We start from the raw sequence: 56405 nt of genomic DNA, 5'->3' as shown, positions 1-56405 counted from the left end.
ACGTCGCCGAGCGGCCCCGGCTCACCGGCGCCGACCGGGTGCGGTTCTGGATCAACGCGCTGCTCACGGTGGTGCTGGTGGGCTGCCTGCTGGCGCAGCTCGCCGACCTGGAGGTGCTGTTCCTGCTGGCCTTCCTGGTGGCGCTGCTGATCAACCGGCCGAGCTGGGCGGCGCAGCAGGAGCTGCTCACCAAGCACGCCTACAACGTGGTGCTGGTGGTCGCGGTGATCTTCGCGGCGGGCGTGTTCACCGGCATCCTCACCGGCACCGGGATGATCGGCGCGATGGCCGAGGGCCTGGTCTCGGTGATCCCGGACTCGGCGGCGGGCCTGCTGCCGGTGGGCACGGCCATCGCGAGCATGCCGCTGAGCCTGGTGTTCACCCCGGACGCCTTCTACTACGGGATCGTCCCGGTGCTGGCCGAGACGAGCGCGGCGCTCGGCGGCGACCCGGCGGCCATCGGCCGGGCGGCGATCCTCGGCCAGATGACCACCGGTTTCCCGCTCAGCCCGCTGACCGCTTCGACGTTCATCCTGCTCGGGATGAGCGGGGTGGACCTCGGCGAGCACCAGCGGTTCGCCTTCAAGTGGGCGTTCGGCACGACGCTGGTGATGACGGCGGTCGCTCTGCTGACGGGGGTGCTGTGATGCGGATCGGCAGCGGAGCCGGGTTCGCCGGCGACCGGATCGAGCCCGCGGTGCAGCTGGCGGCGCGCGGCGAGCTGGACGACCTGGTGCTGGAGTGCCTGGCGGAGCGCACCATCGCGCTCGGCCAGCAGCGCCGCCTCCGCGACCCGGCGCTGGGCCACGACCCGCGGTTGCGCGCCCGCTTCCGCCCGTTGCTGCCGGTCGCCATCGGCAACGGCGTCCGCGTGGTGACCAACATGGGCGCGGCGAACCCCATCGCGGCGGGCGAGACCACCCGCGACCTGCTGGTGGAATCCGGGCTGCGCGGGCGCATCGCGGTGGTCACCGGCGACGACGTGCTGGACCGGCTGGACCTGCGCGCACCCGCGCTGGAGGACGGCATCGCGCTGGCCGCTCACGGCGAGGTCGTCTCGGCCAACGCCTACCTCGGCGCCGATGCGCTGCTGCCCGCCCTGGACACCGGCGCGGACGTGGTGCTGACCGGCCGGGTCGCCGATCCCTCGCTGTTCCTGGCTCCGATGGCGCACCGGCTCGGCTGGGACCTCGACGACTGGCAGCGGATGGCGGCCGGAACGCTCGTCGGCCACGTCCTGGAGTGCGCCGGGCAGGTCACCGGCGGCTACTTCGCCGATCCCGGCGCGAAGGAGGTGCCGGACCTGGCGGACCTCGGGTTCCCCCATGCCGCAGTGGAACCCGGCGGAACCGCGGTCATCGGCAAGCTCCCGGGCACCGGAGGGCTGGTCTCCACCGCGACCGTGCGCGAGCAGCTGCTCTACGAGGTGACCGACCCGGCGGGCTACCGCACGCCCGACGTGGTGCTGGACTTCCGCGAGGTGCGCGCGGAGCAGGTCGCGGCGGACCGGGTCCGGATCAGCGGCGCGATCGGCAGGCCGCGGCCAGCGGAGCTGAAGGTCAGCGTCGGCTACCGCGCCGGGCACCGCGCGGAGTGCGGGATCTCCTACGCCGGGCCGAACGCCGACCGCCGAGCCCGCCTGGCGGCCGACGTCGTCACCACCCGGCTGCGCGGCACCGGCCTGCGCATCCGCGCCGACGTCCTCGGGAGAGCCGACGAGTGCCGGCTGCGGGTCGCCGCGCTGGCCCCGGACCCGGAGCTCGCCGACCTGGTGTGCCACGAGGTCGAATCGCTCTACACCAACGGACCGGCCGGTGGCGGCGGCGTCCGCACCGACGTCCGCGAGGTGATCGGGATCGTCTCGACGCTGATCCCCCGCTCCGAGGTGGAAACCCGCGTGACCGTGCTGGAGGCCGACGGTGCTGCTGCATGACATCGCCCACTGCCGGGCCGGGGACAAGGGCGACACCTCGACGCTGTCGCTGTTCCCGCACCGCGACGAGGACTACGACCTGCTGGTCCGCGAGGTGACGGCCGACCGCGTGCGCGAGCACCTGGCGGTCCGCGGCGAGGTCCGCCGCTGGGAGCTCCCGAACCTCCGAGCCCTCCAGTTCACCTGCCACCGAGCGCTCGAAGGCGGCGTGACGACCTCCCTGGCCCTGGACACCCACGGCAAGACCCTCAGCTCCCGCTTGCTCGCGATGCCGATCCGCGAATAGCTGCCGAAGCTGGCTTTGACCAGCGCGAACGGGCAGCCGTGAGCTCCACGGGGGAGATCACCGCAGCGGCGGCAGCGCGGCCGAACGGTGCCGAGGTGCTGGAGGTCTTCGGGCGGCGGGGTGCGCCGGGAGCGGCCAACGACGCTCCGGCGACGGGACCGGGACCCCTCCTGAACCAGCTGGAGAAGTGGTCCGGTCGGGGTCGTCCGATCGGTCCAGGGCTGGTTCTAGCTGGGGCGATGGTCACTCGGGTGGCGTAGCCGCAGGGGTCGATCGCGGCCTTTGTCCGGCATAAACTCGGAAGTTAGTGAACTCGTTCACAAGCGGGTTCCCGGTGCGGTCCGCCGGGAGGGGGCGGTCGCACCGCGCACTGCACTAGCTCAAGGAGTGTCATGACCAGCGCCACCAGCCGCCGTCGACCGGACGACGACGCGGAGGTGATCGTCGTCGGGGCCGGGCCTGCCGGATCGACGGCGGCGACGTACCTGGCCAGGGCCGGCCTGGACGTCCTGCTTCTGGAGAAGAGCGTCTTCCCGCGGGAGAAGGTCTGCGGCGACGGCATCACCCCGCGCGGCGTCAAGCAGCTCATCGACCTCGGCATCGACACCCGGGAGGAAGCGGGCTGGCTGCACAACCGCGGCCTGCGGGTGGTCGGTGGCGGGGTCGAGGTCGAGCTGGACTGGCCGAGCCTGGCCAGCTTCCCGCCGTACGGCGTGGTGCGGCCGCGCAACGACTTCGACGACCTGCTCGCGCGCAACGCGCAGCGGGCCGGCGCCCGGCTGGTCCAGCAGACCACGGTGACCGGCGCGGTCACCGACGAGCGGACCGGCCGGATCACCGGGGTGACCGCCAAGACCGGGCCGGAGCGCACGCCGGTCACCTACCGGGCGCCGCTGGTGGTGGCCTGCGACGGCGTCTCCGCGCGGCTGGCGCTGTCGGTCGGCATCGAGAAGCGCGAGGACCGCCCGATGGGCGTTGCCGTGCGGCGCTACTACACCAGCCCGCGCACCAAGGACGACTTCCTGGAATCGCACCTGGAGCTGTGGGACCGCTCGGACCCGGCCAAGCCCACGCTGCTGCCGGGCTACGGCTGGATCTTCCCGATGGGCGACGGGACGGTGAACGTCGGGCTGGGCATCCTGTCCACCTCCAAGGCCTACGGCAAGACCGACTACCGGCAGCTGCTGCGCTCCTGGCTGGACGGCACGCCGGAGGAGTGGGGCTTCCGTGAGGAGAACGCGACCGGGCGGATCGGCGGCGCCGCGCTGCCGATGGGCTTCAACCGGACGCCGCACTACCGCAACGGCTTGCTGCTCGTCGGCGACGCGGGCGGGATGGTCAACCCGTTCAACGGCGAGGGCATCGCCTACGCGATGGAATCCGCGGCGCTGGCCGCCGAGTGCGTGGTGCACGCGCTGGCCCGCCCGGACGGGTTCTCCCGGGAGCAGGCGCTGCGCCGGTACCCGGTGGCGGTGCAGCAGGCGCTGGGCGGCTACTTCCGGATGGGCAACATCTTCAGCAAGTTGATTGGCAATCCGGTGGTCATGCGCACCGCTACGAAGCATGGTCTACCGAGGACCGTGCTGATGCGTTTCGTGTTGAAACTGTTGGCAAATCTCTACGACGAGAAGGGCGGGGACGTGATGGACCGTGTGATCAGCACCACTACTCGTCTCACCCCTAGCGCCTGATGGCGCGAGTCTGGTCAGATGTGCTCGCAAGTGTGCGAGACATCATAAAGTTAGGTTCGCCTCACTACGGAGACGACACACCCGACCGCATAGAGTGTGGCCCGACCTCTGAGACGTGACGTGCGTCTCGGCGGGGGCCGACGATGTGCCCCGCGGAAGCGGGGAAGATCCGGAGGGCAGGGGAATGCTCGATCCCTACATCCCGCTCGTGCTGTTGCTGGCGCTCGCGTTCGCGTTCGCGCTGTTCTCGGTCACGATCGCTCCGCTCGTCGGCCCCCGCCGCTACAACAAGGCGAAGCTCGACGCCTACGAGTGCGGCATCGAGCCCTCGCCGCAGCCGGTGATCGGCGGCGGCCGGATGCCGGTCTCGTACTACCTGACCGCGATGATGTTCATCCTCTTCGACATCGAGATGGTCTTTCTCTACCCCTACGCGGTGACCGCGGACGCGCTCGGGCTCTGGGGCGCGGGAGCCGTGGTGCTGTTCATCCTCACGTTCGGATTCGCCGACCTCTACGTGTGGCGGCGAGGTGGCTTCGACTGGAACTGACCGGGCGGTCACGAGCACGGTCAGCGTCGATTGTGGAAGGGAGTGCCGCGGATGGGAATCGAAGCGCAGTTGCCCAACGGCATCCTGTTGGCCAACGTGGAAAAGCTCGTCAACTGGACGCGGAAGACCTCGATGTGGCCCGCGACGTTCGGGTTGGCCTGCTGCGCCATCGAGATGATGACGGTCGGCGGTTCCCGCTACGACATCGCGCGGTTCGGCATGGAGCGGTTCTCCGCCACGCCGCGGCAGGCCGATCTGATGATCGTGGCCGGCCGGGTCACCAACAAGATGGCGCCGGTGCTGCGGCAGATCTACGACCAGATGCCGGAACCGCGCTGGGTGCTGGCGATGGGCGTGTGCGCCTCCAGCGGCGGCATGTTCAACAACTACGCCGTGGTGCAGGGCGTGGACCACGTGGTGCCGGTGGACATGTACCTGCCGGGCTGCCCGCCGCGCCCGGAGATGCTCCTGGACGCGATCCTCAAGCTGCACGCCAAGATCATGGACGAGCCGATCAACGCCAAGCGCGCGCAGCTGAAGCTGGAGAGCGGCGAGCGCACCCCGATGATCCCGTCCTCCGAGCGGTACGCGCCGAAGAACGAGGCGCAGCGCCGACGCGTGGCGCGCAAGCAGGTGGCGCAGCGCCAGGAGATGGGTTCCGATCCGTCGTTGGGGGCGTTCGCGGATTCACCGCAGCGGCCCCGCGAGCTCAAAGCGGGCAGGTGAGTTCGGTTGGCTGACAACGAATCCGAGCAGCGCTGGGCGGTCGAACCGGCCCGGCCGCAGTCCGGCCCGGTGGCCGGTCGCGCGCGGCAGGGCATGTTCGGCGTGCGCGGCACGGGAGACACCTCGGGTTACGGCGGGCTGCGCCTGCCCGCCTACGTGCCGCCCGCCGCGGAGCGCCCGTACGGCGGCTGGTTCGACGAGGTGGCCGACGCGCTGCTGGCCGCGCTGGGCGAGCGCGGGCTGCCCGCCGACACCGTGCAGCAGGTGACGGTCGACCGCGGCGAGATCACCTTCTACGTGCGCACCGACCAGCTGCTGGAGGTCTGCCGCGCGCTGCGCGACGACCCGGCGCTGCGCTTCGAGCTGTGCAGCTCGGTCTCCGGCGTGGACTACGGGCCGGAGGTGCCGCAGCGGCTGCACTCGGTCTGCCACCTGACGTCGATGACCTACCGGCGCCGGATCCGCGTCGAGGTCGCGGTGGACGTCGAGGACCCGCACGTGCCGTCGGTCGTCGAGGTGTACCCGACCGCGGACTTCCAGGAGCGCGAGGCCTGGGACATGTTCGGGATCGTCTACGACGGGCACCCGGCGCTCACCCGGATCCTGATGCCGGACGACTGGGACGGCCACCCGCAGCGCAAGGACTACCCGCTGGGCGGCATCCCCGTCGAGTACAAGGGCGCCGAGATCCCGCCACCGGATCAGCGCAGGGCGTACTCATGACGGCTGGGGTGCGCGAGTCTTCCGCGATTTCAATGGAAATTGGACCTTCGATTTCCATTGAAATCGAACGCCTGATTTCAATGGAAATTGCGTTCCCGGCGGGTGGTCGCACCGGGGAGAGGTGTTGGAGATGAGTACCGAATCACTGGCCGGCACCGGTTTCGGCGATCCCGAAGCGGCCGAGGCTCGGGAGACGACCGAGGGCCGGGTCTACACCGTCACCGGTGGCGACTGGGACGAGTTCATCGACGAGACCGCCGGTGAGGAGCGGGTCGTCATCAACCTCGGCCCGCAGCACCCGTCGACGCACGGCGTGCTCCGGCTGGTGCTGGAGCTCGAGGGCGAGACCGTCACCAAGGCCCGCTCGGTGATCGGCTACCTGCACACCGGCATCGAGAAGAACACCGAGTACCGCACCTGGACCCAGGGCGTCACGTTCGTGACGCGGATGGACTACCTGGCGCCGCTGCACAACGAGGCCGCCTACTGCCTGGGCGTGGAGAAGCTGCTCGGCATCGAGGCGCCGCCGCGGGCCCAGACGTTCCGCGTGATGCTCATGGAGCTCAACCGGATCTCCTCGCACCTGGTGTTCCTGGCGACCGGTGCGATGGAGCTCGGCGCCACCACCGGCATGACCTTCGGCTTCCGCGAGCGCGAAGAGGTCCTGCACCTGCTGGAGTTCCTGACCGGGCTGCGGATGAACCACGCGTTCATCCGGCCGGGCGGCACCGCGCAGGACCTGCCGGAGGGCTGGCAGCAGAAGGTGAAGTCGTTCATCGAGGTGATGGACTCCCGGCTGCCCGCCTACGACAAGCTGTTCACCGGCCAGCCGATCTGGAAGCAGCGCCTCAAGGACGTCGGCTACCTGCCGCTGGACGGCGCGCTGCAGCTCGGCGTCACCGGTCCGCTGCTGCGCTCCGCCGGCCTGGCCTGGGACCTGCGCAAGATCGAGCCGTACTGCGGTTACCAGGACTACGAGTTCGAGGTGCCGACCAGCACCGACGCCGACTGCTACGCCCGGTACCTGCTGCGGCTGGAGGAGATCCACCAGTCGCTGAAGATCATCCGGCAGTGCGTGGACAAGATGGAGCCCGGCTCGCACATGGTCGAGGACGCGAAGATCGCGTGGCCGTCGAAGCTGAGCATCGGGCCGGACGGCATGGGCAACTCGCTGGAGCACGTCCGCAAGATCATGGGTCAGTCGATGGAATCGCTGATCCACCACTTCAAGCTGGTGACCGAGGGCTTCGACGTGCCGCCCGGGCAGGTGTACTCGCCGGTCGAGTCGCCGCGCGGCGAGCTGGGCGTGCACCTGGTCTCCGACGGCGGCACCCGGCCGATGCGGGTGCACGTCCGGGAACCCAGCTTCGTGAACCTGCAGGCGATGCCCGCGATGTGCGAAGGCGGACTGGTGGCCGACGTGATCGCGGCGGTCGCCTCCATCGACCCGGTGATGGGCGGGGTGGATCGATGACCGAGCAGTTCCAGTTCACCACCACCGACGACGCGGCCGAGGCCGCCGACACGTCGGTGTTCGACGAGCAGACGCGCTCCGAGGCGCAGCAGATCATCGCGCGCTACCCGGAGCCCCGGTCGGCGCTGCTGCCGATGCTGCACCTCGTGCAGTCGGTGCAGGGGCACGTCAGCCCGGCGGGGATCCAGTTCTGCGCCGACCAGCTGGCGCTGACCACCGCCGAGGTCAGCGCGGTCGCCACCTTCTACACCATGTACAAGCGCAAGCCGTGCGGCCAGCACCTGGTGAGCGTGTGCACCAACACGCTGTGCGCGGCGCTGGGCGGCGACGCGATCTACAAGACGCTCGGCGAGCACCTGGGCGTCGGGCACGACGAGACCGCGGGCACTCCCGGCGAGGAGGGCTCGATCACCCTCGAGCACGCCGAGTGCCTGGCGGCCTGCGACCTGGCGCCGGTGCTGCAGGTGAACTACGAGTACTTCGACAACCAGACGCCGGAGCAGGCGCTGGAACTGGTGAAGGCGTTGCAGCGCGGGGAGAAACCGGCGCCGACGCGCGGTCCGGCGCTGTCCGACTTCCGCGGTGCGGAGCGCCAGCTGGCCGGCTTCTTCGACGACCTGGAATCCACTGTGGCCGGTCCGTCGGCGGCGGTCGAGACGCTGCGCGGCGCGCAGCTGGCCCACGAGCGCGGCTGGACCGCGCCCAGCATGCCCGACGACGTGGAACTGCCGCCGGTGCCGGAGAAGAAGTGAGGGTGCAATGACGCGACCAAGCATCAGCCCGGTGACGCCGGTCCTGACCAAGCGGTGGCTCTCGCCGAACTCCTGGACCCTGCGCACCTACGAGCAGCTGGAGGGCTACACCGCGCTGCGCAAGGCGCTGGCGGGCACGCCCGACCAGCTCGTCGAACTGGTCAAGTCGGCGGGCCTGCGCGGCCGCGGCGGCGCCGGGTTCCCGGCGGGCGTGAAGTGGAGCTTCATGCCCAAGGAACCCACCAAGCCGCACTACCTGGTGATCAACGCCGACGAGGGCGAACCGGGTACCTGCAAGGACATCCCGCTGATGATGGCCGACCCGCACTCGCTGATCGAGGGCTGCATCATCGCCAGCTACGCGATGCGCGCCAACCACTGCATGATCTACGTGCGCGGTGAGGCGCTGCACCCGATCCGGCGGCTGAACAACGCGGTCCGCGAGGCCTACCAGGCCGGCTACCTGGGCAAGGACATCCTGGGCTCCGGGTTCGACCTGGACATCGTGGTGCACGCGGGTGCGGGCGCCTACATCTGCGGCGAGGAGACGGCGCTGCTGGACTCGCTGGAGGGCAAGCGCGGGCAGCCGCGGCTCAAGCCGCCGTTCCCGGCGGCCGCGGGCCTCTACGCCTGCCCGACCACGGTGAACAACGTCGAGACGATCGCCACCGTGCCCTACATCGTCAACGGCGGCGCCGACTGGTTCCGCACCATGGGCGGCGAGAAGTCGCCGGGCCCGAAGATCTACTCGATCTCCGGGCACGTGGAGAAGCCGGGCCAGTACGAGGCCCCGCTGGGCACCACGCTGCGGGAACTGCTGGAGCTGGCGGGCGGCATGAAGGACGGCATCCCGCTGAAGTTCTGGACGCCGGGCGGCTCGTCGACGCCGATGTTCACCGCCGAGCACCTGGACGTGCCGCTGGACTTCGAGGGCGCGGCCGAGGCCGGTTCGATGCTGGGCACCACCGCGGTGATGGTGTTCAACGAGACGGTGTCGGTGCCGTGGGCCGTGATGAAGTGGACGCAGTTCTACGAGCACGAGTCCTGCGGCAAGTGCACGCCCTGCCGCGAGGGCACTTACTGGCTGGCGCAGGTGCTGGAGCGGATGGTCGAGGGACACGGCACCCAGGAGGACATCGACACCCTCCTGGACATCTGCGACAACATCTTCGGCCGCTCGTTCTGCGCGCTCGGCGACGGCGCGGTGAGCCCGATCGTCAGCGGCATCAAGTACTTCCGCGAGGAGTTCCTCGCGCTGTGTCGACAAAACACGGGTGGAATGAAGAATCCCGGCGAGCCGGAACTGGTAGGAGCGGCCCGATGACGGTGGCACCAGAATCAGAAGCCCGCCCGGTGCCGGAGGGCTACGTCCGCCTGACCATCGACGGGATCGAGGTCGAGGCGCCCAAGGGCGAGCTGCTGATCCGCACCGCGGAGCGGATGGGCATCACCATCCCGCGCTTCTGCGACCACCCGCTGCTGGACCCCGCCGGGGCCTGCAGGCAGTGCTTGGTCGAGGTCGAGATGGGCGGCAGGCCGATGCCCAAGCCGCAGGCGTCCTGCACGATGACCGTCGCCGACGGCATGGTGGTCAAGACGCAGCAGACCTCGCCGGTGGCGGACAAGGCGCAGCAGGGCGTGATGGAGCTGCTGCTGATCAACCACCCGCTGGACTGCCCGATCTGCGACAAGGGCGGCGAGTGCCCGCTGCAGAACCAGGCGCTCAAGCACGGCCGGGCCGAATCCCGGTTCCGGGACACCAAGCGGACCTTCGCCAAGCCGGTGCCGATCTCCTCGCAGGTGCTGCTGGACCGCGAGCGCTGCGTGCTGTGCCAGCGCTGCACCCGGTTCTCCAAGCAGATCGCCGGCGACCCGTTCATCGAGCTGCTGGAGCGCGGCGCGCTGCAGCAGATCGGCACCGGTGAGCAGCAGCCGTTCCAGAGCTACTTCTCCGGCAACACGATCCAGATCTGCCCGGTCGGCGCGCTGACCAGCGCGGCCTACCGGTTCCGGTCCCGGCCGTTCGACCTGGTGTCCACGCCGGGCCAGTGCGAGCACTGCGCCTCGGGCTGCGAGATCCGCAACGACTGGCGGCGCGGCAAGGTGACGCGGCGGCTGGCCGGGGACGACCCGGAGGTCAACGAGGAGTGGATCTGCGACAAGGGCCGGTTCGCGTTCCGCTACGCCACCGCCGGTGACCGCATCACCCGCCCGCTGATCCGGGAGAACGGCCAGCTCCGCGAGGCGTCCTGGACCGAGGCCCTGCAGACCGCGGCCAAGGGCCTCGCCGAGGCCCGCGACGCGGGCGGGGTCGGCGTGCTGCCGGGCGGTCGGCTGACCGTCGAGGACGCCTACTCGTACTCGAAGTTCGCGCGGATCGCTTTGCGCACCAACGACATCGACTTCCGCGCGCGACCGCACTCCGACGAGGAGCTGCGGTTCCTGGAGTCCGCGGTGGTCGGAGTGACGCCGGGGACCGGTGTCACCTACCGGGACCTGGAGTCCGCGCCCGCGGTGCTGTGCGTGACCTTCGAACCGGAGGATGAGTCGCCGATCGTCTTCCTGCAGCTGCGCAAGGCGGCCCGCCAGGGGAAGACGAAGGTGTTCCACCTCGGCCCGCGCACCTCGCCGGGCGTGGAGAAGACCACGGTCATCGTGCACAACGGCGGCCCGGTCCGGACCGGCGAGCTGGTGCCGTGCACGCCGGGCGGGGAGGCCGCCGCGCTGCGGTCGCTGCCGTCCGAAGTGGAGGAATCGCTCCGGCAGCCGGGCGCGGTGCTGGTCGTCGGCGAACGCGCGGCGGAGGTTCCCGGGCTGTACTCCGAGATCCTGCGCGCCGCGCAGCGCACCGGCGCCCGGGTCGCCTGGATCCCCCGCCGGGCGGGGGAGCGCGGTGCGATCGAGGCGGGTGCGCTGCCGACGCTGCTGCCCGGTGGCCGGCCGGTCGCCGACGCCGCGGCCCGCGCCGAGATCGAGCAGACCTGGGGCGTGGGCTCCGGGGCGCTGCCCGCGGCCGTCGGCCGCGACCTCACCGGCATCCTCGCCGCGACCGCGGCCGGAGAGCTCTCCGGGCTGGTCGTCGGCGGTGTCGACCCGAACGACCTGCCCGATCCGGCGCTGGCCGAGCAGGCCCTGCGCCGCGCGGACTTCGTGGTCAGCCTGGAGCTGCGGGCCAGCGCGGTCACCGAGCACGCCGACGTGGTGCTGCCCATCGCGCCGAGCGCGGAGAAGTCCGGCAGCTACCTGAACTGGGAAGGCCGCCGCCGCGAGTTCCGCACCACCATCGAGGGCACCGGGGCGCTGCCGGACTGCCGGGTCCTGGACACCCTCGCGGTGGAGATGGACGCCGACCTGTTCACCCAGACCCCGGCCGCGGCGGCCGCCGAGCTCGACCGCATCGGCCCGAACATCGGCGAGCGGCTGCCCGGCCCGGACGAGCCGGCCGCCACCGCGCCGGTCCCGGGCCCGGGCCAGGCGGTGCTCGCGACCTGGCGGCAGCTGCTGGACAACGGCTCGCTGCAGGCCGAGGAACCGAACCTGGCGGGCACCGCGCGCCGCACCGTCGCCGTGCTCTCGCCGCGCACCGCGCAGCGCATCGAGCTCGGCCAGGCCCAGCGCATCGAGGTGCGCACCGCCAAGGGCTCGATCGTGCTGCCGGTGGAGCTGGCCGAGATGCCCGACGACGTGGTGTGGCTGCCGACCGACTCCGGCACCTCGCGGGTGCACCGCGCGCTCGGCGCCGGGCACGGGTCGCTCGTCGACATCACCGCCACCACGCCGATGTCCCCCGCGGCCACCAACGGCCACGGCACCACCCACCTCGACGGGGGGAGAGCATGACCACAACCGCGGAACTGCTCGCCGACGACCCGATCTGGCTGATCCTGCTGAAGGTCGTGGTGATCTTCGCCTTCCTGGTCGTCATGACGCTGCTGACGATCTGGGCGGAGCGCCGGGTGATCGGCCGGATGCAGAACCGGCCGGGCCCGAACCGGGCAGGCCCGTTCGGCATCCTGCAGTCGCTGGCCGACGGTCTGAAGCTGGCGTTCAAGGAGGACATCCGGCCGGTCCTGGCCGACAAGTGGGTGTACTTCCTGGCCCCGGTGATCTCGGCGACGCCCGCGCTGGTGGCGTTCTCGGTGATCCCGATCGGCCCCGAGGTCACCATCTTCGGCGAGCGGACCGCGCTGCAGCTGGTCGACCTGCCGGTCGGCCTGCTGGTGGTGCTGGCCTGCGCGTCCGTCGGCGTGTACGGCATCGTGCTGGCCGGCTGGGCCTCCGGGTCGCCGTACCCGCTGCTCGGCTCGCTGCGCTCGGCGGCGCAGGTGATCTCCTACGAGATCGCGATGGGCCTGTCGTTCGTCGCGGTGATCATGTACGCGGGCACGATGTCCACCGCGGGCATCGTCGAAGCCCAGGCCAACGGCTGGTTCTTCCTGCTGCTGCCGTTCAGCTTCGTGGTCTACGTGATCGCGATGGTCGGTGAGACCAACCGCGCCCCGTTCGACCTCCCGGAGGCCGAGTCGGAGCTGGTCGGCGGGTTCCACACCGAGTACTCCTCGCTGAAGTTCGCGCTGTTCTTCCTCGCCGAGTACATCAACATGGTCACCGTCTCGGCGCTGGCGACCACGCTGTTCCTCGGCGGCTGGCACGCGCCGTGGCCGCTGTCGCTGATCGGCGACGGGGTGCTCAACACCGGCTGGTGGCCGGCGCTGTGGTTCCTCGGCAAGACCCTCGCGTTCCTGTTCTTCTTCATCTGGCTGCGCGGCACCCTGCCCCGCCTGCGCTACGACCAGTTCATGAACCTGGGCTGGAAGATCCTGGTCCCGGCGAGCCTGGTGTGGATCATCGCGGTGGTGGTGATCCGCGCGGTGCGCAACGACGACGCGGTGACCACCCAGCAGTTCCTCATCGGTGGCGGCGTGGTGATCGCGGTGCTGCTGGTGGCCACGTTCCTGATCCCGGACCGCCGTCCGGCCAAGGACACCGACGAAGTGCCGCTGGCGGGCAGCGGTTACCCGATTCCGCCGCTGGACCTGCAGGTCCCCCAGGCCCCGCCGCGCCCGGTGCGCACCGGTGCCGCGGGTGAGGTCGGGCGCGCGGACGGCGAGGAGGCGCCTGATGGGAATGTTTGATCCGATCAAGGGCTTCGGCGTCACCTTCTCGACGATGTTCAAGAAGGTCGTCACCGAGGAGTACCCGGAGGTCAAGAAGGTCCCGGCGCCGCGGTTCCACGGCCGCCACCAGCTCAACCGGCACCCGGACGGGCTGGAGAAGTGCGTGGGCTGCGAGCTGTGCGCCTGGGCGTGCCCGGCCGACGCGATCTTCGTGGAGGGCGGGGACAACACCGAGGAAGCGCGCTACTCGCCCGGCGAGCGCTACGGCAAGGACTACCAGATCAACTACCTGCGGTGCATCGGCTGCGGGTTGTGCATCGAGGCGTGCCCGACGCGGGCGCTGACGATGACCAACGAGTACGAGACCGCCGACGACAACCGCCAGGACCTGATCTACACCAAGGAGGACATGCTGGCCCCGCTGCTGGCCGGCATGGAGCAGCCGCCGCACCCGATGCGGCTCGGCGAGGACGAGCAGGACTACTACGTGCGCGGTCCCGAGCTCGCCCGCGGCGTGTCCGCTGAGGAGAAGTCCGGGCACGAGGAGGCCGGGAGATGACCCTCGCAACCGCGCAAGTGCTGGCCCAGGGCGCCGCCGTCGGCGCCGGCGAGACCGCTGCCTTCTGGGTCCTGGGCCCGTTGGCGCTGGTCGGCGCGCTGGGCATGGTGTTCGCGCGCAACGCGGTGCACTCCGCGCTGTTCCTGGTGCTGACGATGCTGTGCCTCGGCGTGCTCTACATGGCGCAGAGCGCGCAGTTCCTCGGGTTCACCCAGATCATCGTCTACACCGGCGCGATCATGATGCTGTTCCTGTTCGTGCTGATGATGGTCGGCCGCGATTCCTCGGACTCGGTGGTCGAAGTGCTGCGCGGGCAGCGGCTGTGGGCCGGGCTCGGCGGCATCGGGCTGGCCACGCTGCTGGTGACCGGACTGGCTCGGGCGCTCACCGACGTCCCGGTCGCCGCCCCGCTGAACCCGTGGAACCCGCAGGGCGGTGGCGCGGGCGGCCTCGGCCGGCTGATCTTCACCGACTACCTGTTCCCGTTCGAGCTCACCTCGGCGCTGCTTATCACCGCCTGCATCGGCGCGATGGTGCTGGCCTACGGCGGCAAGGGCCGCGGCCCGAAGCTGAGCCAGAAGGAGCGGGCCAACGCCCGCTTCCGCAGCTCCCGCCCGTCGCCGCTGCCCGGCCCCGGCGTGTACGCCACCACCAACTCGGTGGCCGTGCCCGCGCTGCTGCCGGACGGTTCGGTGGCACCGGAATCGCTGTCCGAGCTGCTGGAGAACCTGCCCGCCGACCGGCTCGGCGAGGACCGCCGGGCGGTCGCGGGCGAGACGGCCGCACCCGACCCGCACGCGCTGACCGCCGGGCACCACGAGGAATCGCCCGAGGTGCCGGAGCAGGCGCCGCGCGCGGACGGCAACGGGTCGAACAACAACAACGGCCACGAGACCGAGCACGTCCCCTCCGAGGAGGTCCGGCAGTGACCCCCACCTACTACCTGCTGCTCTCGGCGCTGCTGTTCACCATCGGCGCGGTCGGGGTTCTGGTGCGGCGCAACGCCATCGTGGTGTTCATGTGCATCGAGCTGATGCTCAACGCGGTCAACCTGACCCTGGTGACCTTCGCCCGCATCGAGGGATCGGTGCACGGGCAGGTCATGGCCTTCTTCGTGATGGTGGTCGCGGCGGCCGAGGTGGTGGTCGGCCTGGCCATCATCATGTCGATCTTCCGGACGCGTCGCTCGGCCTCGGTCGATGACGCCAACCTGCTGAAGTACTGAGAGGGCGCGTGGTGACGGCAATGATGACTACCGGGACCAGCCCCGAGGTGACGGCGGCAGCCGGTGCCATCCAGGAGAACGCCTGGTTGCTGGTCGCTTTCCCCGCGCTGGGCGCGCTGGTCCTGCTCGTCGCCGGACGCCGGGCCAACGGCTGGGGGCACATCCTCGGTTGCGCCACGGTGATCGCGTCCTTCGTGTACGGCGTGCTGCTGTTCGGCTCCATCTCCGGGATGCCCGCCAGCGGTCAGGTGCGCGAGCTGCACCTGTTCTCCTGGATCCCGGTCAACGCCCTGCAGGTCGACTTCGGGCTCCGGCTGGACCCGCTGTCGATGGTGTTCCTGCTGCTGATCACCGGTGTCGGATCGCTGATCCACATCTACTCGATCGGCTACATGTCGCACGACCAGGAGGGCCGCACCGGCCGGGACAACACCGAGCGGCGCCGGTTCTTCGCCTACCTGAACCTGTTCGTCGCCGCGATGCTGATCCTGGTGCTGGGCAACAGCTTCGTGACGCTGTACCTGGGCTGGGAGGGCGTCGGCCTCGCCTCGTACCTGCTGATCGGCTTCTGGCAGGGCCGCCCGTCGGCGGCCGCGGCGGCGACCAAGGCGTTCGTGATGAACCGGGTCGGCGACGTCGGCCTGGCGCTGGCCATCTTCCTGCTGTTCGCGAAGCTGGGCACCACGCAGTACACCGAGGTCTTCGCGCGCGCCGGTGAGCTCACGCCCGGCGTGCTGCTGGCCATCACGCTGCTGCTGTTGCTGGGCGCCTGCGGCAAGTCCGGCCAGGTCCCGCTGCAGGCGTGGTTGCCGGACGCGATGGAGGGCCCGACGCCGGTCTCCGCGCTCATCCACGCCGCCACGATGGTCACCGCGGGCGTGTACCTGATCGCCCGCGCCAACCCGCTGTTCTCGCTCTCGCCGGGCGGGCAGTTGGCGGTCACCATCGTCGGCGCGGTCACGCTGCTGGTCGGGTGCGTCATCGGCTGCGCCTACGACGACATCAAGAAGGTGCTCGCGTACTCCACGGTCAGCCAGATCGGCTACATGATGCTGGCCGTCGGGCTCGGCCCGGCCGGGTACGCGCTGGGCATCATGCACCTGCTCACCCACGGCTTCTTCAAGGCCGGGCTGTTCCTCGGCGCCGGTTCGGTGATGCACGGCATGAACGACGAGGTCGACATGCGCAAGTTCGGCGGCCTCTACCGGTACATGCCGATCACCTTCGCCACCTTCGGCCTCGGCTACCTGGCGCTGATCGGGTTCCCGTTCCTGTCCGGCTTCTACTCCAAGGACGCCATCATCGAGGCGGCGTTCGGCCAGGAGGGCTGGCGCGGCTGGGTGTTCGGCGGCGCGGCGCTGCTGGGCGCGGGCATCACCGCCTTCTACATGACCCGCCTGGTGCTGATGACGTTCTTCGGCGAGAAGCGCTGGCAGAACCTGAAGGCCGCCAACGGCAAGGACTTCCACCCGCACGAGTCGCCGACCGTGATGACGGCGCCGATGATCGTGCTGGCCATCGGTTCGGTGGCGGCGGGCATGTTCTTCGCGGGCGGCGACCGGCTGGTCGGCTTCCTGACGCCGTCGCTGGGCGAGCTCCAGGAAGCCGGGCACAGCGCCATCCCGCATGCCGCGATCCCGGTGCTGACGGTGGCGATCTCCGCGCTCGGCGCGCTGATCGCCTGGCTGGTGGTCGGGCGCAAGCCGGTGCCGGTGGAGCGCCCGCAGCGGGTGTCGCCGATCGTCCGGGCGGCCCGCGCCGACCTGGGCGGCAACGCGCTGAACAACGCCGTCGCCGTGAAGCCGGCGTTCGGCCTGGCGCGCGGACTGGTCACTGTGGACAACAAGGGCGTGGACGGCGCGGTCAACGGCATCGCCGGGCTCCTGGGCTTCACCTCCGGCCGGTTGCGCCGCTGGCAGACCGGTTTCGTCCGGTCCTACGCCCTGTCCATGCTCTTCGGCGGCATCGTGGTGATCGCCGCCCTGATGGCCGTGGGGATCCCGTCATGACCCGATCGCACGTCCACTGCGGATCCAGCAGCGAGCTCCGGGAGGAGATCCGATGACCCTGCTCGTCGCACTGATCCTGCTGCCGATCGCCGGGTCGGTGGTGGTGGCGCTGCTGCGCGGCAACGCGCCGGCGGCGAAGTGGACCGCGCTCGGGTTCTCCCTGGTGGAGCTCGTGCTCGCGCTCGCCGCGTGGGCCGCCTACGACCCGGCCGGACCGCGGCTGCAGCTCACCAGCTCGGTGGCGTGGATCCCGGCGTTCGACATCCGGCTGTCCTTCGGCGTGGACGGCATCGCGCTGGTGATGATCGCGGTGATCGCGCTGCTCACCCCGCTGGTGCTCGGCTACAGCTGGGGCGAGCGGCTGCCGGAGGGGCGCTCGCACGGCGGGTTCTTCTCGCTGCTGCTGCTGGAGCAGGCGCTGACGGTGGCGGTGTTCGCCGCGACCGACCTGTTCCTGTTCTACGTGCTGTTCGAGATCATGCTGATCCCGATGTACTTCCTCATCGGCAGCTACGGCGGTGAGAAGCGCACCTACGCCGCGATGAAGTTCTTCCTGTACTCCTTCCTCGGCGGCCTGATCATGCTGGCCTCGGCGATCGGCGCCTACGTCTACGCCGCGGAGGTCACCGGTCGCGGCACCTTCGACTGGGCGACGCTGGTGCCGGTCCTGCGGGACGCGCCGACGAGCGTGCAGGTGTGGCTGTTCCTCGGCTTCTTCGCCGCGTTCGCCATCAAGGCCCCGCTGATCCCGTTCCACACCTGGCTGCCGGACGCCGCGCAGCAGGCGCCGATCGGTGTCGCGGTGATCGTGGTCGGCGTGCTGGACAAGGTCGGCACCTTCGGCTTCCTGCGCTACAGCCTGCCGCTGACGCCGGACGCCTCGCAGCTGCTCGCGCCGCTGGTGCTGGTGCTGGCGGTCGTCGGCGTGCTCTACGGCTCGTTCCAGGCGTTCGGGCAGACCGACTTCAAGCGGTTCATCGCCTACGTCTCGATCGCGCACTTCGGGTTCATCGCGCTGGGCATCTTCGCGTTCACCTCGCAGTCGCACGTCGGCGCGGTGTCGTACATGGTCAACCACAGCATCGCCACCGGCATGCTGATCCTGGTGATCGGCATGGTGATCACCCGCGGCGGCTCCACCCGCATCGCCGACTACGGCGGCATGGCGAAGGTGACGCCGCTGCTGGCGGGCACGCTGCTGATCGCCGGTCTGAGCACCCTGTCGCTGCCCGGCACGAACTCGTTCATCAGCGAGTTCCTCGTGCTCATCGGCTCCTTCGAGACCCGGCCGGTGTACACCGTGCTGGCCACCATCGGCATGGTGCTGGCCGCGGTCTACGTGCTGTGGCTCTTCCAGCGCACCATGCAGGGCCCGCTGCGCGGTGACGCGCTGCTGGGCACCGCGGGCGGGCCGGGCGCGGTCACCGACCCGAACAAGCCGGGCGCGCACCGGCTCCGGATCGCCGACCTCGGCGCCCGCGAGATCGCCGTGCTGACCCCGCTGATCGTGCTGGTGCTCGCGTTGGGCTTCTACCCGAAGCCGGTGCTGGACGTGATCAACCCGTCGGTCGCGGCAACCATGAGCGAGGTCGGCGTCACCGACCCCGTGACCTCGCAGGGAGGTAACTGACAGTGGGTGTCTTGACGAGGGACGCGGGCGCGCTGGCACAGGCGCAGTCCGTGGAGATCCCGCCGATCGACTACGCGGCGATCGCCCCGATCCTGATCATCCTCGGCGCGGCCTGCGTGGCGATCCTGGTCGAGGCGTTCCTGCCGCGGCACCAGCGGTGGCCGGTGCAGGTCGGGCTGAGTCTGGTGTCCATCGTGGCCGCCGGGATCGCGCTGGCCGTCTACGCGCGCTCGGGCGGCACCGGGGTGACGACGCTGTCGGACACCCTGGCGATCGACCCGCCCACCCTGTTCCTGTGGGGCACCCTGCTCGCGCTCGGCCTGGCCGCGATCCTGCTGATCGCGGACCGGTCGGTCGAGCCGGGTGGCTCGTTCGTCTCCGAGGAGCGGCGCTCCGAAGGACCGGGCACCATGAGCCGCGCCGCGGCCGCGGTGTCGGGCATGCGCACCGAGGTCTTCCCGCTCGCCCTGTTCTCGCTCGGCGGCATGCTGGTCTTCGTCGCGGCGAACGACCTGCTGACCATGTTCATCGCGCTGGAGACGCTGAGCCTCCCGCTGTACCTGATGTGCGGGCTGGCCAAGCGGCGCCGGCTGCTCTCGCAGGAAGCCGCGGTGAAGTACTTCCTGCTCGGCGCCTTCGCCTCGGCGTTCTTCCTGTACGGCCTGGCGCTGCTCTACGGCTACGCGGGCTCGGTGAAGCTGCAGGCCATCGCCGACGCCACCGCCGGATCGGACCGCTCGGACACGCTGCTGTTCGCCGGCCTCGGCCTGCTGCTGGTGGGTCTGCTGTTCAAGGCCTCCGTCGGCCCGTTCCACACCTGGACGCCGGACGTCTACCAGGGCGCCCCGACCGCGGTGACCGGTTTCATGGCCGCCTGCACCAAGGTCGCGGCCTTCGGCGCGATCCTGCGGGTGCTGCAGGTCGCCTTCCAGGCGTCGAGCTGGGAGTGGAACGGCGTGCTGTGGGCCGTCGCGATCGCCTCGATGGTGATCGGCGTGGTGCTCGGCCTGACCCAGACCGACATCAAGCGGATGATCGCCTACTCCTCGGTGGCGCACGCCGGTTTCATGCTGGTCGGTTCGCTGGCCCTGACCGAGCGCGGCCTGTCCGGCACGCTGTTCTACCTGCTGGCCTACGGGTTCAGCACGATCGCCATCTTCGGCGTGATCAGCCTGGTGCGGCGCTCCGATGGTGAGGCAACTCACCTCTCCGACTGGGCGGGCCTGGCGAAGCGCTCGCCGCTGGTCGCCGGGGTGTTCACCTTCCTGCTGTTCGCCCTCGCCGGCATCCCGCTGACGAGCGGTTTCATCGGGAAGTTCGTGGTCTTCGAGGCGGCGCTGGCCGACGGGATGGCCCCGCTGGTGGTGGTCGCCCTGCTGGCCAGTGCGGTTGCCGCCTTCTTCTACCTCCGTGTCATCGTGCTGATGTACTTCCGGGAACCCGCCGCGGACGGCCCCACCGTCAGCGTGCCGGGTGCGTTCACGACAGCCGCGATCACGCTCGGTGTGGTCGTCACGCTGTTGCTGGGCGTGCTGCCGACGTTGGCGCTGGACTGGGCGAACGTCGGTGGCTTCGTGTCGTAGAGTGCACGCCGGTAGGGCGATCGTTGGGGGAGCGAAGGCGACGGTGACGTGAGCAGGCCAGCGGGAGACCCGATCAGCGAGCTGATCAAGGGCAGTGGGATCGGGATCGACATCACCGACGCGGCGTTGGCCGAGTCGGTGCAGCAGGGCATCGCTCGGGTGGAGCGGTTGCTGCACGACTCGGTGCAGAGCGACTTCGAGTTCGCCACCCGCACCTCGCTGCACCTGGTCGACGCCGGGGGCAAGCGGTTCCGGCCGCTGTTCACCCTGCTGGCCGCGCAGTTCGGCGACCCGCAGGCGGCGGCGGTGATCAAGTCCGCCGCGGTGGTGGAGATGATCCACCTGGCCACGCTCTACCACGACGACGTGATGGACGAGGCGACCATGCGGCGCGGCGCGACCAGCGCCAACGCCCGCTGGGACAACTCGATCGCCATCCTGACCGGGGACTTCCTGTTCGCGCAGGCGTCGGCGCTGATCGCCGACCTCGGCGCGGAAGCGGTCCGCGAGATGGCGCGCACCTTCGAGCTGCTGGTCACCGGGCAGATGCGGGAGACCGTCGGGGTCGGCCCCGACGAGGACGCCGTGGAGTTCTACCTGCAGGTGGTCTTCGAGAAGACCGGTTCGCTGATCGCCACCGCGGGCCGGTTCGGCGCGTGGTTCTCCGGCGCGGACCAGGCGATCGTCGAGTCGCTGGAGCGGATCGGCCGGCTCATCGGCATCGGTTTCCAGATCTCCGACGACATCATCGACATCGCCTCGCCGGCCGACGAGTCCGGCAAGACGCCGGGCACCGATCTCCGCGAGGGCGTGCGCACGCTGCCGATGCTGTACGCGCTGGCCGACCCGGAGACCGATCCCCGGCTGCGCGACCTGCTTTCCCGCGCGCTGTCCGACGACGCCGAGGTGCGCGAAGCGCTGGAGCTGCTGCGCGCGTCGAACGGCTTGGAGCGCACTCGCGCGACCTTGGACGAGTACGCCGCCGACGCCCGCAAGGAGCTCGCCTCGCTGCCGGACACCCCGGCCCGCGAAGCGCTGTCCGTGCTGGTCGACTACGTGGTGGCGCGGACCCGCTGAGCGGTGGCCGGATTGCGATCACGAGCCGATCACACCGCCTCGGCGCGGTGCCGCTCCGTGGTAGGCATGCCGGGAACCACCGGCGGCGCTGAGGAAGGACATCTCTCGTGATCACCTGGCTGTTCACCCAGGTGTGGCTGTGGAGCCTCGCCGCGTTCGCGCTCGGCGCCCTGATCACCTGGCTGCTGTTCGTCCGCCCGCTGCAGCGGCGCCTGGCGGAGGCCGCCGAGTACCCGGACTACGACGACTACGACCGGCCTGCCGACTACGACGAGCCGGACACCGCGCGGGAACCGCTGGCGCTGCTGCGGCCGACGCGCCCGCGCGACCCGGACGAGCCGCCGATCGGCGACTGGGACCGCCCGCCGCGCGCGTGGGCCGACCCGCGCCTGCAGCCGGAAGAGGACACCGAGAACACCTGGTTCCGCAAGTGGGACGAGGAACCGCCGGAAGACCGACCCGACCCGGCGGTGACCGCGGTCCAGCCGCGGATCCCGGACGGCGCGGCGGCGGCTGCCGAGCCGAAGGGCGACACGTGGGTCGGGCCCGCGGGCTCGGCGGGCGATGCCGACACCTGGCGAGGGCCTGCCGAGCCGAAGGACGACACCGACACCTGGGCCGGGCCTGGCGTCGAGCCGAAGGAGGAGGGGCCGAGCGGCTCCGCCCCGGAGGAAGCGCCGGAGCCCGACACGGCGGTGACGCCGGTCGGCCGCGAAGAGCCGGCGGCCTCCTTCTCCGGCCAGCTGGAGGACGCCGAGCGCCTGTCCGGCCAGCTGCGATCGCTGTTCGAGTCGGAGCAGAAGAGCGGTGCCCAGCCGGAGACGCCGTACGTGCCGCCGGTCGGCGCGGAGGCGACGCAGGTCATGCCCGCGGTCGCCGACGACGAGGACGTCCCGCCGCTCCCGCAGCGCACCCCGGGCGCGGGCCCGCACCCCGGTCGCGACAGCGGCTGGTCCGGCCCGATGGTGAAGGGCCACTCGGCGTCCCGCCAGTACCACACCCCGGAATCGCCCCAGTACGACGACATCGTCGCCGACGTCTGGTTCCGCTCGGCCAAGGACGCCGAGATCGCCGGCTTCACCTCCTGGAACGGCGGCTGAGCGGTCACTCGGGCTGGGGCTGGCGCTCCAGCAGGCGGGAGAGCACGACGGTGGAGACCGTCCGGCTGACGAACTCGACCGACCGCAGGCGCTCCATGGCCTCTTCCAGGTGGTGGATGTTCGCCGCGCGCAGGTGGACGATCGCGTCGGCCTGGCCGGAGACGGTGTAGGCCGCGACGACTTCCGGCAGCGGCTCCAGCCCGGTGCGGATCCGGTGCGCGGGGACGTTCCCGGAGCAGTGCACCTCGACGAAGGCCTCCGTTCCCCAGCCCAGCGCCTCCGGGTCCACGACCGCGGTGAAGCCCTGCAGCACGCCCAGGTCCAGCAGCTTGTCCACGCGCCGCTTCACCGCGGGCGCGGACAGGCCCACCTCCGCGCCGATCTCCGCGTAGCTGGCCCGAGCGTCGGCGACCAGGTGCGAAATGATTCGTTGATCCAGGACGTCCATACGCAACATTCTGCCGCAAAAATCGAACGTAGCGTTATTGATGGCTGTTCCGGCCACCGCTTACATTTCGATTCATGACGGTCATCGCCGATCAGGCTGCCCAACCGATCCAGACGCCGCGCGCCACGCCGCGGCACTACCTGATGTGCCCGCCGAAGTACTTCACCGTCGAGTACTCCATCAACCCGTGGATGGACCCCGGAACCCCGGTGGACGCCGACCGCGCGATGGCCCAGTGGGACGAGCTCAAGCGCACTTACGAGCGCCTCGGCCACACCGTCGAGGTCATCGAGCCCCAGCCCGGCCTGCCGGACATGGTCTTCGCGGCCAACTCGGCGACCGTGATCGACGGCCGGGTGCTCGGCGCCCGGTTCCGCGCGCCGCAGCGGGCGGCGGAGGCCGAGCACTTCCGGCGCTGGTTCACCACCCGCGGCTACCGCGACCTGGTCATGCCGTCCCGGATCAACGAGGCCGAGGGCGACTTCGCCTGGACCGGGCAGGTCCTGCTGGCGGGCAGCGGCTTCCGCACCGACCCGGAGGCGCACGCCGAGGCGCAGGAGGTGCTCGGCGTCCCGGTGGTGTCGCTGCGCCTGATCGACCCGCGCTACTACCACCTGGACACCGCGCTGTTCGTCCTGCAGCGCGGCGCGGACGCGCGCATCGCCTACTACCCGGAGGCGTTCTCGGCCGGTTCCCGCCGAGTGCTGCAGCGGATGTTCCCGGACGCGGTGATCGCGACCGCCGCCGACGCGGCCTGCCTGGGCCTCAACGGCGTCTCCGACGGCAGGCACGTGGTGCTGCCGACCGAGGCGACCGGCCTGGCCGCCCAGCTGGCCGACCGCGGCTACGAGCCGATCCTGGTGGACATCTCGGAACTCCGGAAGTCCGGCGGCGGCCCGAAGTGCTGCACGCTCGAACTGCACTCCTGACGGAGAAGAACGCGCTCGAACGGCGCTCCTGACCGAGGACACCGGGCTCGAACGGCGCTCCTGACCGAGGGGGACGGGGAAGGGCGAAGGGCACCGCCGCCCGGCGGTGCCCTTCGTGGTTGCACAATTTCAATTGAAATCAGACGTCCGATTTCAATTGAAATTGCGCAGATCCCGACGCGCCGCCGGTGTGTCGGGCGCGCGACGCGCCGGTGGAGCTGTCCGTGGACGACGGTGGGCCGCAGTCACTGCTCCATGACGGCCTGGACGCCGATCTCCAGGTCGATGGTGGGGCCGACCACCGCGATCCCCTTGGCCAGCGTCGCCTTCCAGTCGACCGAGTAGTCCTCGCGGCGCAGGGTCGCCGTGGAGTGGCAGGCCACCCGCAGGTCGCCGTCGAAGCCCGGGCCCTGCCACTTGCGCTGACCCAGGTAGGTCGTGGCCAGCTCGACCGGGCGGGTGGTGCCGCGCAGCGTCAGGTGCCCGCTGACCGACCAGCGGTCCGCCCGCAGGTGCGTGAACCGGTCGCTGGTGAACCGGATGTGCGGGTGGTTGGCGACGTCGAAGAAGTCGGCCGAGCGCAGGTGGTCGTCGCGCATCTTGACGCCGGTCTCGATGCTCGCCGCGTTGATCGCCACCTCGATCCGGGAGTCCTCGAACCGCTCCGCGACCTGCACGACGCCGTCGAACTCCTTGAACATGCCGTGGATCTTGGACATGCCGATGTGCGGGGCGACGAACCGGATCTCGGTGTGGTACGGGTCGAACCGGTAGCGGCCGGGGATCGGCGGCTCCAGCGATTCGTCCGGCGACAGCCGGACGGTGCCGAGCTGGACGTGCCGGTTGACGCCCACCTCCACCTGCGTGCTGTAGCGGCGGTAGCCGCCCGCGCTGATCGACAGCCGGTGCGTGCCCGGTGCGATCGAGGTCGCGAAGCTGCCGTAGCTGTCGGTGATGCCGTGCGCGGTCCGCTGGTTGAGCCTGCCCACCAGCGTCACGGCCGCTCCGGGCAGCAGCTGCCCCCGCTCGTCCTGCACCTGGCAGGTGATGACACCGCTGTCCAGCGGGGTCGGAAGGAAGTTGGAGACGCCGGGGCGCGGCGAACCGCCCTTGCTCGCCGTAAGACGCCGCCGCAGCTTGGCGAAGATCATCTGGGTCCTTCCTGCCCGACCGAGGAGTACGGTGGACAAAGTTTCTATTTCAACTACCGGCGGGTCATGCTAGATCGCGACGGCGGAGCGACTCGCGCTGCCACCGGCTCGTTGCCTTCGGCACATCCACCCAGCGGAACTACGACTCGCGCCGGCTCGTTCTCTGGGTGACCTTCGACGAGGGCGGGAGATCGTCCGCTGAGGCCATCCGGAAGGTGTCGGCCCCCGCTGGGGCCTTGGTAGAGGTAGGCACGGTGCACAGTCACTTCAACGGCGTGAAAACGGCATTGCTGCTCGGCGGCATGAGCGCCCTGGTGTTGCTGGTCGGGTCGCTGTTCGGGCGCACCGGCCTGATCGTCGGGCTGGTCGTGGCGCTGGGCATGAACGGGTACGCCTACTTCAACTCGGCGAACCTGGCGCTGCGCGCGATGCACGCGCGGCCGGTGTCGGAGGCCGAGCAGCCCGCGATGTACCGGATCGTCCGGGAGCTGGCGACCTCGGCCAAGCAGCCGATGCCCGCGCTCTACGTCAGCCCGACCCGGGCCCCGAACGCCTTCGCCACCGGCCGCAACCCGCGCAACGCCGCGGTCTGCTGCACGGCCGGGATCCTCGAACTGCTCAACGAGCGCGAGCTGCGCGCGGTGCTCGGCCACGAGCTCTCGCACGTGTACAACCGCGACATCCTGATCTCGTGCGTGGCGGGCGCGCTGGCCAGCGTGGTGACGTTCCTGGCCAACTTCGGGATGTTCTTCGGCATGTCGGGCGGCCAGGGCGAGAACCGCCCGAACCCGTTCGCGATGCTGCTGGTGGCGCTGCTCGGGCCGATCGCGGCGGCGGTGGTGCAGATGGCCGTCAGCCGCTCCCGCGAGTACCAGGCCGACCAGTCCGGTGCCCACCTCACCGGCGACCCGCTCGCGCTGGCCTCCGCGCTGCGGAAGCTGGAGCGCGGCACCCAGCAGGCGCCGCTGGCGCCGGAACCGCAGCTGGTGTCGCAGTCGCACCTGATGATCGCGAACCCGTTCCGCCCCGGTGAGCGCTTGGCCAAGCTCTTCTCCACCCACCCGCCGATGGCGGAGCGGATCCGCCGCCTCGAAGGCATGGCGGGCCACCAGCTCCCCCCGGCCTGGTGACGCGGCACCTGGTCAACTTCGCGCGAAATTGACCGCTCGCCGGTGCTGGGGTGGCGTTTTCACAGGTCGGGAGTCGTGCGCGGTTGTGGGGGAGAGCGCTCGAAGGTGTTGTCAGGGGGTGGCGCCCGCGCGGCGGGCGACCTCCATGACGTACTGGCCGTAGCCGGACTTCGCGAGGCGGGCGCCGAGCTCGTGGCAGTCGTCGGCGGAGATGTAGCCCATCCGCAGCGCGATCTCCTCCAGGCAGGCGATCCGCACGCCCTGGCGGTGCTCCAGCACCTGCACGAACTGGCCCGCCTCCACCAGGGAGTCGTGCGTGCCGGTGTCCAGCCACGCGAAACCGCGGCCCAGCGAGGTCAGGTGAGCCCGGCCTTCGCGCAGGTAGGTCAGGTTGACGTCGGTGATCTCCAGCTCGCCGCGCGCCGACGGCGTGAGGCCCTTGGCGATGTCCACCACGCCGTTGTCGTAGAAGTACAGCCCGGTGATGGCCATGTTGGACTTCGGCTCGGCCGGCTTCTCCACGATCGACAGCAGCCGTCCGTCGCCGTCCACCTCGCCGACGCCGTAGCGCTCCGGGTCGCGGACCGGGTAGCCGAACAGCGTGCAGCCATCGAGGTCGCGCACGCACTGCTGGAGGATGCCGGAGAAGCCCTGGCCGTAGAAGATGTTGTCGCCGAGCACCAGCGCCACCGGGTCGTCACCGACGAAGTCGGCGCCGATCACGAACGCCTCGGCGAGGCCGTTGGGCTCGGGCTGCACGGCGTAGGAGATCTCGATGCCGAACTGCGAGCCGTCGCCGAGCAGCCGCTGGAACAGCGGCATGTCGGCCGGGGTGGAGATGAGCAGCACGTCCCGGATCCCGGCCAGCATGAGCACCGAGAGCGGGTAGTAGATCATCGGCTTGTCGTAGACCGGCAGCAGCTGCTTCGACACGACCTGGGTCAACGGGTGCAGTCGCGTCCCGCTGCCCCCGGCCAGCACGATCCCCTTCACCCGAGCACCTTCCACTAGAGCACCCACGAAGCCCGAACTCCGATCTTCCAGCCGGCGGGGCGGTCTTCCAACCGCCCAGCGACCTCCGAGAACGCTTCGCGGTGCTGTGCAACACAAACTACCGACGCCCACCGCCGAGACAGCGGTGGTGGGTGAGCCCGTAGGTCGGCCACCACCGGGTAAGCGGCGTCAGCCGGTTTCGGCGGTGGGCAGCGACCGCGACGCACGGCTGGCGCCGATCACAAGGTGTCGCACGCGCCGCCAGGCGCATGACCCACCCTCGCACCGCCGCGGGTTCTCAGCGCTTCGCCTGGCGAGGACGGCCCGGTTGCCGCGTATTGGTCGTGCATGAAGCCGGGCACCCGGAGTCCAGGCGGGCGCTGAGGTTCCGCTACCCGCACCGCCACGCAAGGTGACCGCTGAACATCGACAGGTCAGCGGTAGTTCTCGAACTGCAGCGGGGCTTCGAAGTCCGCCGCCTTCAGCATCTGGATGACCGCCTGGAGGTCGTCCTTCTTCTTGCCGGTGACGCGCAGCTGCTCGCCCTGGATCTGCGCCTGCACGCCCTTCGGGCCCTCGTCGCGGATCTTCTTGGAGATCTTCTTCGCCACGTCCTGCGAGATGCCCTGCACGATCTTGCCGGTGGCCTTGTAGACCTGCCCGGAGCTGGCCGGCTCGTTCATGTCCAGGGCCTTCAGCGAGATGCCGCGCTTGATCAGCTTCTCCTTGAAGACGTCGATCGCGGCCTTGCAGCGCTCCTCGGTCCCGGACTCCACCGTCACCGCGGCCTCCCCGGACCACTCGATCTTGGTGTTGGTGCCGCGGAAGTCGAAGCGGGTGGTGAGCTCCTTGGCCGCCTGGTTGAGGGCGTTGTCCACCTCTTGGCGGTCCACCTTGCTCACCACGTCGAAGGACGGGTTTGCCACGTGTCTTACCTCCCGTTGAGACGCAGCTCGTGTCGTCCGGACACGCTACCGGGTGCGGCGGCGCGCCGAGCGGGCTCGCACCCCCGACCAAACAAAAAACCGACCCCGTGACCAGCTGATCACGGGGTCGGTTTCCTGGGTGCCAGGTGGAGGATTCGAACCTCCGAAGGCAATGCCGGCTGATTTACAGTCAGCTCCCTTTGGCCGCTCGGGCAACCTGGCGTGCGCACCAGCTGCGCTGGCTTGCGGGAAAAAGAATACATCGGGCCGTCCACCGGGTTTCGCCGGGGGTCGGTCAGGCCTGCTCCGGGTCGAAGATCAACGCGTTGGCCTGCGCGGAACCGGCGTCGAGCGCGGTGCGCGCGGCGGCGGGCAGGGCGTCCGGGAAGTCGGGCCCGGCCGCCTTGAGCAGGACCAGCAGACGCTTGGCCAGCCCGCGGGCCTGGGTGAGGCGGATCTCGGCGGCGGTCAGCGTCCGCTGCGAGTCGGCGAGCATCTTGCGGTAGCGGTGGTCGAGCTCGGCGTGCTGGTCGACCACGTCGAACGCCCGCCCCAGGTCCGCGAGTTCCGCCGTGTCGACCTGGACGAAGTACGGATCCGGCACGGCTCCGCAGCGTACGCGAGGGGTGGCGCATTGACGGCAGAACCGGGGCGGGGGTGATTCGTCCGGCTAGCCTGGTGCCATGGCCATTGACCGGACGGCCCGCGCGAAGCGGCGGCAGGACCAGCGGAACGCGGAGCGGCTGCAGTCCGCGCCGCGCCCGTCGGGCTCGGCGGTGCTGGGCGTGGAAGGCCTGTTCAGCGCGGGTGCCAAGCACCAGCTGGAGCACCTGGCCTGGGTGGAAGTGGTCAAGGAGGACGAGCGGGAGTCCGGCGGCCCGCTCGACCTGGACGCCGATGTCGTCCGCCTCGATCCGCGGAACTGACGCCGCCCGATTGCGGTGACGATCACATTCCCGCAGGCGGCGATCGGCGGCGGCCGACCGCATACCCGCTGGTCGGCAAGGCCGTCCGCGTCCGACCGGATCGGGCGCCGACCTGCTCCCGGCCGATGCGCGCGGTCCCGTTCACTCCGTATGTTCGAAGTGTGCCTTCGAGCGCTCCATCCACCCCAGGGTCCGCCACCGACGTCGGCCCCGGCTACCGCGAACAGCTCTACTGGCTGCGCTACCAGGACTTCTTCCCCGGCGCCCTGCGCATCACCGAGGAGAACGCGCCTGCCGAGCACTGGTGGTCGTGGCGGGACGTCCGAGTGCACGTCGACCGCGTCACGCGGGAGCACGCGCCGGCCAAGCTGATCGCGTTGCACGGCATCGGCACCTACGGCCGGATGCTCGCCCCGTTCGGGCGGCTGCCATCGCTGGCCGACCTCGAGTTCATCGCCCCCGATCTGCCCGGCTTCGGCCTCACCCGCGCGTCCCGGCGCGGCACCACCTACCAGGACTGGATCGACTGCGTCCGGGACCTGGTGGCGCTGGAGCGAGCCCGCGACGACCGCCCGATCGTGCTGCTCGGCATGAGCACCGGCGGGCGGCTGGCCTACGACGTCGCCGCGCGCGCCGGCGGTGACGTGGCCGGCGTGATCGCCACCTGCCTGATCGACCCGCAGCGCAGCGAAGCCCGCCGCCGGCTGGCCGCCCGGCCGGAGATGGCCCGGTGGTCGGGCCTGCTCGGCCTGGTGCCGGGCCCGCTGTCGACCGCGCGGGTGCCGACGCACTGGCTGGCCAACATCGCCGCGGTGTCCAACCACGCCCAGCTGGCCAACCTGGTGTGGGCCGACCCCATCGGCGGCGGCAGCTGGCTGGCGCTCGGCTTCGTACGCAGCTGCCTCGGCGCGGCGCCCGCGGTCCGGCCGGAGGCGTTCACCGGGCCGCCGGTGCTGCTGGCGCATCCCGCGGACGACCGCTGGACACCTCCGCTGCTGTCCGAGCGGTTCTTCGACCGGATCGGCGGGCCGACGCGCTCGGCCGCGCTGACCGGGGCGGGTCACCTGCCCGTCGAGGAGTCCGGGCTGGCCGATCTGGACCGGGCGATCCGCGACTTCTTCGAGGAGTTCGGGTTGCCGTGGTGACCCCGGGTGAGCGGCGTGCGCGGACCGTGTGCGGCGATTTGGTTGCTGCGGCGATCCTCACAGGATCGTCGCGGTCGCGGCGTTGAGCCCAACGAGCGGTGGTGCTCGCGGATCGTTGTGAAATATTTGCAGGTCAACTCCCGATCTCGGTGGCGGAGGCCCGCACCGGCCGCGGCCTGCGACATCCGGACCAGCGTCCGCCTGGTGCGATGCGGGCCATTCGCCCCTGGCCAAGGCGTGCCGGCGTGAGTCACGATCGTCGACGGCATTTTTGTGGTGCGCCCGCGCTGCCGGGCGGGGAGGAGCGTGGATGATCGGGCGTCACCGCTCCCTCGGCCCGCAACCCGAGCTGGAGCCGGCGCGACCACCGGTCCGCCCCGAGGTGGACCCGGTGCGCCGCCGGATGTTCGCCGGTTTCTCCTTCGCGGTGCTCTTCGCCGGAGTGCTGGCCTCGCTGCTGACCTCGGTCTGGCTGCCCTTCCACTACAGCTCCGACCTGCTGTTCCTCGGCCCGCTGCTGGCCATGGGCTTCCTGCTGGCCGAGCAGCTGACCATCGACGTGGACGTCAAGCGGGTCGGCTGGACGATCTCCTTCACCGAGATCCCGCTGATCCTCGCGCTGCTCACGGTCCCGTTCGAGGTGGCGCTGGCGGCGAACCTGCTGGCCGGGCTGGGCGCGCAGGTCGGCCGCCGCGCGGCCACCCACGTCGCCTACAACGCCGGGGTCATGTGCCTGGAGATCGCGGTGCCGTTCGCGGTCGCCCACGCGGTCAACCTGGCGCTGGCCACGGTCGCCCCGATCTGGTTCGGCCCGGTCGTGGGAACCCTCACCTCCTCGCTGATCAGCTGCGGTTTCGCGCTCGCCGCGCTGCACGTGCTGGGCGGCGCGATGCGCGTCTCGGCGGGTGCCCGGCTGGCGGTGCGCACGCTGGCCGTCGGCCTGCTGAACACCTCGGTCGGCCTGGTCAGCTACGAAGTGGCGCTGAGCACGCCGTGGGGCTGGCTGCTGGTGGCGCTGGTCGCCGCGGCGGTGATCGGCCTCTACCGCGCCTACTCCGACCTGATGCGCGAGCAGCGGGACCTGGAAGCGCTCAGCGATGTGAGCCTGAGCGTGGCCCGGTACGGGCAGCGCAGCGCGCAGAGCCCGGGCGAGGCCGCGGAGGCGGCGCCGGAGGCCGGCGAGTGGGAACCCGTCGCCGAGCGGATCCGCGAACAGCTCAACGCGACCCGGGTGGTCCTGCGCCTGCGGCTGGACCCGAGCGGCGAGGTGAGCACCCTCGTCGCCGGTGAGTCCTTACCCGACGCCGCCTGGCAGGCGGCTCCCTCGGCGCTGCGCGACGACCCGCTGCTGCAGCTGCCCGGCAGCCACGTGCGCTCGTTCCGGACGCTGGAGGCTCCCGAAGAGGTGCGGCGGGCGCTGCGGCAGCGCGGCGCCTACGAGGCGCTGGTAGTCCCGCTGCGCGGCGCGACGCAGCTGCTCGGCGCCGTCGAGGTGCACGACCGGGTCAGCCGCTGGCGCGGCTTCGGCCGGGCGGACGTGCGGTTGCTGCACACCCTCGCCAGCCACCTCGCGACCGCGATGGACAACCGCAGGCTGCTCGCGCGGCTGCGCCACGACGCCTACCACGACCCGCTCACCGGGCTGCTCAACCGAACCGGCTTCCGCGAGATGGCGGCGGAGGAACTGCGCAATGGCCGCACCGCGGTCGTGCTGCGCATCGACCTCGACGTGCTCACCACGGTCAGCGAAGCCCTCGGCTACACCTGGGGCGACCGGATGGTCGTCGCCGCGGGGGAGCGGATGTGCGAGGAGCTGGGCGAAGCACCGCTGGCCCGGCTGGAGGCCAACTCCTTCGCGGTGCTGCTGCTGGACCGCGACGAGGAGCAGGCCCACGAGATCGCCCAGCACCTGCGCGAGGCGATCGCCCGCCCGTACCCGCTGGACCGGATCGTGGTGGAGGCCGCGGGCGTCGCCGGGTACGCCTCGTCGGCGCCCGCCGACGGCGAGTGCGAGAACGACGTGGACACCCTGCTGCAGCGCGCCGACGTCGCGGTGCGCGCGGCGCGCAACGGCGAGGACGGGGTGCGCGGCTACGCGCCCGCGATGGGCCAGGTGTTCCTGCGCCGGTTCCAGCTGGTCACCCAGTTCCGGCAGGCGATGGACACCGGTCAGGTCGAGGTGCACTACCAGCCCAAGGTCGCGCTGCCGGAGCGCCGCGTGGTCGGCGCCGAAGCCCTGGTGCGCTGGTCGCACCCGGAGTACGGGCGGCTGGACCCGGACGAGTTCATCCCGCTGGTCGAGGCGACCGGCCTGGTCGACGCGCTCACCTCCTTCGTGATGGAGTGCGCGTTGGTCAAGATCAGGAAGTGGCTGGACACCGGGCTGCGGATGTCGGTGGCGGTGAACCTCTCGGTGCGCAACCTGGCCGACGAGACCTTCCCGGACCGCGTCGCCGAGGCGCTGCTGCGCCACGACATCCCGCCCGAGCTGCTGACCTTCGAGCTCACCGAGTCCAGCGTGATGGCCGACCCGGAGCGGTCGCTGCCGGTGCTGCGGCGGTTGCACGCGATGGGCGTGGTGCTGGCGGTGGACGACTTCGGCACCGGCTACTCCTCGCTGGCCTACCTGCGGCGGCTGCCGGTGGACGAGGTGAAGATCGACAAGAGCTTCGTGCTCGGCATGGGCACCGACCTCGGCGACATGGCGGTGGTCCGCTCGATCGTCGAGCTGGGCCACTCGCTGGACCTCGCGGTGGTCGCCGAGGGCGTCGAGGACGACGCCGCGCGCGATCTGCTGGTGCAGATGGGCTGCGACGTGGCGCAGGGCTACCTGATCTCCCGGCCGCTGTCCGAGGAGCGCTTCGAGGCGTGGCTGCAGGCCCGCACCAAGCGCGGCGTGGGCGCCCGTTCGGAGACCGTCCTCACACTCCTGCACTGAGCCCGGTTTTGCCGCCCAGAACCCGCTCTGCGGCCCGAGAAGTGGCCCTGACCAGGGTTTTCACCAAAAGTGGACCCCCCTGTTCGAGCCCGTTCCGGGGTGTGTAAAGTTCTAGACGTTCCGCAGGGACACGCCCCAATAGCTCAGTCGGCAGAGCGTCTCCATGGTAAGGAGAAGGTCTACGGTTCGATTCCGTATTGGGGCTCGAAAGACAGCCGCAGTGCTCGCTAAGCTAGGTGCTGTGGCTGTTTTGCGTGGGATATCCTGCGTCGGCTGAGGCTCCGGTGCTCGCACCGAAGGGCTCAGCATGGCGGTGTAGCTCAGTCGGTAGAGCAAGCGGCTCATAATCGCTGTGTCGCCGGTTCAAGTCCGGCCACCGCTACCAGTCACCGGCTCACGCGGGTCCGCCCGCGAGCCGTCCCAGCAGATTACCGAGGCAGAAAGGCAGGCACCCCCGTGGCCGCCACCGACGTCCGACCCAAGATCACGCTGGCGTGCGAGGAGTGCAAGCACCGCAACTACATCACCAACAAGAACCGGCGCAACAACCCGGACCGGTTGGAGATGAAGAAGTTCTGCATGAACTGCGGCACGCACAAGCTGCACAAGGAAACCCGCTGAGGGTAGGCCTTCACCGAGGCTTTCAGCCCGTCCCCGATACCCGGGGGCGGGCTTTTTCGTGCTCGCTCCGCAGTTCAGCCGAACGTGCGATTGTGGGGTGGCGCACTGGTGTTCGGGCAGCGGGGTTGTGCCTGGTCGGAGGTCGGGTAGCCTGCGCGGGTGCCGCTTGACCAGTCATTCATCGGACGTGCGTATCCACCCACCCGGCCCTACGAGGTCGGGCGGGAGAAGATCCGGGAGTTCGCCGCCGCGATCAAGGACGAGTCCCCGCTGTGCCGGGACGTCGAAGCCGCGAAGGCCGCCGGGTACCCCGATGTGATCGCACCGCCGACCTTCGCCGTGATCCTGTCCATGGGCGCGCACGACGCGATCGTCGAGGACCCGCAGCTCGGCCTGGACTACAGCCGGGTCGTGCACGGGCAGCAGGAGTTCACCCACCACCGGCCGATCCGGGCCGGTGACCGGCTGGTCACGGTGGTGCACGTGGACGACATCAAGACCCGCGCGGGCAACGACTTCCTGACCGTCCGGGCCGAGATCAGCACCGTGGAGGGCGAGCCGGTGTGCACCGCGAAGTCGATGCTGGTGGCCCGCGGCACCGCGGAGGGCGAGGAGTGATGGGCGTGCGGATCTCCGAGGTCGCCGTCGGCGACCTGCTGCCCGAGCTGAGCGTGCCGCTCACCCGCGCCGACCTGGTCCGCTACGCGGGCGCCTCCGGCGACTTCAACCCGATCCACTGGAACGAGCGGTTCGCCACCGAGGTCGGGCTGCCGGACGTGATCGCGCACGGGATGCTCACCATGGCCGTGGCCGGCCGGCTGGTCAGCGAGTGGACCGGCGACCCCGGCGCGATCCTGCACTACGGGGTCCGCTTCACGCGGCCCGTCGTGGTGCCCGACGACGGCACCGGCGCCCAGGTGGACGTCTCCGGCAAGATCTCGGCGATCAACGAGGACGGCACGGTCAAGGTCTTGATCACGGCCAAGAGCGCGTCCCAGGGCGTCCTGGGCGGCGCCACGGCCATCGTCCGCCTCCCCGAGTAGCGCGCGGTGGGTGAGGGGCGATGCGCCCCTCACCCCCGGATCACCGCGCTTCGCCGAGGAGTTCGGCCAGGCGGGTCACGCCGGTGACCAGATCTTCGTCGCCGAGGGCGTAGGAGAGGCGGAAGTAGCCGGGAGTGCCGAAGGCCTCGCCCGGGACCACCGCGACCTCGGCGTGCTCCAGCGCCAGGGCCGCGAGCTCGACGCTGGTCCGGGGGCGGGCGCCGCGGATCTCCTTGCCCAGGAGCTCCTTGACCGACGGGTACGCGTAGAAGGCGCCCTGCGGTACGGGGCAGCTGACGCCGGGGATCGCCGAGAGCAGCTCGACCATCTTGCGGCGGCGGCGGTCGAACGCCGCGCGCATCTCGTGGACGGCGTCCAGCGGGCCGCTGACGGCCTCCAGGGCGGCGCGCTGCGAGACGTTGGCGACGTTGGACGACAGGTGCGACTGCAGGTTCGTCGCGGCCTTGATCACGTCCGCCGGGCCGATCATCCAGCCCACCCGCCAGCCGGTCATGGCGTAAGTCTTGGCGACGCCGTTGAGCACCACGCAGGTGTCGGCCAGCTCCGGCACCGCGGTCAGCATCGACACGTGCCGCGCGTCGCCGTAGACCAGGTGCTCGTAGATCTCGTCGGTGATCACCCAGATGCCGTGCTCGACGGCCCAGCGGCCGATCGCCTCGACCTGCTCCGGCGGGTACACCGCACCGGTCGGGTTGGACGGCGAGTTGAACAGCAGGACCTTGGTGCGCGGCGTGCGCGCCGCCTCCAGCTGGTCGACGGAGACCAGGTAGCCGGTCGACTCGTCGGCCGGGACCACCACCGGAACTCCACCCGGCAGGGTGATCGCCTCCGGGTAGGTGGTCCAGTACGGAGCGGGCAGCAGCACCTCGTCGCCGGGATCCAGCAGGGTCTGGAACGCCTGGTAGACGGCCTGCTTGCCGCCGTTGGTCACCAGCACCTGACCGGGTTGCACGACGACGCCGGAGTCCCGCCGGGTCTTGGCGGCGATGGCTTCGCGCAGCTCGGGCAGGCCCGCGGCCGGGCTGTACCGGTGGTTCCTGGGATCGGAGCAGGCGGCGATGGCGGCGTCGACGACGGGCTGCGGCGTCGGGAAGTCGGGCTCGCCGGCGCCGAACCCGATCACCGGGCGGCCGGCGGCCCTGAGCGCCTTGGCCTTGGTGTCCACGGCCAGCGTGGCGGACTCGCTGATGCCGCCGATCCGCGCGGAGACCCGCGCGCCGGTCCGGTGCTCTGCGTCAGGTGTGGCCATGTCCGGCATCCTGGCAGAAGTGGCCACCGCCACGCTTCCCACCTGCGGCGGAGTTGTTCTTGAACCGGACAGGGGGGGTGCCGTTGGAAACGGGTTGTCGGTGTGCCGTACACTTTCGAACCTGGGATGCCTGAGCACCGTGGAACCCCGGTTCCATGGCGGTGGAGGGCGTCCCGAACTGCGGTCGGGCAGTATGGGCCGCAAAGGGGTGTAGCTCAATTGGCAGAGCAGCGGTCTCCAAAACCGCAGGTTGCAGGTTCAAGTCCTGTCACCCCTGCGTCGATGCGACGGTGAGCGGAGGATTGGCGTGAGCGAGGACCGCGAGCAGGAGCAGGGCGGGGAGCGCGACGACGCCAACCGTCCGTCCAGCGCTGCGGCGCGGCGCGAGCGCCGTGCTTCCTCCCGTCCGGCCGGTCGCAAGGGCCGGTCCGGCGAGTCGGGTGCCAACTCGACGCGCACAACTGAGTCGAAGGGTCGGCCGACCCCATCGCGGGACGGTCGGCAGGGTCGGGTTTCGCTGTTCCGGAAGATCGGACGCTTCCTGCGCGAGGTCGTCGCCGAACTGCGCAAGGTCATCTGGCCGACGCGCAAGTCGCTGGTGACCTACACGTTCGTGGTGCTGGTGTTCGTCAGCGTCATGGTGGCGTTCGTGGCCGGCGTGGATGTGCTCTTCGCCAAGGGCGTGGGCTGGTTGTTCGGCTCCAGCTGAACCTTCGGGCCCGCGCTTTAGGTGGTGCCGGCGGAGCAACGACCCGGCACGCAACGCACGAGAGGAAGCGAGACCGACTGTGACCTCCCACGAGGGCCAGGAAACCACCGGCCTCACCGACGAGCAGGTGCAGCCAGCGGCCGACGAGGTCGAGGCGACCGCGAACCAGGTCGATGCAGTCGAGTCCGCCGACGGTGCCGACTCCGGCGAGGACACCCGCTCCAGCGACGACGTCGAGACCGACGAGGGCTCGGACGCCGCTGAGGGCGACTCCGACGCCGACGAGTCCGCTGCGGGCGACGCCGACGAGTCCGGTGAGACCGACGCCGAAGCGGCCGAGGAGGTCGACCCCGTCGAGGAGCTGCGCGCCGCACTGCGCCGCGCGCCCGGCGACTGGTACGTCGTGCACTCCTACGCCGGCTACGAGAACAAGGTCAAGACCAACCTGGAGACCCGCGCCCAGACGCTGGACGTCGAGGACTTCATCTTCCAGGTCGAGGTGCCGACCGAAGAGGTCACCGAGATCAAGAACGGCCAGCGCAAGCTGGTGCAGCGCAAGGTGCTGCCCGGCTACATCCTGGTCCGGATGGAGCTCAACGACGCGTCCTGGAGCGCGGTGCGCAACACGCCGGGCGTCACCGGCTTCGTCGGCGCCACCTCCAAGCCGTCGCCGCTGACCATCGACGACGTGCTGAAGTTCCTCGCGCCGCAGGTGGAGGAGAAGAAGGCCGAGCCGGGCAAGAAGGCCGCGGCCGCTCCGTCCGCCGCCAAGTCCGCGGTGGAGGTCGACTTCGAGGTCGGCGAGTCCGTCACCGTCATGGACGGGCCGTTCGCGACCCTTCCCGCGACCATCAACGAGGTCAACCCGGACGCCCAGAAGCTCAAGGTCCTGGTGTCGATCTTCGGCCGCGAAACGCCGGTTGAGCTGTCGTTCAACCAGGTTTCCAAGATCTGACCGGCTCCCCCTGGGAGCACGGCGGCTGCGCGTGGATCTGGCAGGACCACGCGCAGAAGCGGGCGATGCCACCGTTTCGTGGTCTCGCCAGATTCGGCTCCGCAGCCACGCGGGGCCGGGCAACCGGATAGCGAAGACACAGGAAGCAAACATGCCGCCCAAGAAGAAGAAGCTGGCAGCGATCATCAAGCTGCAGATCCAGGCGGGCCAGGCCAACCCGGCTCCGCCGGTCGGCCCGGCGCTGGGTCAGCACGGCGTCAACATCATGGAGTTCTGCAAGGCCTACAACGCCGCCACCGAGCAGCAGCGCGGCAACGTGGTCCCGGTCGAGATCTCCGTCTACGAAGACCGGTCCTTCGACTTCAAGCTGAAGACCCCGCCGGCCGCGAAGCTGCTGCTGAAGGCCGCCGGTGTGCAGAAGGGCAGTGGCGAGCCGCACAAGACGAAGGTCGGCAAGGTCTCCATGGACCAGGTCCGCGAGATCGCGCAGACCAAGATGGAGGACCTCAACGCCAACGACATCGACCAGGCCGCGAAGATCATCGCCGGTACTGCTCGGTCGATGGGCCTGAACGTCGAGGGCTGATCCGGTACCGGTTCCGACCGGGCACCGCTGTGGGAGGGCTCCAGCGCAGCCCGACCAACCACAACTGATCCACCGCTGATAGGGACAGAAATGGCAAAGCGCAGCAAGGCATACCAGCAGGCGGCCGAGCTGATCGACCGGACGCGTCTGTACGCGCCGACCGAAGCCGCCGACCTGGCGAAGAAGACCTCCAAGGTCAAGTACGACGCCACCGTCGAGGTGGCGCTGCGGCTGGGCGTCGACCCCCGCAAGGCAGACCAGATGGTCCGCGGCACCGTGAACCTGCCGCACGGCACTGGTAAGACTGCCCGCGTCATCGTGTTCGCCGTCGGCGACAAGGCCGCTGAGGCCGAGGCCGCCGGGGCGGACGCGGTTGGTTCCGAGGACCTGATCGAGCGCATTCAGGGCGGCTGGCTCGATTTCGACGCGGCGATCGCCACCCCGGACCAGATGGCCAAGGTCGGCAAGGTGGCCCGCATCCTCGGCCCGCGCGGCCTGATGCCGAACCCGAAGACCGGCACCGTCACCCCGAACGTCACCAAGGCGGTCGCGGACATCAAGGGCGGTAAGATCAACTTTCGCGTCGACAAGCAGGCCAACCTGCACTTCATCATCGGCAAGGCCTCGTTCGACACCGACAAGCTGGTGGAGAACTACCTGGCCGCGCTGGACGAGGTGCTGCGCGCCAAGCCGTCGGCGTCGAAGGGCCGGTACCTGAAGAAGGTCACCTTCACCACGACGATGGGCCCGGGCATCCCGGTGGACCCGAGCGCCACGCGCGCGTCCGCCTGATCCCGCAACACCCGCCGAAGGGGCGGGCCGACCTCCGAGTCGGCCCGCCCCTTCGCGTTCAGCGGGCGGGGTTGCTCCCGCATTCGTTTCGATGCTCAGTTCGGGCAGGCCGAGGTCTGGAAGCTGTACGCGCTGATCTCCCAGCTGCCGTCGGTCTGCCGGCTGAGTTTGAAGGTGCCGAGCAGGGGCCCGCCGGTGACTTGGACCCGGCAGTGCAGCACCAGGACTTCGGCTGCGCTCGGATCGCCGTAGATCACGTCCTGCCCGAACTTCGGATTCGCGTACGCGCCGGGGTCGGTGATCTGGCTGTTGACCTGCTGGGCGGCGGCTGTGCAGTTCGGGGCGCTGTGCTCCCTGGCGAACTGGTGTTGCCCTTCCGCGCTGAAAAGAGTGCAGGCCGTTTCGGGGCTGTCGCTGCGCAACCCGTTGTAGACGCTGCGCACCGCCTGCTTAGGGCTTGTCGCGACAACTGGAATCGCGTCTTCGAGCGCGGATCCGCCACCTTCGGTGACGTTGCCTCCCCCGGAGCTGCTGCCGAAGTAGTAGTCGTAGGCGTAGTTGAGCAGGAGCAGGAGGACGAGGAGGTAGATCAGGCGGCGGACGAACTTGTAGCGGAGGAGGCCCAGGGCCGTCTTCCACCAGGGCTTCTTCGGCTGCTCCGCGGGTTGGGCGCCGGTGGGCGGGGGCACCGCGAGGTCGCCGCCTTGGGCCTGCTGCCACTCGCGGAACTGCTTGAACCGCTGGAACTCCTGGAACTCGCGGAATTCCGCGTCGTCGGCGGGCTGCGCGGGCTTGGCCGGCGTCGGTGCGGCGACGAGGTCGCCGTCGACCACCTCGGCGTCGACGATGTCGGCTGGGCGGGACTTGTCCGGCAGGTTCGACCCGGGCTCCGGCTCGTGCTGATCGGCCACGCCCCACATGATGCCCGCCCGTGCGGCCCAGGTCACCACCGGTGATGTGGTGAGGGGTGGTTGGAAGTGCCCGGGAGGCATCGCGTACTCTTTAAGAGGTTCCACCCAAGACCGCTGGTCTTCTCCGGGTTCCGGAGAACTAAGGTCCCGTGAGATGCGGGCGGCCCGCGCAGGAGGGACGAGGCTACGCGTGCCGCGCTCTGCGCGCCCATGATCTTGACGCCCCGTGCTTGCTGCGCCGGGGCGTTTTGTCGTCTCAGGACCGACTGGATGCGGATCACAGTCGGAGATAGAGAGGAGGCGACATGGCGAAGCCCGACAAGGTCGATGCGGTCACCGAGATCGCTGGCCACTTCACCACTTCGACCGCTGCGGTCGTGACCGAGTACCGCGGGCTGTCCATGGCGCAGCTGTCCACGCTGCGCCGCTCCCTCGGAGCGGGCACCACGTACCGTGTCGCGAAGAACACGCTGGTCAAGCGTGCCGCCGAGCAGTCGGGCGTCGAGGGACTCGACGACCTGTTCGTCGGCCCGACCGCGATCGCCTTCATCGAGGGCGAGCCGGTCGACGCCGCAAAGGCCCTGAAGGAGTTCGCCAAGGACAACCAGTCCCTGGTGATCAAGGGCGGTTACATGGACGGCCGCGCGCTGTCCGTGTCCGAGGTCGAGAGCATCGCCGACCTCGACTCGCGCGAGGTCACGCTGGGCAAGCTGGCCGGTGCGATGAAGGCCAAGATGGGCCAGGCCGCCGCGCTGTTCGCTGCGCCGGCGTCCCAGGTGGCTCGGTTGGCTGCTGCTCTGCAGGAGAAGAAGGGCAGCGACGCCGACGCCTGAGTCCCCAGTGGATGCAGTTGTCGGTCGCAAAACTCCCCTCCCCGGTGCCGCCGGTGCTCGGGGACCTGAACGGAAAGGAACGCCGTCGTGGCGAAGCTGAGCAACGAAGAGCTGTTGGACGTCTTCAAGGAGATGACCCTCCTGGAGCTGTCGGAGTTCGTGAAGCAGTTCGAGGAGACCTTCGACGTCACCGCCGCCGCCCCGGCCGCCGTCGTGGCCGCCCCGGGTGCCGCCGCTGGTGCCGCTGCCGCTGAGGAGCAGGACGAGTTCGACGTCATCCTCGAGGGTGCCGGCGACAAGAAGATCCAGGTCATCAAGGTCGTCCGCGAGATCGTCTCCGGCCTGGGCCTGAAGGAGGCCAAGGAGCTGGTCGAGGGCGCTCCGAAGCCGATCCTGGAGAAGGTCGAGAAGGAGAAGGCCGAAGAGGCCAAGACCAAGCTGGAAGAGGCCGGCGCCTCGGTCTCCCTCAAGTGATCTGGTGCCCGCCTGACGAACTCGTTCCGCGAGATTCGAAAAGGCGGGCCGGAGGGGCGTTCCGCTCCCTCTGACTCACTGTGAAAGGGCGAGCACTCGCAGTTGCGGGTGCTCGCCCTTTTTTGCTTCGTGGAATTCCGGAAATCCCATGATGGTTCCCAGGCTCGTTTTGCGTAGCGGTGCGGGTAGCGGTACCTCAGACGCCGCCTGGACTGCGGGATCCCGCTCTTATGTATGGGCCCAATACACGGCGACCGGGCTGACCTCGCCAGATGATGTCTGAGAACCCGCAGCGGCGCAGGCTGCGAGGGCGGGTTATGCGCCTGCGGCGCATGCGACCTTTCGCGTTGCCGCCGGTCTGGGCGCTGCGGTCGCCGACCAGGGCGAAAAGCCCCATCAACCGGACAACTCGCGCGCATCGCTTCGCCTGCGGGCAAAGAAAGTTCGCGGTGGAGAAGTTCAAGTGAACTGGCGAGTAACTCCGTTGCGTCGGGCTCGTTGCACAGGTGTGACGCTGATGACCTTCGTTGTGCGCGTCACATGTGTCAGGCTGCCTCACCGGGGCGGCTGGACGAGTCGAATTCGAGGACGCGGAGGTGCGGATGGGCGTCGAGGTGGTTGTCGACGGGCTGTCGAAGTCCTTCGGCGCGCAGAGCATCTGGCGGGATGTTTCGCTCACGCTTCCTCCCGGTGAGATCAGCGTGCTGCTGGGACCTTCCGGGACCGGGAAGTCGGTCTTCCTGAAGTCGCTGGTGGGCTTGCTCAAGCCGGAGCAGGGCAAGGTCGTCATCAACGGGGTCGACATCTGCACCTGCCCGGAGCGCGACCTCTACGAGGTGCGGAAGCTGTTCGGCGTGCTGTTCCAGGACGGCGCGCTGTTCGGGTCGATGAACCTGTTCGACAACATCGCCTTCCCGCTGCGCGAGCACACCCGCAAGGGCGAGTCCGAGATCCGCCGGATCGTGCTCGAGAAGATGGAGATGGTCGGGCTCATCGGCGCCGAGGACAAGCTGCCCGGCGAGATCTCCGGCGGGATGCGCAAGCGCGCCGGGCTGGCCCGAGCGCTGGTGCTGGACCCGGAGATCATCCTGGTCGACGAGCCGGACTCCGGTCTGGACCCGGTCCGCACCGTGCTGCTGAACCAGCTGATCGTCGACCTCAACGCGCAGATCGACGCGACGATCCTGATCGTCACCCACGACATCAACACCGCGCGCACCGTGCCGGACAACATCGGCATGCTCTACCGCCGGAACCTGGTGATGTTCGGCCCGCGCGAGGTGCTGCTGACCTCGGCGGAGCCGGTGGTGGTGCAGTTCCTCAACGGCCGGCCGGACGGGCCGATCGGGATGAGCGAGGAGAAGGACACCGGCGCGGGCGAGCTGGCGCGGTTGAGCGAGCTCGCCGTTCCGCCGATGATGCCGCAGCTCGAAGTCACCCCCGGCATGCCGGAGCGGACGGCGGTGCGCCGCCGCAAGGAGCGCGTGCTGCGGCAGCTGCGCACGCTGGCTCCGTCCGCGCAGCAGGAGATCTTGAAGACGCTGACCCCGGAAGAGCTGGCGCTCTACGGCTTTTCCGCGCCCGCGACCGGTTCCTGGCCGCAGCAGGCCGAACCGGCGACTGCGCCCGCGTGGCCGCAGCAGGCCGAGCCCGCGCTGCCGCAGAACGAGGTCGCCGACGTGCCGCAGCAGGTCCGCCCGACGCCGCACCCGCGCGACCCGGAGGCCCCGCCGTGGGCGGGCAAGCCGGAGCCCGCGGCGGAACCGGTCGAGTCCTCGCGCCGCCGGTGGTTCGGCCGCAAGCGGGGTGAGCAGTGAGTTCGCCGTCCCAGGCGCGGTTTCCGGGTGCGGCGGGCTTGCGGGAGACCGGTCGCCTGTTCGCGCTCGCGCTGGACGTGGTGCGGGCGCTGCCGAAGCGCCCGTTCCAGCTCCGCGAGTTCATCCAGCAGTGCTGGTTCATCGCCAGCGTGACGATCCTGCCGACCGCGCTGGTGTCCATCCCGTTCGGTGCGGTGATCGCGCTCCAGCTCGGCTCGCTGACCAGGCAGATCGGCGCGCAGTCGTTCACCGGTGCGGCCAGCGTGCTGGCCATCATCCAGCAGGCGGCGCCGATCGTGACCGCGCTGCTGATCGCCGGCGCCGGTGGTTCGGCGATCTGCGCGGATCTCGGTTCGCGGAAGATCCGCGACGAGATCGACGCGATGGAAGTGCTGGGCATCTCGCCGATCCAGCGCCTGGTGGTGCCGCGGGTGCTGGCCGCGATGCTGGTGGCCGTGCTGCTCAACGGCATGGTCAGCGTGGTCGGCGTGCTGGGCGGCTACACCTTCAACGTGATCATGCAGGGCGGTACGCCCGGCGCCTACATGGCGAGCTTCAACGCGCTGGCGCAGCTGCCCGACCTGTGGATCGGCGAGATCAAGGCGCTGATCTTCGGCTTCCTGGCAGGCGTGGTGGCGGCCTACCGCGGCCTGCACCCGCCGCCCGGCCCGAAGGGCGTCGGAGACGCGGTGAACCAGTCGGTGGTGATCACCTTCCTGCTGCTGTTCGCGGTGAACTTCGTGCTCACGACGATGTATCTGCAACTCGTGCCACCAAAGGGCATGTGACCGGGCCGCCAGGGGAATTGACATGGTGACGATCTCGCAGCGCGCCAAGCGCGCGGCCCGGCGGCCGTTGCAGCTGCTGGACGAGCTGGGCGACCAGCTGTCGTTCTACGTGCGGTCGCTGGTGTGGATTCCGCGCGCGATCACGCGCTACGCCAAGGAAACGCTGCGGCTGCTCGCCGAGGTGAGCTTCGGCAGCGGGGCGCTCGCGGTCATCGGCGGCACGGTCGGCGTGATGATCGGGCTGACCCTGTTCACCGGCACCGTGGTCGGCCTGCAGGGCTTCGCCGCGCTGGACCAGCTGGGCACCTCGGCGTTCGCCGGGTTCGTCTCGGCCTACTTCAACACCCGCGAGATCGCGCCGCTGGTGGCCGGTCTGGCGCTGTCGGCCACGGTCGGCTCCGGTTTCACCGCGCAGCTGGGCGCGATGCGGATCTCCGACGAGATCGACGCGCTCGAGGTCATGGGCGTGCCGAGCCTGCCGTACCTGGTGACCACGCGGGTGATCGCCGGGTTCATCGCGGTGATCCCGCTGTACGTGCTGGGCCTGCTCACCTCCTACGTCGCGGCGCGGGCGGTCACGGTCTACGTCTACGGCCAGTCGGCGGGCACCTACGACCACTACTTCAACCTGTTCCTGCCTCCCGAAGACGTGCTGTGGTCGTTCGGGAAGGTGCTGGTGTTCAGCGTCGTGGTGATCATGACGCACTGCTTCTACGGCTACCGGGCCAGCGGCGGCCCGGCGGGAGTCGGCGTGGCGGTGGGGCGCGCGGTGCGGACCGCGATCGTGACCACCGCGCTGCTGGACTTCTTCCTCAGCCTCGCGATCTGGGGCACCACTACGACGGTTCGGATCACCGGATGAGTACCAAGGGTGCGTTGACGACGCTGCGACGCCGGGCCCTGGGCCTCGCGTTCCTGCTGTGCATGGTGCTTTTCGTCAGCTTGACCGTGGCGACCTACCAGAAGGCCTTCACGTCCAGTGTGGACGTTGTGCTCAAGGCCGCCTCGACGGGCAACCAGCTGCTGCCGGAATCGGACGTGAAGGTGCGCGGCATGGTCGTCGGCCGCGTGGTCGACGTCAAGTCCACAGGGGACGGTGCGGAGCTGCACCTGGCGCTGGAGCCGGACAAGGTGCGGCACCTGCCCTCCAACGTCTCGGCGCGGCTGCTGCCGCGGACGCTGTTCGGCGAGCGCTACGTCTCGCTGGAGCTGCCCGAGCAGGCCGCGACCACCACGCTGGCGGCCGGCGACGTCATCGAGCAGGACCGCACCAGCGCGGGCATCGAGCTGGAGAAGGTGCTGGCCGACACCATGCCGGTGCTGCAGGCGGTGCACCCGGACGACCTCGCGGTCACGCTGAACGCGCTGGACCAGGCCCTCGCCGGGCGCGGCGAGCAGCTGGGCGAGACGCTGTCGCAGCTGAACACCTACCTCGACGGCCTCAACCCGTCGGTGCCGGACCTGCAGCGCAACCTCAAGGAACTGGTCGGCGTCGCCGAGACCTACGAGCAGGCCGCGCCGGACGTGCTGGAGGCGCTGGACAACTTCAGCACCACGGCGCGAACCCTGGTGGCGCAGCGGGAGAACCTCAAGACGCTCACCGATCAGCTGACCACGACCGCCGGTGACACCACCACGTTCCTGGAGAACAACCGGCAGAACATCATCCAGCTCGGCGAGGCGCAGCGGCCGACGCTGGACGTGCTGGCGAAGTACGCCCCGGAGTACAAGTGCTTCCTGGACGAGATGGCCGCGTACGTGCCGCGGATCCGGAAGGTGTTCGGCGAGGGCACCGACGAGCCCGGCCTGCACATCACGCTGGAGGTCGTGGCGCACCGCGGGAAGTACCGCCCGAACCAGGACGAGCCGGTCTTCGCCGACAAGCGCGGCCCGCGCTGCTACAACCTGATGCCGCTGCCCGACCCGATCCCGGAGTACCCGCCGGACGGGCCGTTCGAGGACGGTTCGGTGCCGCCCGCGCCGTCGCACCAGGTCGACAAGGGCCTGAACCCGCCGCAGATGGGCGAGGGCTTCCTGCCCGCGAGCACGTCCTCGCAGTGGGTGAACTCGCCCGCCGAGCGGGACATGGTGTCGATGCTGCTGGCGCCGGCCGTCGGCCGCGACGCCGGTGACCTGCCCGACTGGGGATCGCTGCTGGTCGGCCCGGTCCTGCGCGGAGCGGAGGTGAGCTACCGGTGAACGGTCGCAGCATCACCGGACCGCTGGTCAAGTTCCTGATCTTCGTGCTGGTCACCGTGCTGGCCACCGGGGCGCTGGTGCTGACCATCGCCAACCGGGACCTGCGCTCGGCGCAGACCTACAACGCGCGGTTCACCGACGTGACCAGCCTCAACGAGGGCGACGAGGTGCGCATCTCCGGGGTGAAGGTCGGCGAGGTGGAGAGCATCGACCTGGTCGACAAGCGGGTGGCGGAGGTGAAGTTCAACGTCGCCGACCGCCCGCTGCCCGCGACGGTGACCGCCACCATCAAGTACCGGAACCTGGTGGGGCAGCGCTACATCGCGCTGGAGCCGGGCCCGGGCGAAGGCGGTGTGCTGCGCGAGGGCTCGACGATCCCGCTGGAGCGCACCAAGCCGGCGCTGGACCTCACCGTGCTGCTGGGCGGCTTCAAGCCGCTGTTCCAGGCGCTGTCGCCGGAGGACGTCAACAAGCTGTCCTTCGAGATCATCCAGGTGCTGCAGGGCGAGGGCGGCACGGTGGAGAGCCTGCTGGCCCACACCGCTTCGCTGACCTCCACGATCGCCTCCCGCGACCAGGTGATCGGGCAGGTCGTCGACAACCTCAACGGCGTGCTGGACACGGTCAACTCCCGCGACCAGCAGCTGTCCGAGCTGATCGGCCAGCTCCGGCAGGTGGTCTCGGGCCTGTCCGAGGACCGGGACGCCATCGGCGACGCGGTGACCGCGATGGACGGGCTGACCAACAGCACCGCCGGATTGCTCACCGAGGCCCGTCCGGCGCTGCAGCAGGACATCGCCGGGCTCGGCTCGCTGTCGCAGAACCTCAACGACAACGAGCAGATCGTGGACCAGTGGCTGCGCAACCTGCCGGGCAAGGTCGAGATGCTCTCCCGGACCGCCTCGCACGGCTCCTGGTTCAACTTCTTCAACTGCAAGATGACCGGGACCGTCGGCGTGGGTGAGCTGAACCTGCCGCTCCCGCTGGTGCCGGTGTCCCAGCCGAGGTGCCAGCGATGACTGCCTTCTCCAAGCGCGACCCGCTCAAGATCGGCATCGGCGGCCTGCTGGTGCTGGTGCTGATGTTCCTGCTCGCGATGAACTTCGAGCGGCTGCCGCTGGTCGGCGGCACCACCTACACCGCGCAGTTCACCGAGGCGGCCGGGCTGCGCGCCGACAGCGAGGTGCGCATCGCCGGGGTGAAGGTGGGCACCGTGTCCGACGTCGAGCTGGAGGGCGACCACGTGCTGGTCAGCTTCCGGGTCAACGACGCGTGGCTCGGCGACCACACCACCGCCGCGATCAAGATCAAGACGCTGCTCGGGCAGAAGTACCTGGCGCTGGACCCGCAGGGCGGCCAGGAGCTCGACCCGTCCGAGCCGATCCCGCTGCAGCGCACCATGTCGCCCTACGACGTGATCGACGCGTTCAGCGATCTGTCGACCACTGTGGACAAGGTGGACACCCGGCAGCTCGCCGACAGCTTCCGCGCGATGGCCGACACCTTCGCCGACACGCCGGACGAGATCGGCGGCGCGCTGGACGGGCTCTCCCAGCTGTCGCAGACCATCTCCTCGCGCGACGAGCAGCTGGAACAGCTGCTGAACAACACGGCGCAGGTGTCCAGGACCATCGCCGACCGCAACGAGGACTTCGACCGGCTGCTCGCCGACGGCAACCTGCTGCTGGAGGAGATCCGGGCCCGGCGGGACTCGATCAGCGCGCTGCTGGACGGCACCCGGCAGCTGTCGCAGCAGCTGAGCGGGCTGGTCGACGACAACGCAGCGCAGATCGGCCCGGCCCTGCAGCAGCTGGACCGGGTCACCAAGATGCTGCAGCGCAACCAGGACAACCTGAACCGGAGCCTGGAGATGTTCGCGCCGTTCACCCGCCTGTTCTCCAACGTCGTGGGCAACGGCCGGTGGTTCGACAGCTACGTCTGCGGGCTGCTGCCGCCTGCCATCGGACCGATCAACCAGAAGGGCTGCCAGCCATGACCAGCGCACGCCCCTCGCTCGCCCGAGCGCTGTCGATCGCGGTGGTGCTCGTGCTCGCCGCGACCGTCGCGGTCTGGTGGCTGTTCTTCGGCGCCGCCGAGCGCAAGGTCACCGCCTACTTCAACGCCGCCGTCGGCATCTACCCGGGCGGTGACGTCCGGATCCTCGGCGTCCCGGTCGGCACCGTCGACGAGGTCGTCCCGCAGGGCCGGCTGGTGCGGGTCGTGATGAGCGTCGACCGCGACGTCGAGGTGCCCGCCGACGCGGGCGCGGTCGCCGTCGCGCCGAGCGTGGTCAGCGACCGCTACGTGCAGCTGACGCCGGTCTACCGGGGCGGGCCGACGCTGGAGGACGGGGCGGTGATCCCGAAGGAACGCACCATGACCCCGGTCGAGCTCGACTCGATCTACCGCAGCCTCAACGACCTGGCCAGCGCGCTCGGCCCGGAGGGCGCCAACGCCGACGGCGCGCTGACCGACCTGCTCAACACCGGCGCGGCCAACCTGGACGGCAACGGGCAGGCGCTGTCGGAGACCATCCGCAACCTCGGCGAGGCGGGCACGACGTTGTCCGGCAACAGCGAGCAGCTGTTCGCCACCGTCGACAACCTGCAGAAGTTCACCTCGATGCTGGCCGCCAACGACGACCAGGTGCGCCGGTTCAACACCCAGATGCAGCAGGTCAGCTCGTTCCTGGCCGACGAGCGCGAGGACATGGGCGCGGCGATGGCCGAGCTCGCGATCGCGCTGGGCAAGGTGGAGGCCTTCGTGCGCGACAACCGGGCGCTGGTCAAGTCCAACGTGGACCAGCTGCACGGGGTGACCGAGGTGCTGGTGCAGCAGAAGGAAGCGCTGCGCGAATCGCTGGTGAACACACCGCTGGCGCTGTCCAACCTCTCCAACGTCTACAACGGCGCGGCGGGCACGCTGGACACCAGGATCACCATCAACGAGCTGGCGCAGCCGCCCGCGGTCGCGGTCTGCAAGATGCTGGAGCAGCACGCCCCGGCGGAGGTGCCGAAGGAGGTCAGCGACGCCTGCGCCTCGCTGCAACCGGTCCTCGACGGCGTGGTGAAGCTGCCGACCCCGGCGGAGGCGCTCAACGCCATCCAGAACGGCAAGCTCCCGGAACTCCCGCTACCGCTGACCCAGCAGGGAGGCACCCGATGAACCTGCGCAGAGATTTTTCTCCGAACTCGGTTTGCGTGGCGGTGCGGGTGGCGGAACCTCAGCGTCCGCCTGGACTGCGGGTGCCCGGCTTTATGTATGCCAATACACGGCAGCCGGGCCGTCCTCGCCAGGCGAACGCTGAGAACCCGCGGCGGTGCGAGCTGCGAGGGCGGGCTAAGCGGCTGCGCCGCTTCGAAGGCAAAGCAGCAGGGCCAGGTAGGAGGGTCGGGGCTGGGGTTTCCCGTGCGTGGCGCGTGGGTGCTGCTGCCTTGGTGGCTCTGGTGGTGGTCGGTGGGTGCAGTTCTCGCGGGGTCTACGACATGCCGCTGCCCGGTGGGGCCGATGTCGGTGATCACCCCTACGAGGTGAAGGTGGTCTTCGACGACGTGCTGGACCTGGTGCCCAACGCCGGTGTGCGGGTCAACGACGTGCCGGTGGGCCGGGTCAGCACCATCGGGCTCGCGCCGAACTCCTGGGACGCCGAGGTGACCGTGCTGGTCAACGGCGACGTGGACCTGCCGGTCAACGCCACCGCGCGGCTGCGGCAGTCCAGCCTCCTCGGTGAGAAGTACGTCGAGCTCGCCGGGCCGCCCGAATCGCAGGCGCCGGTCGGCAAGCTGTCCGACGGCGACCGCATCGACCGGGCGAACACCGGCCGCAACCCCGAGGTCGAAGAGGTGCTGGGCGCGCTGTCCATGCTGCTCAACGGCGGTGGCGTCGCCCAGCTGCAGAACATCACCAAGGAGCTCAACGCCGCGCTGGAGGGCCGCGAGTCCGACGTGCGCAGCCTGCTGTCCAACTTGGACGAACTGGTCTCCGGGCTGGACGCCCAGCGCGACGACATCGTCCGCGCGCTGGACAGCGTCGACCGGCTCAGCGCCCGCCTCAACGAGCAGCGCGGCAGCATCGACACCGCGCTGCGCGACCTGGAGCCCGGCCTGCAGGTGCTCAACGAGCAGCGCACCCAGCTGGTCGGCATGCTGCAGGCGCTCGACCGGCTCTCCGTGGTGGCCACCGACGTGGTCAACCGCTCCGGCGACGACCTGGTGCACAACCTCGACCAGCTCGCCCCGGTGCTCCAGCAGCTGACCGCGGCCGGTGACAACCTGCCGAAGTCGCTGGAAGTGCTGCTGACCTTCCCGTTCCCGGACAACGTGGTGGACGGCATCCAGAACAGCGACTACGTCAACCTCTACACCGACGTCAACCTCAACCTCACCGACGTGCTGCAGAACCTGGGCCGCAGCAGGCAACCGCTGATCCCGCTGCCGGACGTGGTGCAGAACCTGCCGCTGCCGCTGACGCCCGGCCAGACCACCGCACCGCCGCCACCACCGGAGGAACCGGCGGAGGACTCCGGCGGTGGCCTGCTGGGCGGGCTGCTGGGAGGTGGCCGCTGATGCTCACCCGTCGAGTTCGCCTGCAGATCGTGGCCTTCGTCGCGATCGCCCTGGTCGGCGTCAGCTTCGCCGGCGCCCGCTACGCCGGGCTGGACCGGTTGTTCGGCCCGCGCGGCTACGTGGTCACGCTGAAGCTGGCCGACACCGGTGGTGTTTTCGAGAACGCCGAGGTCACCTACCGCGGCGTGCCGGTCGGCCGGGTCGGCACCATCGAGCTGACCAGCACCGGCGTGAACATCCCGCTGGACATCGAATCCAGCGCCCCGCGGATCCCGGACGACGTGGCTGCCGTGGTGACCAACCGGTCCGCGGTCGGCGAGCAGTACGTGGACCTGCAGCCCAAGCGGGACGACGGGCCGTTCCTGGACCACGGCTCGGTGATCACCCAGGAGTCGGCGACCACCCCGCTGCCGGTGGAAACGCTGATGACCAACCTGGACGGGCTGGCCAACTCGGTGCCGGAGGACTCGCTGCGCACCGTGGTCAGCGAGCTGGGCACCGCCTTCCGCGACAACGGCGGTCACCTGCAGACCATCGTCGACACCAGCCGCGAGTTCATCACCGCGGCCCAGGAGCACCTGCCGCAGACCGTGCAGCTGCTCGACGACGGCAACACCGTGCTGGCCACGCAGAACGAGCAGGGCTCGGCGATCAAGTCCTTCGGCCGCGACCTGCGCCTGCTGTCCGAGCAGCTGGAGCGCTCCGACGGCGACCTGCGCGCGGTGATCGAGAAGGCCCCGCCCGCCGCCCAGCAGATCAGCGGGTTGATCCGGGAGAACCAGCAGCTCACCCCGCTGCTGGCGAATCTGACCAGCACCTCGCAGCTGATCGCCAAGCACGTCGACGGCCTGGAGCACGCCTTCGTCGTCTACCCGGCGGCGGTCACCGTGAGCCGCACGGTGGTGCCCGGCGACGGCACCGCGCACTTCGGCCTGGTGCTCAACGCCTTCGACCCGCTGCCCTGCACCGCGGGCTACGAGAAGACCGAGCGCCGCAACGGGATCGAGATGGACCCGGTGCCGGTCAACACCGACGCCCGCTGCCTGGAACCCCCGGGCAGCGAGACCTCGGTGCGCGGCGCGCAGAATGCACCCGGGCAGTAGGGAAGGAGCCCGAGAATGACCGCTGGAACCCGACGGCGCCCGGTCGTCGCGCTGGTGCTGTTCGCGGTGAGCGTGGTGGCCTGCCTGGTCACCGGGACCTCGTGGGTCCTGGCCGCCAACGACTCGTCGATCGCCTACGCCGAGGTGCGCGACGAGGCGCTGCGCGACGGGCAGAGCGCGATCATCAACTTCAACACCCTGGACTACCGGGACGTGGAGAGCGGCCTGCAGCGCTGGGAGGACAACTCGACAGGCCCGCTGCGCGACGAGATCCGCCAGGGCCGCAAGGACTACGCGACCCAGATCGAGCAGAAGCGCAGCACCACCACGGCCCGCGTCCTGGACTCCGGGATCGTGGAGCTCGACGAGCGCGCCGGCAAGGCGAGGATGATCGCGGTCCTGCAGGTCACGGTCACCGTGGAGGGCGAGCCGCCGGCCACCAAGCAGGACCGCTACCAGGCGGAACTCACCCGCGAAGGCGACACCTGGAAGCTCAGCGCGCTCGGCCTCGTGCCGGTGGGCTGACGGCGGACCGCGCAAGCAACACGAGGAGTGCCCCCAGTGCCAACGAACCGCCGCCCGAACAACCAACCGGTCCGCCGCCCGAAGGTCGCGGGCCTGCGCAAACGCCGGACCCACAACGAGGAGCTGCTCGCCGAGGCACGATCCGCCGGTTCGGCGGAGCGGAGCGAAGCCGCAGCCGAGCGCGGCGAGGCCGTCGCGGAGCGGGCTGTGGAGCGCGGCGAGGCCGTCGCGGAGCGGGCCGGGGTCGACGGAGCTGCGGCGGAGCGCGGCGAAGCCGTCGCGGTGGACGCGGAGGTCGGCGGAGCGCAGGAGGTTTCCGCGGAGCACGGCGAAGCCGTGACGGAGCGGGTGGACAGCGGCGAAGCTCCGGCGGAGCCGGGCGAAGCTGCCGAGGCAGGCGCGGAGCGCGGCGAAGCCGACGCGGAGAGCCGCGGGGCGGGCGCGACGGCGGAGCCGGAGAGCGCCTTCGGCGCGGCATCGCGCGAGGCGGACGGCAAGAGCGTTCCGCAGTGGCCGCTGTGGGTGGCGACCGCGGTGCTCATCGGGCTGGCCGGGTGGTTCGGGTTCGAGGCGTACTCCGCTCGCTACACCGGTGCCGCCGCGAACGAGGCGATGGTTTCGGCCGGGGCGACCAGCGAGGTCAGCGGGCAGGTCTCCGACGCGGTGGAGAAGTTGTTCTCCTACGACTTCAACGACACCGCGAAGACCGAGGCCGCGGCGAAGGAGCTGCTGACCGGTGCCGCCGTGCAGCGCTACGAGGAGCTGTTCGCCGTCGTCAAGCAGCAGGCCCCGCAGCAGCAGCTGATCGTCACCACCACGGTGAAGGAGCGGTCGGTGACGCGCTTGCAGGGCGACCGGGCGGAGCTGCTGCTGTTCGTCGACCAGCACGCGCGGCGCGCGAACGCTCCCGGTGAGAACGCCGGTCCGGCGCAGATCTCGGTGAGCGCCGAGAAGCAGGGCGACGCCTGGAAGATCAGTCAGATCACGCTGCGCTGAGCCGCTCAGCGGGGCGGTTCGCCGGTGAAGTCGAGGTGGGCGATGCGCTCCTCGACGGTCACCGCGTTGCGCAGGCCGGTGCGGATCTCCTCGAGCAGACCGGACATCTCCGCCGAGAGCTGGTCGAGCAGGGCCCGGGACGCTGCGTGCGGGACCTCGGTCTCGCGGTGCACGCGGTCGAGCTCGTGCTCCAGCCGCACCAGGTCGGCGATCATCTCCGCCTGCTGGGCCTCGGTGATCAGCAGCGAGTGGTCCCGGTGCTCGGGGATCTCCGGGTGCGGACCGCTCGGTGCCGATGACATGGAGTCTCCTCACTGCTGCGGCGAGTGCCCAGTCTCGCACGCGGACCGGCTCGTCCGGGCGCGACTACTGTTGATCGGGTGCTGGAACGACTGGAGATCGAGAGCTTCGTGGTCCTGGCCGAGGAGCTGCACTTCGGGCGCACCGCCGAACGGCTGCGGGTCAGCAGGGCCCGGATCAGCCAGACGATCCAGCGCTTGGAGCGCCGCGTCGGTGCGCCGCTGTTCGAGCGAACCAGCAGGCAGGTGCGGCTGACTCCGCTCGGCGAGCAGCTGCTCGCCGACGTCGAGCCCGGCTACCGGCTCATCTCGCGCGGCGTGCGCCGGGCGCAGGCCACCGCGAAGGGGATCGAGGGCAGCTTCGCCGTCGGCTACCTCGGCGGCGCGGCAGGGGAGTTCGCGCTGGCCGTGATCCGCCGGTTCGCCCGCAGACACCCGGGCATCGACGTGCGGATTCACGAGACGCAGGTCAAGGCCATGTTCGACCCGCTGCGGGACGGCGAGGTCGAGCTGCTGATCACCCAGCTGCCGGTCGAGGAGCCCGATCTCGTCCTGGGACCGGTGGTGCTGCGCGTGCCCCGGATGCTGGCGGTGCCCGCGAACCACCCGCTGGCCCGGCAGGATTCGGTGTCGGTGGAGGACCTGGCGCGTGGCCAGGTCTTCGCCTGCACCGGGCACGTGCCCGGCTACTGGCAGGAGCACCAGGCGCCGTCGCGCACCCCGGAGGGCCGGATCGTGCACCGGGGCCGGTCGGCGGCGACGCTGCCGGAAACCCTGGCCATGGTCGGTGCCGGGCACGGGATCTCGCCGGTCGGCGCCGACGTCGCCGAGACCTCCGCTCCGCGCGGGGTCACCTTCGTGCCGTTCCGCGACACCGGGCCTGTCGAGTACGGGCTGGTGTGGCGCAGGTCGGGCGAGACCGAGCGGATCCGGGCGTTCGCGGCCGCGGCGGTGGAGCAGTCGGCAGCAGACCGGTAAGCCCGGCTTACCGGTCGTTGCTCGTTCCGGGCCTGATCAGCGCAGCTCGGCGAACCAGTCTGGTGCCATGTCCAGCGATCTCGCCACACCGCCCACCACCAGCCCACCGGCCGCGAGGAGCACGGCCGCGTTGTTCTCCCTGGCCCTCGGCGCGTTCGCCGTGGGCACCACCGAGGTCGTCATCGCCGGGATCCTCCCCGAGGTGGCGCTCGACACCGGCGTCTCGTTGCCCACCGCCGGGTTGCTCGTGTCCGGGTACGCGCTGGGCATGGTCGTCGGTGCACCGCTGCTGACAGTGGTGAGCGCTCGGTTCGCTCGGAAGCGGATGCTGCTGGGGCTCGTCGGCCTGTTCACCGCGGCCGGTCTGATCAGCGCCCTCGCGCCGGGTTTCTCGGCTCTGATGACCGGCCGGGTGCTCTCCGCCCTGGCCGGTGGTGCCTACGTCGGGATCGCCTCGGTCGTCGCAGCGGGGCTGGTGCCGCCGGAGCGGAAGGCGCGGGCCATCGCCATCGTGTTCATGGGCCTCAGCCTCGCCAACGTCCTCGGCGTGCCCGGCGGTACGGCGCTCGGGCAGGCGTTCGGCTGGCGGGCCACGTTCTGGGCGGTGACCGCGATCGGCGTTGTCCTGTTCGTCGCGCTCAGCGCGTTCGTGCCGTACGAGGAGCCGCGGTCGGGCGCCGGGTTCCGCCGCGAGCCGGCGGTCTTCCGGCGCGGCCGGGTCTGGCTCGCGCTCGCCGCGACGGCGTTCGGGTGGGCGCCCTTCCTGACCGTCCTCACCTACATCGCACCGCTGCTGACCGACGTCTCCGGGTTCGAGCCGAGCTCGGTGCCGCTGGTGCTGGCGCTGGTCGGTGTCGGCATGGTGATCGGCACGCCGCTGGCGGGCCGGCTCGCGGACCGCGCGCTGGCGCCGACCCTGCACGGTGCGCTCGCGGGCGTCTCGGTGATCTCGTTGCTGCTGTTGGTGATCGTGCACAGCGAGCCCGCGGCGATCGTCGGCTTCCTGCTCTTCGGGCTCGTCGGCGCGGCCGTCATCCCGCCGCTGCAGACCAGGGTGCTGGCCTTCGCCGAGGGCGCCGACGACCTGGCTTCGGCGGCCAACATCTCGGCCTTCAACATCGGCAACGCGGGCGGCCCGCTGCTGGCCGGTACCGCGCTGTCGGCAGGAGCGGGCTACACGGCGCCGCTGGCGATCGCCGCGGTGCTGGGCGCCGCCGGACTGCTGCTTGCCTGGCTCGCCGGGCGCGTCGGCACTCCCGCCTGAAGGTGCCCGTGAGTGTTTTGGGGTGCCATAGCGCCCCGAAACACTCACGGGCTTTTCGCGTGGGAGGTGCGGTTTCTGGCGGGGGTGGCCGGTCGGCGCGTCGGGGAGGGGCGCAGCGCCGACCGGCCGGTAGAGCCCTGGCCGCGTGGTCGGGGGCATGCTGCGGCGGGGCTCTGGCTGTGGTGGTTTGCGCGAAATCGCCTGGCGCTAAAGCGTTTCGAGGACGTGGTGTTGGAGTTCGAGGGGTGGGGCGTCTGGTGTGGACGGTGGTGGTTGTGGGTGGGGTTCGCGGAGGCGGTGGCGGCCGGTTCGTTCGCGTTGGCGGCGTTCGGCTTCGACGTGGGCGATGAGCTGGTGGACCGTGAGTGCGCCTTCGCCGCTGCCGGAGTGCTGAGGGCGGTGGGTGTTCCAGTAGATCGCGAGCAGGTAGAACGCGATGCCTGCGGTGATCATGATGATGCCGGGCAGTGCGGTGGCCATGTCAGTTGCTCCGTGCGGTCGTGGTGGTGGGCAGTTCTCGGGCGATTCGGTGCGCTTCGGTGTTGCAGCTGTCGCAGGTGGGCCACAGCCAGCCGATCTCGGAGTTGTCGGCGATGACCTGCTCCCGGCACAGCGTCGCCACGGAAGTCCCGCTGGGATAGGCCAAAGCTCCCTCG

General features: G+C 70.2%; 56 protein-coding genes and 4 tRNA genes (1 of these 60 running past the window's edge). 50 read left to right on the top strand and 10 right to left on the bottom strand.

From position 1 onward, the window contains the following. The 20 genes from C4T78_RS25320 to C4T78_RS25225 all read left to right on the top strand — a co-directional run. Positions 1-647 carry the 3' portion of a CitMHS family transporter gene (locus C4T78_RS25320; protein WP_093353981.1) on the top strand. 625 nt of this gene lie to the left of the window's left edge, so 647 of the gene's 1272 nt are visible here — the last part of the coding sequence; the start codon falls outside the window, past its left edge; its stop codon occupies positions 645-647. Further along, the gene (locus C4T78_RS25315) at positions 647-1933 is read left to right on the top strand and encodes an acyclic terpene utilization AtuA family protein (protein WP_093353979.1); all 1287 of its coding nucleotides are present in this window, start codon (positions 647-649) and stop codon (positions 1931-1933) included. Before C4T78_RS25320 ends, C4T78_RS25315 begins: the two co-directional genes overlap by 1 nt. After that, positions 1920-2219: an AtuA-related protein gene (locus C4T78_RS25310; protein ID WP_093353976.1), complete on the top strand. Its 300-nt coding sequence runs from the start codon at positions 1920-1922 to the stop codon at positions 2217-2219. The genes C4T78_RS25315 and C4T78_RS25310 overlap by 14 nt, the downstream gene beginning before the upstream one ends. A gap of 392 nt (positions 2220-2611) precedes the next feature. Next, positions 2612-3910: a geranylgeranyl reductase family protein gene (locus C4T78_RS25305; RefSeq protein ID WP_093353974.1), complete on the top strand. Its 1299-nt coding sequence runs from the start codon at positions 2612-2614 to the stop codon at positions 3908-3910. Between the two features lie 184 nt (positions 3911-4094). Then, complete coding sequence (locus tag C4T78_RS25300; RefSeq protein WP_093155338.1) at positions 4095-4460, top strand: NADH-quinone oxidoreductase subunit A; 366 nt, start codon at positions 4095-4097, stop codon at positions 4458-4460. Between the two features lie 51 nt (positions 4461-4511). Further along, positions 4512-5186 carry a NuoB/complex I 20 kDa subunit family protein gene (locus tag C4T78_RS25295; protein WP_093353972.1) on the top strand — a complete coding sequence of 225 codons (675 nt, stop codon included), beginning with the start codon at positions 4512-4514 and terminating at the stop codon, positions 5184-5186. 6 nt (positions 5187-5192) lie between these two features. Then, positions 5193-5909: an NADH-quinone oxidoreductase subunit C gene (locus C4T78_RS25290; RefSeq protein ID WP_093353969.1), complete on the top strand. Its 717-nt coding sequence runs from the start codon at positions 5193-5195 to the stop codon at positions 5907-5909. 130 nt (positions 5910-6039) lie between these two features. Further along, positions 6040-7383, top strand: a complete 1344-nt coding sequence (locus C4T78_RS25285; RefSeq protein WP_093353967.1) for an NADH-quinone oxidoreductase subunit D — start codon at positions 6040-6042, stop codon at positions 7381-7383. Beyond that, positions 7380-8135 carry an NADH-quinone oxidoreductase subunit NuoE gene (gene nuoE, locus C4T78_RS25280; protein WP_093353964.1) on the top strand — a complete coding sequence of 252 codons (756 nt, stop codon included), beginning with the start codon at positions 7380-7382 and terminating at the stop codon, positions 8133-8135. The genes C4T78_RS25285 and nuoE overlap by 4 nt, the downstream gene beginning before the upstream one ends. A 7-nt stretch (positions 8136-8142) precedes the next feature. Further along, positions 8143-9459, top strand: a complete 1317-nt coding sequence (gene nuoF, locus C4T78_RS25275) for an NADH-quinone oxidoreductase subunit NuoF (RefSeq protein ID WP_093353962.1) — start codon at positions 8143-8145, stop codon at positions 9457-9459. Then, positions 9456-11975: an NADH-quinone oxidoreductase subunit G gene (locus C4T78_RS25270; RefSeq protein WP_093353959.1), complete on the top strand. Its 2520-nt coding sequence runs from the start codon at positions 9456-9458 to the stop codon at positions 11973-11975. The genes nuoF and C4T78_RS25270 overlap by 4 nt, the downstream gene beginning before the upstream one ends. Further along, the gene (nuoH, locus tag C4T78_RS25265) at positions 11972-13270 is read left to right on the top strand and encodes an NADH-quinone oxidoreductase subunit NuoH (protein ID WP_093353957.1); all 1299 of its coding nucleotides are present in this window, start codon (positions 11972-11974) and stop codon (positions 13268-13270) included. Before C4T78_RS25270 ends, nuoH begins: the two co-directional genes overlap by 4 nt. Continuing rightward, entirely contained in the window at positions 13257-13811 is a 555-nt protein-coding gene (gene nuoI, locus C4T78_RS25260; RefSeq protein ID WP_093353954.1) for an NADH-quinone oxidoreductase subunit NuoI, read from the top strand. The genes nuoH and nuoI overlap by 14 nt, the downstream gene beginning before the upstream one ends. Continuing rightward, positions 13808-14740: an NADH-quinone oxidoreductase subunit J gene (locus C4T78_RS25255; RefSeq protein WP_093353952.1), complete on the top strand. Its 933-nt coding sequence runs from the start codon at positions 13808-13810 to the stop codon at positions 14738-14740. The genes nuoI and C4T78_RS25255 overlap by 4 nt, the downstream gene beginning before the upstream one ends. Next, a complete protein-coding gene (gene nuoK / locus C4T78_RS25250) occupies positions 14737-15036 on the top strand; it encodes an NADH-quinone oxidoreductase subunit NuoK (RefSeq protein WP_093155324.1) in 300 nt (99 codons plus the stop codon). The genes C4T78_RS25255 and nuoK overlap by 4 nt, the downstream gene beginning before the upstream one ends. A 20-nt stretch (positions 15037-15056) precedes the next feature. After that, positions 15057-17045, top strand: coding sequence for an NADH-quinone oxidoreductase subunit L (nuoL, locus tag C4T78_RS25245; RefSeq protein WP_374703900.1), 1989 nt, complete (start codon positions 15057-15059; stop codon positions 17043-17045). Positions 17046-17097: 52 nt separating this feature from the next. After that, positions 17098-18675, top strand: coding sequence for an NADH-quinone oxidoreductase subunit M (locus tag C4T78_RS25240; RefSeq protein ID WP_093353949.1), 1578 nt, complete (start codon positions 17098-17100; stop codon positions 18673-18675). A gap of 50 nt (positions 18676-18725) precedes the next feature. Continuing rightward, positions 18726-20258, top strand: coding sequence for an NADH-quinone oxidoreductase subunit NuoN (nuoN, locus tag C4T78_RS25235; RefSeq protein WP_235863633.1), 1533 nt, complete (start codon positions 18726-18728; stop codon positions 20256-20258). Positions 20259-20306: 48 nt separating this feature from the next. Beyond that, positions 20307-21335, top strand: a complete 1029-nt coding sequence (locus C4T78_RS25230) for a polyprenyl synthetase family protein (protein ID WP_093353947.1) — start codon at positions 20307-20309, stop codon at positions 21333-21335. Positions 21336-21442: 107 nt separating this feature from the next. Then, positions 21443-22435 carry a sunset domain-containing protein gene (locus C4T78_RS25225; protein WP_235863604.1) on the top strand — a complete coding sequence of 331 codons (993 nt, stop codon included), beginning with the start codon at positions 21443-21445 and terminating at the stop codon, positions 22433-22435. A 4-nt stretch (positions 22436-22439) separates the two neighbouring features. Here the strand turns inward: C4T78_RS25225 and C4T78_RS25220 are convergent, their stop codons facing one another. Continuing rightward, positions 22440-22883: an Lrp/AsnC family transcriptional regulator gene (locus C4T78_RS25220; RefSeq protein ID WP_177242011.1), complete on the bottom strand. Its 444-nt coding sequence runs from the start codon at positions 22881-22883 to the stop codon at positions 22440-22442. A 74-nt stretch (positions 22884-22957) separates the two neighbouring features. Here C4T78_RS25220 and ddaH point away from each other — a divergent pair, with 74 nt between their 5' ends. Continuing rightward, positions 22958-23812, top strand: a complete 855-nt coding sequence (gene ddaH / locus C4T78_RS25215) for a dimethylargininase (RefSeq protein WP_093353944.1) — start codon at positions 22958-22960, stop codon at positions 23810-23812. A gap of 245 nt (positions 23813-24057) precedes the next feature. Here the strand turns inward: ddaH and C4T78_RS25210 are convergent, their stop codons facing one another. After that, on the bottom strand, positions 24058-24963 hold the full coding sequence (locus C4T78_RS25210; RefSeq protein ID WP_093353942.1) for a YceI family protein: 906 nt from the start codon (positions 24961-24963) through the stop codon (positions 24058-24060). A 254-nt stretch (positions 24964-25217) separates the two neighbouring features. On the opposite strand from C4T78_RS25210, the gene htpX reads away from it, so the two are divergent. Beyond that, on the top strand, positions 25218-26093 hold the full coding sequence (gene htpX / locus C4T78_RS25205) for a zinc metalloprotease HtpX (protein ID WP_093155313.1): 876 nt from the start codon (positions 25218-25220) through the stop codon (positions 26091-26093). Positions 26094-26204: 111 nt separating this feature from the next. Here htpX and rfbA read toward each other — a convergent pair whose 3' ends face one another. From rfbA to C4T78_RS25185, 4 genes are all read right to left on the bottom strand, one after another. Next, on the bottom strand, positions 26205-27086 hold the full coding sequence (rfbA, locus tag C4T78_RS25200; RefSeq protein WP_093353939.1) for a glucose-1-phosphate thymidylyltransferase RfbA: 882 nt from the start codon (positions 27084-27086) through the stop codon (positions 26205-26207). 434 nt (positions 27087-27520) lie between these two features. Then, positions 27521-28012 (bottom strand): YajQ family cyclic di-GMP-binding protein, encoded by a 492-nt coding sequence (locus C4T78_RS25195; protein WP_093353937.1) that lies wholly within the window; start codon positions 28010-28012, stop codon positions 27521-27523. A 140-nt stretch (positions 28013-28152) separates the two neighbouring features. Then, positions 28153-28234 (bottom strand) — tRNA-Tyr (locus C4T78_RS25190). Positions 28235-28307: 73 nt separating this feature from the next. Then, positions 28308-28616 (bottom strand): hypothetical protein, encoded by a 309-nt coding sequence (locus C4T78_RS25185; protein ID WP_093353934.1) that lies wholly within the window; start codon positions 28614-28616, stop codon positions 28308-28310. 79 nt (positions 28617-28695) lie between these two features. On the opposite strand from C4T78_RS25185, the gene C4T78_RS25180 reads away from it, so the two are divergent. The 8 genes from C4T78_RS25180 to C4T78_RS25145 all read left to right on the top strand — a co-directional run bounded on the left by C4T78_RS25180 (position 28696) and on the right by C4T78_RS25145 (position 34685). Next, entirely contained in the window at positions 28696-28938 is a 243-nt protein-coding gene (locus tag C4T78_RS25180) for a hypothetical protein (RefSeq protein ID WP_093353932.1), read from the top strand. Between the two features lie 161 nt (positions 28939-29099). After that, positions 29100-30083 (top strand): alpha/beta fold hydrolase, encoded by a 984-nt coding sequence (locus tag C4T78_RS25175; protein ID WP_235863603.1) that lies wholly within the window; start codon positions 29100-29102, stop codon positions 30081-30083. Positions 30084-30393: 310 nt separating this feature from the next. Then, positions 30394-33021 carry a putative bifunctional diguanylate cyclase/phosphodiesterase gene (locus tag C4T78_RS25170; protein ID WP_093353926.1) on the top strand — a complete coding sequence of 876 codons (2628 nt, stop codon included), beginning with the start codon at positions 30394-30396 and terminating at the stop codon, positions 33019-33021. Between the two features lie 132 nt (positions 33022-33153). Continuing rightward, positions 33154-33226: transfer RNA gene (locus tag C4T78_RS25165), tRNA-Thr, on the top strand. A gap of 104 nt (positions 33227-33330) precedes the next feature. Next, positions 33331-33406, top strand: a tRNA-Met gene (locus C4T78_RS25160). A gap of 71 nt (positions 33407-33477) precedes the next feature. Further along, complete coding sequence (gene rpmG, locus C4T78_RS25155) at positions 33478-33642, top strand: 50S ribosomal protein L33 (protein WP_093155303.1); 165 nt, start codon at positions 33478-33480, stop codon at positions 33640-33642. A gap of 159 nt (positions 33643-33801) precedes the next feature. Beyond that, a complete protein-coding gene (locus C4T78_RS25150) occupies positions 33802-34260 on the top strand; it encodes a MaoC family dehydratase N-terminal domain-containing protein (RefSeq protein WP_093353924.1) in 459 nt (152 codons plus the stop codon). Then, on the top strand, positions 34260-34685 hold the full coding sequence (locus tag C4T78_RS25145) for a MaoC family dehydratase (RefSeq protein WP_093353921.1): 426 nt from the start codon (positions 34260-34262) through the stop codon (positions 34683-34685). Before C4T78_RS25150 ends, C4T78_RS25145 begins: the two co-directional genes overlap by 1 nt. 40 nt (positions 34686-34725) lie before the next feature. Here the strand turns inward: C4T78_RS25145 and C4T78_RS25140 are convergent, their stop codons facing one another. After that, positions 34726-35955 (bottom strand): pyridoxal phosphate-dependent aminotransferase, encoded by a 1230-nt coding sequence (locus C4T78_RS25140; RefSeq protein WP_093353919.1) that lies wholly within the window; start codon positions 35953-35955, stop codon positions 34726-34728. 204 nt (positions 35956-36159) lie between these two features. On the opposite strand from C4T78_RS25140, the gene C4T78_RS25135 reads away from it, so the two are divergent. The 5 genes from C4T78_RS25135 to rplA all read left to right on the top strand — a co-directional run bounded on the left by C4T78_RS25135 (position 36160) and on the right by rplA (position 38997). Further along, a tRNA-Trp gene (locus tag C4T78_RS25135) sits at positions 36160-36232 on the top strand. 30 nt (positions 36233-36262) lie between these two features. Beyond that, positions 36263-36664 (top strand): preprotein translocase subunit SecE, encoded by a 402-nt coding sequence (secE, locus tag C4T78_RS25130; protein ID WP_093155297.1) that lies wholly within the window; start codon positions 36263-36265, stop codon positions 36662-36664. Positions 36665-36743: 79 nt separating this feature from the next. Further along, positions 36744-37619 (top strand): transcription termination/antitermination protein NusG, encoded by an 876-nt coding sequence (gene nusG / locus C4T78_RS25125; RefSeq protein WP_093353916.1) that lies wholly within the window; start codon positions 36744-36746, stop codon positions 37617-37619. A 151-nt stretch (positions 37620-37770) separates the two neighbouring features. Continuing rightward, positions 37771-38205 carry a 50S ribosomal protein L11 gene (gene rplK / locus C4T78_RS25120; RefSeq protein ID WP_093155294.1) on the top strand — a complete coding sequence of 145 codons (435 nt, stop codon included), beginning with the start codon at positions 37771-37773 and terminating at the stop codon, positions 38203-38205. A gap of 90 nt (positions 38206-38295) precedes the next feature. Then, positions 38296-38997, top strand: a complete 702-nt coding sequence (gene rplA, locus C4T78_RS25115) for a 50S ribosomal protein L1 (protein ID WP_093155292.1) — start codon at positions 38296-38298, stop codon at positions 38995-38997. 95 nt (positions 38998-39092) lie between these two features. Here the strand turns inward: rplA and C4T78_RS25110 are convergent, their stop codons facing one another. After that, on the bottom strand, positions 39093-39908 hold the full coding sequence (locus C4T78_RS25110) for a hypothetical protein (protein ID WP_093353914.1): 816 nt from the start codon (positions 39906-39908) through the stop codon (positions 39093-39095). 305 nt (positions 39909-40213) lie between these two features. On the opposite strand from C4T78_RS25110, the gene rplJ reads away from it, so the two are divergent. From rplJ to C4T78_RS25045, 13 genes are all read left to right on the top strand, one after another. Next, on the top strand, positions 40214-40741 hold the full coding sequence (gene rplJ / locus C4T78_RS25105; protein WP_093353911.1) for a 50S ribosomal protein L10: 528 nt from the start codon (positions 40214-40216) through the stop codon (positions 40739-40741). A gap of 87 nt (positions 40742-40828) precedes the next feature. Next, complete coding sequence (gene rplL, locus C4T78_RS25100; RefSeq protein WP_093353909.1) at positions 40829-41215, top strand: 50S ribosomal protein L7/L12; 387 nt, start codon at positions 40829-40831, stop codon at positions 41213-41215. A gap of 602 nt (positions 41216-41817) precedes the next feature. Beyond that, the gene (locus C4T78_RS25095; protein WP_093353906.1) at positions 41818-43032 is read left to right on the top strand and encodes an ABC transporter ATP-binding protein; all 1215 of its coding nucleotides are present in this window, start codon (positions 41818-41820) and stop codon (positions 43030-43032) included. After that, positions 43029-43820, top strand: a complete 792-nt coding sequence (locus C4T78_RS25090; RefSeq protein ID WP_093155285.1) for an MlaE family ABC transporter permease — start codon at positions 43029-43031, stop codon at positions 43818-43820. The genes C4T78_RS25095 and C4T78_RS25090 overlap by 4 nt, the downstream gene beginning before the upstream one ends. Before the next feature lie 22 nt (positions 43821-43842). Further along, a complete protein-coding gene (locus tag C4T78_RS25085; protein WP_093155283.1) occupies positions 43843-44682 on the top strand; it encodes an MlaE family ABC transporter permease in 840 nt (279 codons plus the stop codon). Then, entirely contained in the window at positions 44679-46019 is a 1341-nt protein-coding gene (locus C4T78_RS25080; protein WP_093353904.1) for an MCE family protein, read from the top strand. The genes C4T78_RS25085 and C4T78_RS25080 overlap by 4 nt, the downstream gene beginning before the upstream one ends. Further along, positions 46016-47038 carry an MCE family protein gene (locus C4T78_RS25075; RefSeq protein WP_093353901.1) on the top strand — a complete coding sequence of 341 codons (1023 nt, stop codon included), beginning with the start codon at positions 46016-46018 and terminating at the stop codon, positions 47036-47038. The genes C4T78_RS25080 and C4T78_RS25075 overlap by 4 nt, the downstream gene beginning before the upstream one ends. Further along, positions 47035-48015, top strand: coding sequence for an MCE family protein (locus C4T78_RS25070; RefSeq protein ID WP_093353899.1), 981 nt, complete (start codon positions 47035-47037; stop codon positions 48013-48015). The genes C4T78_RS25075 and C4T78_RS25070 overlap by 4 nt, the downstream gene beginning before the upstream one ends. Beyond that, positions 48012-49184: an MCE family protein gene (locus C4T78_RS25065; RefSeq protein ID WP_093353896.1), complete on the top strand. Its 1173-nt coding sequence runs from the start codon at positions 48012-48014 to the stop codon at positions 49182-49184. Before C4T78_RS25070 ends, C4T78_RS25065 begins: the two co-directional genes overlap by 4 nt. A gap of 269 nt (positions 49185-49453) precedes the next feature. Beyond that, positions 49454-50584 (top strand): MCE family protein, encoded by a 1131-nt coding sequence (locus tag C4T78_RS25060; protein WP_235863602.1) that lies wholly within the window; start codon positions 49454-49456, stop codon positions 50582-50584. Further along, on the top strand, positions 50584-51687 hold the full coding sequence (locus C4T78_RS25055) for an MlaD family protein (RefSeq protein WP_093353891.1): 1104 nt from the start codon (positions 50584-50586) through the stop codon (positions 51685-51687). The genes C4T78_RS25060 and C4T78_RS25055 overlap by 1 nt, the downstream gene beginning before the upstream one ends. Positions 51688-51702: 15 nt before the next feature. Continuing rightward, a complete protein-coding gene (locus C4T78_RS25050) occupies positions 51703-52212 on the top strand; it encodes an Rv1363c family protein (RefSeq protein ID WP_093353888.1) in 510 nt (169 codons plus the stop codon). Positions 52213-52248: 36 nt separating this feature from the next. Beyond that, positions 52249-53208 carry a hypothetical protein gene (locus C4T78_RS25045; RefSeq protein ID WP_093353885.1) on the top strand — a complete coding sequence of 320 codons (960 nt, stop codon included), beginning with the start codon at positions 52249-52251 and terminating at the stop codon, positions 53206-53208. A gap of 5 nt (positions 53209-53213) precedes the next feature. On the opposite strand, the gene C4T78_RS25040 is transcribed toward C4T78_RS25045, so the two are convergent. Then, the gene (locus tag C4T78_RS25040; protein ID WP_093353883.1) at positions 53214-53510 is read right to left on the bottom strand and encodes a hypothetical protein; all 297 of its coding nucleotides are present in this window, start codon (positions 53508-53510) and stop codon (positions 53214-53216) included. A 78-nt stretch (positions 53511-53588) separates the two neighbouring features. Between C4T78_RS25040 and C4T78_RS25035 the strand changes: the two genes are divergently transcribed. Together C4T78_RS25035 and C4T78_RS25030 are read left to right on the top strand one after the other, a co-directional pair. Then, a complete protein-coding gene (locus C4T78_RS25035) occupies positions 53589-54485 on the top strand; it encodes a LysR family transcriptional regulator (RefSeq protein ID WP_235863601.1) in 897 nt (298 codons plus the stop codon). 67 nt (positions 54486-54552) lie between these two features. Next, positions 54553-55749 (top strand): MFS transporter, encoded by a 1197-nt coding sequence (locus C4T78_RS25030; RefSeq protein WP_093353880.1) that lies wholly within the window; start codon positions 54553-54555, stop codon positions 55747-55749. A gap of 207 nt (positions 55750-55956) precedes the next feature. Here C4T78_RS25030 and C4T78_RS25025 read toward each other — a convergent pair whose 3' ends face one another. After that, positions 55957-56229 (bottom strand): hypothetical protein, encoded by a 273-nt coding sequence (locus C4T78_RS25025; RefSeq protein WP_093353877.1) that lies wholly within the window; start codon positions 56227-56229, stop codon positions 55957-55959. Positions 56230-56405: the final 176 nt, after the last annotated feature.

The organism is Saccharopolyspora kobensis (genome assembly GCF_900108315.1).
In the GTDB taxonomy this organism is placed as follows: domain Bacteria; phylum Actinomycetota; class Actinomycetes; order Mycobacteriales; family Pseudonocardiaceae; genus Saccharopolyspora; species Saccharopolyspora kobensis.
This window is presented reverse-complemented; position numbering and strand designations above follow the sequence as displayed.

Excerpts from the sequence above, each read along its gene's own strand:
- nuoL (WP_374703900.1), top strand. The coding sequence starts at position 15,057 with ATGATGACTACCGGGACCAGCCCCGAGGTGACGGCGGCAGCCGGTGCC.
- C4T78_RS25140 (WP_093353919.1), bottom strand. The coding sequence starts at position 35,955 with ATGGCCACACCTGACGCAGAGCACCGGACCGGCGCGCGGGTCTCCGCG.
- C4T78_RS25080 (WP_093353904.1), top strand. The coding sequence starts at position 44,679 with ATGAGTACCAAGGGTGCGTTGACGACGCTGCGACGCCGGGCCCTGGGC.
- C4T78_RS25055 (WP_093353891.1), top strand. The coding sequence starts at position 50,584 with ATGCTCACCCGTCGAGTTCGCCTGCAGATCGTGGCCTTCGTCGCGATC.
- ddaH (WP_093353944.1), top strand. The coding sequence starts at position 22,958 with ATGACGGTCATCGCCGATCAGGCTGCCCAACCGATCCAGACGCCGCGC.
- nuoE (WP_093353964.1), top strand. The coding sequence starts at position 7,380 with ATGACCGAGCAGTTCCAGTTCACCACCACCGACGACGCGGCCGAGGCC.
- C4T78_RS25050 (WP_093353888.1), top strand. The coding sequence starts at position 51,703 with ATGACCGCTGGAACCCGACGGCGCCCGGTCGTCGCGCTGGTGCTGTTC.
- C4T78_RS25170 (WP_093353926.1), top strand. The coding sequence starts at position 30,394 with ATGATCGGGCGTCACCGCTCCCTCGGCCCGCAACCCGAGCTGGAGCCG.
- nuoF (WP_093353962.1), top strand. The coding sequence starts at position 8,143 with ATGACGCGACCAAGCATCAGCCCGGTGACGCCGGTCCTGACCAAGCGG.
- C4T78_RS25025 (WP_093353877.1), bottom strand. The coding sequence starts at position 56,229 with ATGGCCACCGCACTGCCCGGCATCATCATGATCACCGCAGGCATCGCG.
- rplJ (WP_093353911.1), top strand. The coding sequence starts at position 40,214 with ATGGCGAAGCCCGACAAGGTCGATGCGGTCACCGAGATCGCTGGCCAC.
- C4T78_RS25085 (WP_093155283.1), top strand. The coding sequence starts at position 43,843 with ATGGTGACGATCTCGCAGCGCGCCAAGCGCGCGGCCCGGCGGCCGTTG.
- C4T78_RS25315 (WP_093353979.1), top strand. The coding sequence starts at position 647 with ATGCGGATCGGCAGCGGAGCCGGGTTCGCCGGCGACCGGATCGAGCCC.
- C4T78_RS25145 (WP_093353921.1), top strand. The coding sequence starts at position 34,260 with ATGGGCGTGCGGATCTCCGAGGTCGCCGTCGGCGACCTGCTGCCCGAG.
- C4T78_RS25220 (WP_177242011.1), bottom strand. The coding sequence starts at position 22,883 with ATGGACGTCCTGGATCAACGAATCATTTCGCACCTGGTCGCCGACGCT.
- C4T78_RS25300 (WP_093155338.1), top strand. The coding sequence starts at position 4,095 with ATGCTCGATCCCTACATCCCGCTCGTGCTGTTGCTGGCGCTCGCGTTC.
- C4T78_RS25295 (WP_093353972.1), top strand. The coding sequence starts at position 4,512 with ATGGGAATCGAAGCGCAGTTGCCCAACGGCATCCTGTTGGCCAACGTG.
- C4T78_RS25255 (WP_093353952.1), top strand. The coding sequence starts at position 13,808 with ATGACCCTCGCAACCGCGCAAGTGCTGGCCCAGGGCGCCGCCGTCGGC.
- rplK (WP_093155294.1), top strand. The coding sequence starts at position 37,771 with ATGCCGCCCAAGAAGAAGAAGCTGGCAGCGATCATCAAGCTGCAGATC.
- C4T78_RS25040 (WP_093353883.1), bottom strand. The coding sequence starts at position 53,510 with ATGTCATCGGCACCGAGCGGTCCGCACCCGGAGATCCCCGAGCACCGG.
- C4T78_RS25285 (WP_093353967.1), top strand. The coding sequence starts at position 6,040 with ATGAGTACCGAATCACTGGCCGGCACCGGTTTCGGCGATCCCGAAGCG.
- C4T78_RS25065 (WP_093353896.1), top strand. The coding sequence starts at position 48,012 with ATGACCAGCGCACGCCCCTCGCTCGCCCGAGCGCTGTCGATCGCGGTG.
- nuoH (WP_093353957.1), top strand. The coding sequence starts at position 11,972 with ATGACCACAACCGCGGAACTGCTCGCCGACGACCCGATCTGGCTGATC.
- C4T78_RS25070 (WP_093353899.1), top strand. The coding sequence starts at position 47,035 with ATGACTGCCTTCTCCAAGCGCGACCCGCTCAAGATCGGCATCGGCGGC.
- C4T78_RS25210 (WP_093353942.1), bottom strand. The coding sequence starts at position 24,963 with ATGATCTTCGCCAAGCTGCGGCGGCGTCTTACGGCGAGCAAGGGCGGT.
- C4T78_RS25240 (WP_093353949.1), top strand. The coding sequence starts at position 17,098 with ATGACCCTGCTCGTCGCACTGATCCTGCTGCCGATCGCCGGGTCGGTG.
- C4T78_RS25095 (WP_093353906.1), top strand. The coding sequence starts at position 41,818 with ATGGGCGTCGAGGTGGTTGTCGACGGGCTGTCGAAGTCCTTCGGCGCG.
- rplA (WP_093155292.1), top strand. The coding sequence starts at position 38,296 with ATGGCAAAGCGCAGCAAGGCATACCAGCAGGCGGCCGAGCTGATCGAC.
- C4T78_RS25305 (WP_093353974.1), top strand. The coding sequence starts at position 2,612 with ATGACCAGCGCCACCAGCCGCCGTCGACCGGACGACGACGCGGAGGTG.
- nuoI (WP_093353954.1), top strand. The coding sequence starts at position 13,257 with ATGGGAATGTTTGATCCGATCAAGGGCTTCGGCGTCACCTTCTCGACG.
- C4T78_RS25180 (WP_093353932.1), top strand. The coding sequence starts at position 28,696 with ATGGCCATTGACCGGACGGCCCGCGCGAAGCGGCGGCAGGACCAGCGG.
- C4T78_RS25030 (WP_093353880.1), top strand. The coding sequence starts at position 54,553 with ATGTCCAGCGATCTCGCCACACCGCCCACCACCAGCCCACCGGCCGCG.
- C4T78_RS25270 (WP_093353959.1), top strand. The coding sequence starts at position 9,456 with ATGACGGTGGCACCAGAATCAGAAGCCCGCCCGGTGCCGGAGGGCTAC.